We start from the raw sequence: 52,435 nt of genomic DNA, 5'->3' as shown, positions 1-52,435 counted from the left end.
TGCGGCGATGCGCAGCCGTTTAACGCCAGAATCGACATCCCGACGCAAATCGTTAATGGTTTTTTTCGCATCGGACAATTCCTTCGTGTATTTGGCATCCAGCGCAGCAACATCGCGCTGACGCAGCTGCATGTCTTTGATGGTGTCGTTAGCCAGGCGGAGACTTTTGGTGGCTTTGTCGCGCTGGTCTTTATAGGTGATGGCGTTGTCGCGGTAGTGGTTAACGAAGAACGCCAGCACGCCGATTACCGACACCACAATCAGTTGCAGCCAGCAACGCTTAACCAGCGCGCCAATCATGATAGGAACAGAGCCCGCTCTGCCTCCCGCCGACGTGTCAGCCCGTTCAGGGCCTTACCACCCGCTTTATTCCAGCGCAGGAACTCATCGGCAGCACCAGCGTAATCACCGGCGTTGAGTTTTCGCAGGAGAGTCGATGTCGACAGTGACCGGGCGCCGAGGTTATACGTGAAAGATACTAGGGCATCGAATTGCTCTTGAGTCAGGCCGACTTTAACCAGTCGTGACACGTCGCCTTCATAGCTGACCAGTCCAGTTTTCAGCAGGCGTTCTGCCGTTTCCTGCTTGATAGTCATCCCGGCGCGGATTGGTTTGCCGTCGACGGGCTGAGTCCAGCCATAACCGATCGTCCAGACTCCGACGCTGTCCTGGTAGGCGGTGAGCTTGCAGCCCTCAAACTCTTTTATCAGGGCAATGCCTTTATCACTGGTTTGCATTCTTCATCCCCGTCAGGCGCTCCCAGAAGTACGTCAGTGCTACGGAGCCCATCGCCCCGCTAATGCCAGACGTAACCAGAATCATGTAAAGACTTAGCCCACTTTCAACGCTGATCAGGCCACCAATGAGCCCGGTAAAGCCGGACACTGCAATTTGCGCCAGCGCGTTGATCCAGCTCCAGGTGGCTTTGTTCTGCTTAACGTCAATAAGGTATCGGACCAGGCCGCCCCAGCATGACAGAGCAAGGACAATCAGCCATGACACTCCGGCAATGCTTTCTTTATCTTGCATACGTTTAGCCATATCACCTCCGAAAGAACGGGGTGCTGTTTGTGTAGAGTGGAAGGATGCCAGGAAACAACGACCGGACATCGCAAATAAAAAAGCCAGCGACAGGCTGGCAATGTGAGGGTAAGGCAATGTCGGCTCTCTGGCCGAAGGGTCCCAGGTAGTGGGTTTGGTTTGTGGTGGCCGGCGCTGCTATCCGGCATTCACGGCTATCGCTTTACGACGCCATCAGGACATTCACCACAACGGACAGAGCACTCATGACTCGCATCATGTGGCGCAACCCCACGGCAGGGAGTCGAACCCTACAAATGCTCTTTCCTGTTGTGCACTCCGTTTCGTGGAGCGGACGGCATAACGTATTCGCGAATTCAGTTATGCACCTGATGCAAGATAAAGCCGCCGAGATGACGACTTGTTTTGCTGATGGCTCGCCTGGCTGGATTCGAACCAGCGACCAACCGCTTAGAAGGCGGTTGCTCTTTCCTCTGAGCTACAGGCAAATAAAAAGCAACCGGCGTTAACCAGTGGCTTGATGTTTATATGCGGTTCTATGGCTGAGCCTCCGACTTGACCCATCCCAAGTCCTCATAACGGCTTATCTCAGCTAGCCTACACGTCTTTCCGTAGTGTCAGCAGACCTCTCAGCCTGCGATGGTTGGAGTTCCAGACGAACCGTCGAAGTTACCAACTAGGCGGTATCAATGGTAAGCACCGCCTCTGTTATCTCACCACTCCGCTCTTTCGCCTTTGACGTCCGAGCATACCTGAAAATATACACTTCTATTTCGCCAAATCAAGTTATTTAAGAAATATTTTTCATTTAAGCAGCAATTAGAGAAATCTCATTCTCCATTTCGCGCTTCATTGCATAGAAAAATTCTGCTTCGAATACTTTTTCACACCAGACAACCCGGCGGCGGCAAGCCTGGATATCTAATCCGGTGATCAGGTGCATCTTCCTGGCTATATCTTGCGTGCAGTTGCGTTCGCAGTATCGTTTAATGGCGTAATCGCGGACTGGGCTTTCACGGTGGAATAACTTGACCATCACCTTTTCAACGAACGCTGCATCATCTGATTCTTTGGCGAGAGCGATGATGTTGCTGGTAGAGGATTGAGGGATGACCAGTTCGCGAGCTTTCTTATAGAGTTCCTCACCTCTCAGCGCCCCACCCTCGTCGCTATAAAGCCAGTTGACCATTCTCTCGATGTGTCCACCCATATCAGGATTCCATTGAGTCCGGATCATCAGGCGGCCAATAACGTTAACAGCGCCAGCTGGTGAGTCATCGCCGCGATTAATTCTGCCCCACACTGACATCATGTACTGCACCCAGGCTCGTTGCTTGGTTGTGATGGTCTTCTTAGGATGCTTCCAGACACGCCGGAAATGGGCGTCATCGACAAAGTTAACCATGGTGTAAATTGGTGTTAGCTTTCTCATTACGCGGCTTCCTTCTGAGGCTGGTTGGTTTTGGTCTGGCTGTGCTTTGCTACTGGCGGCAGGTTGGCGCGCTTTACGCTCTCTGCCTGGTATCTGACAATCTGGTCACGGGTCATTCGTCTACCCTCTCGTTCTGCCAGAGAGGAAGTGGAGATTTATCCCCGGCGCGGCGAATGCGTGACTTGGCGTTCTTCTCAATCTGAATGAGCTTCTCGATATTCTGACGGCGCTGCTTTTCTTCCCGGCGGAGATATTTCACGTTCTCCATGTAGCGAGACTCCTGGTCGCAGAGCGTCATAAGGAAGTCAAAAGGCTCGATCAACGTTTCGCACTTCCGGCAGCGCAAGGTCCGGTCTTTTTCGTTCACCCAAACAGTGGAGTGCAGGCACATAACCTTCTGCCCTTCGCGCTGAATAACCAGCCCGTCCTGTAGATCGTTATTCTTCGTCGGGAACGCGACAACCTTGCCCAGTTCAATTTCTGTTTCTGTGCTCATGCTGCCTCCTGCTGTTTAAGTGCTTTAAGCTTTGCGCGGTACTCATCGCGGATCCGGATGAAGTCTTCCCGGCGGTAGTTGGTCATTTCGTGGGGGCCGTTGAGCCAGTCGACGTATTCCTGGCCGTAACGAGCGACCAGACCAGCTTCGTATTGCTGAGCTACCGTCGCCTCTTTTGCGGTATATTTGCCCGCTCCGGCATTACAGGATTTGCACTGCTTATGGGCGTTGCGTTCTTCAAAGCGCAGTTCTGGGTTGGCGCCGACCGTTTTGAAGTGGCCGCAGTCCCATTGCCCGCCGTGCAGGTCAGGCGGGTTGGTCTCGCCGCAGCTGATGCATGGCAAATCAGCATCGCGCGCACGGATGAAGGCGTTGAAAGCCTGCTGAGCCTGCGCCTTGTAGTAACCGTTAGGTCTGAGCTCTGCCAATCGCGCTTTACGGCGCTGGCGGCCTGCCTTCTCTTCAGTGCGCTGACGCTGCACCTCCTTCTGCTTAGCGGCTTCACGGGCTTTTGCGGTCTGTTCTTTGCCGATCGCGCTGGCGCATTCGAATGAGCAAACTACCTGCCCGTCGCGGACTGGGTGGAACCACTGGCGACAAGCTTTATGGGCGCACTTGCGGCGGGCTGGCTTCATAATCCAACCTCCAACCAGTGTTTTGCTAATCGATACGCAAGAGACGCTCTTTTCGGATTATCAAATGTGCCCAGGTGTTTCGATCTGCCATCAATCTTTATTCCTGCACACCAGCGACTCATATCTTTGTGGTAAAAAACCCCGACAAAGCCAGAGGTGTTATTTGTACAATTCCCTTTGTTCGATCTGGCTGATACGTCACGAAGATTTTCAATGCGGTTGTCATTTCTTACATGATTTATGTGGTCAACCTCCTTGCTTGGCCACACGCCATGGATGTAGAACCACGCCAGCCTATGTTCCGGATACCATTTGTTATTAATGCGTATCTTTCTGTATCCACCACCATTAATTCCGCCAGCGCGCTGCCCAGCCTTCACTGTCGCTCTATTGACCTTCCAGGTAAAAACTCCAGTTTCAGGGTCATAGTGGAGGATGTTTTTAAGCTCATGCAGCTTAATCATTTGAACGCCCTCCGTGCCGCTAGACGCAGCCATTTCTGATCCACCAGGCAGGCGGTGTAGCCCTTCAGTGTTGGGATATCGGACGGCTTAACCGCAGGCTTACGCTGGCGGCGCGCCGGAACGCGGAATATTTCGTTTGTGATGACGCGGGAAAGTGGAGTAGACATCAGGCCTCCTGCTTATCGCGCAGCTGCTGGTACTCGCAGCCGTTCGGGATAGTCAGAGCCAGACCGAACTGAGCGCACCACATTTCAACCTTCACCAGGAAGATATGCATTTCCCCAGTGTCGAGGTCTGCGGTATGGCGCGGCTCCCAGGTCGTGGTTTTCTCACCGGTAATGAAATCGGTGTAGGTCACCTCTTCGCATCCGAGGTAGGTCTTTTTGAGGTTGCGCTTAACCCACTCCGGAGTGGCATCAGTGCGCCCTGATTTAATCAGGTATTCGCTGATTTCAGCCAGCCACATGTGAAGAAGTGAATTTTGTGACAGGCTGCGCTTCTCGCGCCACGGCTTAACCTGTAGGCGGAAACATTGCCCGGCATCCAGCAATGGCTGAATCTGCTGGCCAATGGCCGCGAAGTTGCCGCGATGGAGTTTGATGCCGTCTACTGGCAGAGTCATACGGCCTCCTTAACGGAAACCGCAGAATGCAGAAAATCGCAGGTGCATTTCTGCAACTGTGACAAGGTGAGGAGTTCAGATTGTGGTCGCATTTAAGTCCCCTTAAATGCGCAGAAGTCACCGGAGTTGTTCAGGTTCCGATGACATGATTATAACATCACTTTTGAAAAATGATTATCAAGAATCACTCTAACTTCGGCGCTGCTTCAATCATCCTGCGATAGACATCGTAAGTTCCGAATTGTTCATCACCAGCCTCAAGCATTTCATGAGTAGGCTCCTCTGGCACCATAACCCAACCATCCGGAATCACCGGAGAGTTGAGAGCATCGCGCTCAGCCAGAATCTTCTCACCGTCAATTGCTATGCCGGAGTTGCGAATGGTATCCACCGCATCGCGCAACTTGCAAGCCCTCGTTACAGGTTCAACCATATTGTTGGAGTCACCGGAATGGTCAACCATAGCGAGCTTATCCTCGGAATGGTCCGTTAGCGCTTCCTGATAGCGTCCAAGTTCCACGTACTCCTGACATGACCACCCGCCATCAATAAAATCGCGAGCTTCAACAGCATCGAAAGTGAACGATGTTTCACCGCCGGTTGGCGAGGTTAGGCCGTACAGGTCTGCTACCGGCTTAAACTGTGTGGCTGGAATATTTTCCGGAATATTTTGCGGTTCGTTTTGTGGTCGATCGGCACCCTGAAGCATGGCGGCGCGGCTACCATTGACCATCTTCACACCCAGGCGGATATCATCAAGCTCAAGGTCGCCCTTAATTTCCGCATGCCGGAAAGCGATCGACAGGAACTCCAGGCACTGCTCGTTTGTCCATTCAGGAACAGATGCCGGCGCTGGCGGGGCGGTGACATTAGCGAATGCAGCACGCAACCCAGTCTTAATTTCTTCAACTTCGTCAGAGCCTAATGATGAATCTGATATCGCATGATGGAATGCATAAGCCATATCGTCGTTGACTGACACCGACTCCGCTTCGAGCGATGCCAGCGCTAGCTTCATCGCCGCCAGCGCATTGGACGCATCTTCGTTTACTGCTCCGGGCGTCGCATTGCGCTCTTCTTCAAGCTCCGCGATTGTCTGCTGGAGCCATTCTTTGGTAAGTGTGCTCATGGGTTAGCCGCCAAATGAAACGTGAACGAACGAGAACAGCCAGAGGGTAAACTCAATTACTCCCCAGCCAACTACCGCACAGACAATGGCAAAAATAACAATCGCCGCTCCATAACCATGTGAACTAAACATTACTCAACCTCCACTTTGATACCCGCGACGGAGAGACAATCAAGGACTAAATTCTTCTCAAGCACTGCCACTTCTCGACAGAAATCGTCATCCTCGAATTCCGTATACATAGTCTTTGGTAGTTTCACAGTAACTGCACGTTGGTCGTTGTACTGGCGACGCATATCCCAACCCCAGCAGAAGAAACCGAAGTAGGTGACGTTATCGCCAGAGGTCCACCCTTCTGTTGTCACTTCGTCTTTGACCTGTTGCCACGCCCATTTTCGGCACTGGTAAGCATCATCATTCTCGAAATAAGTAACTGGAGTAACGGTTTGCAATTCAACACCAATATTCGAATACACGATTCTCCGCTGTTCCTCATTCACTGTTTCGAAATATTGTTTATTGCAATCACACCACTCTATATAACCGTCTTTATGATGGTTATTCATGATGACCTGATAAACAGGCACCAAATCTTTTTCAAGGCTATCGATATGCTTGAGCGCCCTACCATGCATCACAGTTAAACTGGCGTTTTCGTTACTTGCCTTGGTTGCTAACTCATTTTGCTCGTGAGCTATCTTTTGGAGGTAATCGACCTGATTTTTCAATTCTTTGACTAGCTTGTCTTTGGCTTCCAGCTCATCTAGCAGTGCCAGCACGGTGGACGGGGTTAGAGCCTCATTGAATTCATCGCGATCATAACCCCAACTATCGGATTCTGCTCTCTCCGCCGCTTCACGCAGCTCCTGTTTGTTGATGTTGCTCATTGGGCGGCCTCCTTGCGAATCTGCTCCCTGAACAAGCGGGCTGAGACGATGATGTCTCTGATGCGTACTGATTTTTCGTCGAACTGCTCACCACCGTTTTTAATATGCGCATCCAGTTCTGCACTGTGATGCCGAATGAAAGCGTTGAGGTCATGCGCCCGCACTTCAGCCAGGAAAGCGTCTAAAGCAGGCGCTTCGCGTTTCGATGGCAGGTATGTGCCAGGATGTTTCAGGTCGTACACTTCCCCAGCCAGCGCCGCGAATGTGGTTTCAACCACATTAAGCAGGGTCGTAACTTCCGCGGGCGACATGTGCTCACCGCAGTCGGCATTCATCCTGGCGTTTTTAATCAGATCTTCGTATTTGTTGCTCATACCCCTACCCTCCCCCAAACCATCAATACCCTTCTCATCGCCGGACTGTTCCGGCACTCCTGGCAGATCACGTTTGTCTCTGTGCGCTGCACCAGCTTCGAATTACCCTTCGGCATGGCCGGCATGGTTTCCGGTGCGTATTTCATGCCGTATCTGGTCAGCCGATAAAGCCGCTGGCCGTGCTTGCCTTCGAACTCGATCAGGCCGTCTGCAAACAATGTGCTTAGCGGGCCGGAAATCTTTTTGGTGGTCATGCCGATCATGGTGGCAATACGAGCACTATTCAGGCCCGGGTTATTACGCAGGGCTGCAAGAATCTGCCCACGGATTGTTATGGTCATCTCACACCATCCCGTTCGACTTGTTGCGATTGTACTTGGCCTGAAGCAGCTGGATCGGCGTCGGCCCGTGCTCGGCAGCCGGTGCTGCAATCGCCCGGCGTACCGGCGGTACTGGCTTACCCTCGGTGACGCGCTTCTCCCACATGTCCAGCAGATCGCCCGCTTCGCGTGCCAGTTCACCATGAGTCAACTGGCGCTCTGTGCTGCGGTGGCGCAGTTCAACGCAGATGTGGTACATGACCGGCTGCGACCAGGGGAATTGCTCACTGGAAGTGAACTCGAACGAACGGTTACGCCAGTCCCAGTATTCGGCGATCACCTGGTCAACGTTGATTCCCAGCGCCCCGCCACTCTGTTTGCACCAGGCGACGAACTGGCCCGGCGACGGCAGGAATGGACGCTCCTGACGGCGGGCAATGCGCATACCGGCATCGACTTGCGCCATTGAGTGGATCCCGTTCTCCTGAAACGCCAGCAGCCACTGACGGCGGAATTCGTTCAGGTCGTCCTGGGTGCGGAAGTTCGCCATGCTGGCCGGGAACGCGGCACGCAGTTGGTTGAACAGCCCGTTGAACACTTGAGCCACCTGCTCGACCGGCGCGCGCTCCTGGTACTGCTCTGGCAGGTTGTGGGCCATGCGACTCATCTGCTCGCGGTCATGGTTACGCATCTGCTCTGCAAGAGATTTCATCGAATCACCCCATAGGCCCAGTCAGTGTTGTTGAAGTCCAGATCCGGCTTTCCGCCTCGCTGCTCACCACCAGCACTGCGCTGCATCGTCAGCTTGTCCCACTGCTTACGCAGGCTTTCCGGGCTCAGGATGTTGGTCTGCCAGAAGTGGTGTTTGCTTGCCCAGTCGTACAGCGCGCAGATGTCCTGGTGCGACCTGTTGTCTATCTGGCGCATCAGGCGAACGGTGTTAGACCAGGAGGTCATGTCCGGGGCTTTGCAGGTTGGGTTAATCAGCTTCACCCTGGTGGAAATCCACTGGGCAGTTTTGAGGTCTTCAGCCGATCCCCACTTAGCACCGGATGGTGTGTAAATCGCAGCTTCTGGATGAGCTGATAAAAATTTCTTGAGACGTGCGTCAGAGGATTCGTCAGAATTCTCGGACGATAAGTTATTTATATTCTTGTTATTACCTTCTTGTTCATGATGTGCGGGGAATTGTGCGGCCTTATGTGCGGTATACCCATCTGAACCCGCGCCGTTACTGGCTTCATCATGTGCGCCTGTATGTGCGGCTTTATGTGCGGGTAAATCGTCCATTTTTTGAGCATATTCGACGTAGTTCGTGATGGTGATCACCCTGCCTTTTCGCTTCTCTCCTTCGATGGAAATCATCCCTTCGCGGACGAAAACAGACAGCATTCTCTCCACTGCGTCGCGGCTTGTCGGGTTGCCCTGGCGGTCACACAACTGAAGGCCTAGATCCGCAGCAGTGACGACCAGTTGACCGGGTTGCAGAGGCCATTGCTTGCCCTTGAAGAATGCCGTGTATGGCTGTCTGGCTGCGTCAATGAGCAGGTTCTCCCACAGCGCGCGCAGGAAAACATCCTTAGCCCAGGACTTCTTCTTGATGCTCCGGTACAACGGGACGTAACCAGATTTCTGGTTCTCCATCCTGTTGCTCCTTGCGGCTGAGTGCGCCGCGAAATTTGCGTAAGCGACGTTCGACACAGTTAAACCTCCTGCGCCTGGCGTTTTGGATTAGCATTTGTCATAATGACCTCGCACTTGTTATCTGCATTTGCACCTGAAAGTCGGTTCTGTTCGCGCAGACCGGCTTTCGCCATTTTTGTAGTTCTCACATAACCCCCAGCATCGATGTAACCATCGTCATCAGCGGTCCTACCTGCTCCGGCATGAGGCGGAACAGCGACGCTATACCCTCGCTTACCTCTTTCAGCTTCTGATGCTCTGGAGCGTCCAGAAGCACTGCCTGCTTAGCTTCGGCACACTCTTTCATCGCAGAGGCGATCAGCGACATCGTGTCGTTCTGCGGCGCCAGGCGGTTGCGGTACTCCAGCGGAAGGACCGACATGATTGCTGGCGCCAGCTGGCGAATGTTGTTGGCGGCGTATTCGGTGTCGCCATCAATCCAGCGAAACACTTTCTGCATCTGGCGGTGCGAGTCAGTCGGGATATCCAAACCGGTGCCGCCGGTTGCCCGCCACTCTTCCACAATGAGCGCTGCGACGAACTCACGGCTGCGGCAGTCAGCTGCCCAGGCGCGTACAGCTGCGCGGATCCCATCGATGTTTAACGCCTTGGAATCAGGTTCCCGGCGATTCTGGTAAATCATCGCCGTTGGCGAAAATTTGTTACCTTGTTGATACGCAAGTGAATGCATTGCTTTCCCTTTCGTGGTTAGGGCCGCCAATTAGGCGGCGTTGTTGCTGATTGGTGGAAAAACGTCATCAACGCTTACTGAAGCGCCATGCTTATTCAGAGCTGCAACAATCGCCCGGCACTGCTCAAGGCTTAAGCTGCGTTTATTTTTTTCGTAATGGCAAACCGCACCTGTCGACAGGTTCAGCTCTTCGGCAATCTGTCGCTGAGTCAAACCGATGTTTCTGCGGATTTTTCGGATATTGTTCATGTCGGGTCTCCTTTAAACAACTTAAATATACGTTTTGTATTCTTTGTTCGCAAGTAAAATATACGAATTGTGGCTCGCGCAAATATATACAACTTGTATCATTCGGGTATGACTATGAAATGGTACGACTTAGCTAAGACCCTGATGAAAAGTCAGGGCATCAATCAGGAACAGCTGGCGGAGCACCTCGGTATTACTAAAGGTGCGGTAAGTCATTGGCTGAACGCTCGGCGTGAGCCAAGCCTTTCCGAGATCGCAAAAATATTGCAGTTCCTTGGCAAAAAGAACTTCTCCGTAGGAGCTGGCGGTATGATCATTGACGACACGCTTAAGGGTGATGTGGAGTACGCTGGCCCCTACAATCCTGGTAACAAGTATCCAGTAATCAGCAGTGTCCAGGCTGGTTCATGGTGCGAAGCGGTTGAGCCATACACCCTAAAAGATATAGATCTGTGGCTTGAGTCGAATGCTCACATTCAGGGTGACGCGTTCTGGTTGCTCGTTGAGGGCGAGTCAATGACAGCCCCTACTGGCTTGAGCATACCTGAAGGAACCTATGTACTTTTCGACACCGGTAGAGATGCGGTAAATGGCAGTCTGGTAATAGCAAAGCTATCCGATTCTAACGAGGCAACATTCAAGAAGTTAGTGATCGACGGTGGGCAGAAGTACCTGAAGGGTCTAAACCCGCAATGGCCTCTTGTTCCGGTGAATGGTAACTGTCGAATTATCGGTGTTGCTGTAGAGACGAAGCTGCGCCTAGTTTAGTCAGTAGAGATTTAATTTTAGTTTTTTTCTACGGAAAGTGAATTTTGCAAAACGACTATCTGCAAGTTACAGCCTACACTAGACGCATGAAAGACGGGATGACTCAGCCCTTCCTGTGCACGTGCCAAGATGGGCAAGCTTACATTGTTAAAGGCAGGCCAAAACTCCGGCAGAAAGAGCTTGTAGCAGAATTCATATCTGCTCATCTAGCAAGACAAATTGGTCTACCTTGCCCAGACTTCTGCATTGTAGATGTTGGACAACAGATAATAGAGTTCATGCCTGACTTGCGCGGCGAGCTTTTCCCGGGTCCTGCATTTGCCACCCGCTTTGTTGAAAATGCCTCAACGATAAACATTCAACAAGCCCGTAACGCTGTAAACATACAGGATCAAAAGAAAATATTTTTCTTTGATCGCTGGATAAACAATGCAGATCGGTCTCTTACTGAGATTGGCGGGAATGTAAATATAATTTTCGATGCTGTTAACAATAGGTATTACCTGATTGACCATAACCTGGCGTTCACACAAGATACAACTGATGATGAGTATGATGTCCATGTTTACTCTGCAAATGGAAGAAAGTGGAACTTCGACATACTTGATGAACCCGAGCTGATGGATCTCGCAAACGAAGCTATTGGTTCAGTTGAGGAGACGTTTAATCAGATTCCGGCTGATTGGTTTACATCCGATGAGGAACGTGATCTGATGTTCAACGAGATATTGGGTTGCTTAAACAGAGTAAGTAACAAAGATTTTTGGGATAACATCAAATGACTACACCATGCCTATACAGCATTGTTAGATATGCGCCATATGCAGAAACCGAAGAGTTTGCCAACGTCGGTGTAGTTCTTTGTGCCCCGAAATTAGGGCAGTTTCACTTTCAACTGACGCAAGGCAACAACGCTAGGGTAAAGAACTTCTTCCAAGACGAGATAATTTTCCCTCACGCAAAAGATGCAATTGCGAGAGAGTTAAAGTTCGCACAAGAACAAAGTTGCAAATTCACCACACCGGAGAGGCTGGCTAATTTTTTCAACTACTTAATTGGAAAAAAGGAATCAATCATACATTTTAGCCCTGCGAGAGTTGTGATGTCTGATTGTCCGCAGGACATGTTGGCTGCTCTTTTTGATAAGTTTGTAAACCATTCAGAAGTAACAAAAGAATCTCGTGAGGCAATACTGACTAGAGAGCTAAAGAATCGTTTCTCTCATTATAACGATCTTAAGAACGTCTTCAAAAAAGAGACGCTTGGCGGAGAGTTAACGCGATTTTCCTTACCGTTTGTCGCTCGTCAAGAAGGGCAAATTTTATGCGCGATCAAACCGCTAGCGTTCGTACAAGACAAGCCTGAAAAGATGATGGAGCACTGTGACTCTTGGACAGCAAAAATTTTACGTGCCACTAGTGAAAAAATTCTATCGCTCTCTAATGTGTTATTTACGATCGATGCACCTCGCCATCCAAACGATCTTGAGGTCAAAGCGATGCGTGAAATTCGTAAAACTTTCAATGAGAAAGGCATCAATCATGTTGAGCATACAGATGAAGCATCGATAGTAAAATTTGCTAGACAAGCAATTTAACCCGGCCACCGCGCCGGGTTTTTTATTGCCCACCCATAAAGCTATCCCCCATTCTGCCGATAACTATCCAGCCTGAAGCTGATAACAATAACTATCGCAACACTACCTGCCCGCCCGTGCGGGCTTTTTTATTGCCCCTTCCTCACCAACTCCGCAGCATCCCTGTTAACTCCCTTGCCGATCACGTTTCCTGTTTCCTTCCGGTACTGCTTCAGCTTGTCGATGATGTTTTGCTGGGTCATGGGCAATTCAGCCAGTGACAATTCCATCACCGCCCGCCCCATCGCCTGAATTTTCATGCTTATACGCTCTTCATCCAGAACCATGCACATCCCTCCTGCTGTTTTTTTAAGCGTAGCACTGGTATTTAAAAAAATAAATCACCTTAGAATACAATTTGTTATCACAAAACCACCTACCAATTATACATTTCGTATTGCATGATAAGAATACGTTTTGTATATTCAATCCATCGAAACGAAACATCGACAGCTGAGCGAAGTTAGCCAGCGGCGGACAGCAAGTCGCCTGCTTTTTAACAACATGCAGATTTACAGCGTCAATGACCTGTTTAGACCCTTACACGAGAAACGTGCTGTATCACCGGGTGCGATCCGGTCGGTGAGAGAGTATCCCCGCGCGAGAGCGAGAACGGCGTGAGAACGGGCAACACTGGCAGAGAGTTGGCGCTGACCAATACAGGGAATGTTTTGGGATTGGATGAATGAGCAGGCTGATGCTCGACCGATGTATTCACAGCGCTCATGGCAAGCAGTAACCAATCTGCGCCTCAAGACAGCGTCACTGGTAGTGCGGGCGCTCTAACCAGTAAGCCGGAGATCAGCGCCGGCCATCCAATCGCCAAAGCATTTCTCCCGCATCAGCGGGTAACGACAGAGGGTAAGGGTATGTCAGATAAGCAGGTTCAACTGTCTGGTAAATGCGTCTTGAAGATAGACACCATCAAAGGCAGCAGCACTATCGAAATACCAAAAGTGAATCTCAGCGGCAAAAACAATGCAGACGCTTTGCTTAATGAAGTGTTCCATTTTGGAGTAATGCGTCACGGGAAAAACAAGCTTCGCGAAATGCTTGAAGAGAAGCTTGATGGCTACGGGGAAGAGTACGAAAACCATGGCCTCACTTACGACTGACCCGCTCCGGCGGGTTTTTTAATGCCTCATACCTCAGTCGCTTCACCGAGGCGGCTTAGTTATGACAACCGGTGGCCATCCACCGCCCATTGAAACACTGAATAAATGCGTTGAAGTCTTGTATTAACTGTTCCGTTCGCCGCGATAAGGCCAAGAGGAAATCATGGTAAACCAGCAGCAGATCAGAGAGGCCCAACGGCTCGCGTCGTTCGCGGTACTCCATCGCAATGCTCCGGCGTGGGAAGCAGCAAAGCGCCTTTACGCCATCGCCATCGGGAGGACTCTTCACTGATGGAAACTTTATTCGCGCTCGTCCTGACCGTGGCAATGACCAACGGTGATTATCAGGACGTCATTCTCGGCGTTTACGACAGCCAACAGGAATGCAGCCAGGCAGCAACAGAGCAGAAAGTAACAGCAGAATGCTGGCCGGTAGAAAGCATCCTTCGCAACGGCGAGTTCCCGGCGAAATCCATCGCGCAACAGTAACCACCCTATTCAACCGATCGGCCTGGCATTAAGCGGGCGGGATCTGCACATCCAAATTTCAGGAGAAACCATGAGCGAAGTAACGGATTTAGTCGTCATTGAAAAACAGAACGCAATGGCGGTATTCACCACCAAAGAGCAGCTCGACCCGATTATTGAGGCGATCGAGAAAGAAGCTCGCAGCCTGGTGCCGGATGTGTCGACCCGAAAAGGCCGCGACGCTATCGCATCCATGGCGCACAAGGTTGCCCGTTCAAAAACCTACATCGACAACGCCGGTAAAGATCTGGTTGCCGAGCTTAAAGCCCTGCCGAAGCAGATCGACGAAAGCCGCCGCATTGTGCGTGAGCGGCTGGAGGCGCTTAAGGATGAAGTGCGCCGTCCTCTAACCGAATGGGAAGCCGAGCAGGAACGTATCAAGGCTGAAGAAGCCATGAACGCGCTGCACGCCGAAGCGCTGGAAATGAACATTAAGTTCGATCAGGAGCTGGCGGCCAAGTTCGAAGCAGACCACGAAATGGCTCTGTTGATGAACAAGGATTTCGACCGGGACCGCGAAGAGCAGCGACGCTTGGCAGAACAGGCTCAGCGTGAACGTGACGAACGACTGAAGCAGGAAGCGGCAGAACAAGCCCGCCGCGATGCCGAAGCAAAGCACAAAGCGGAGATTGACGCCGCAGCACGCCGTGAAGCTGAAGAGAAAGCGCGTGCAGAGCTGGCAGAGCGCCAGCGCATCGAAACGGAGCAGCGTGCGGAACGCGAGAAGCAGGAAGCAGAAGCCCGGGCGGAACGCGAAAAAGCCGCGGCGGTAGAAGCTGAACGCCTGAAAGCAAAACAGGCAGAAGAAGCCCGTCTGGCTGAGCAGAAGCGCATCGCCGACGAACAGGCAAAACGTGAAGCTGACGTGAAGCACCGCAAGACGGTCGGCACCAACATCGTTAACGCGCTCACCAGCCACACCAGCTTAACCCGCGAGCAGGCTATCGAAGTTCTTACCGCTCTAAAAGATGACCTGATCCCCTGCGCGAAAATTCATTACTGAGGCAACCATGAACGCATACCTCACTTACGACCGCATCGAAGATCGGCGCTGGGTTGAGCAGCAGCTCACCGACGAGAAGGAGAAGTGGATCGACAACCGGGCGAAAGAACTGATCGCCATGTTCCCGAAATATGCTCTGCAAATGAGTAGCCTGTTTCTCCCAAAAGAAGCGCAAATGGCACTAGTCGGTGAAAAGGCAGAGGAAGCCTATAACGACTATGTCACACGCATCTGTTACGACCGCGCCGAAGAAGAGTGGGATCGCCTTCATCCAACCTGCCCATTTTAAGGAGGGGCTATGAGCTTAACCCTTGTTGATTTCGTCAAACAACAGGAGCCGCTTTTCATGAAGGCGGCCACAGACGAGCGGATGGTGTGGGCGAAGGAAAGCCAGTTTGCCATCCAACTATTTCAGAACAACGACTACCTCGCGAAAGTCGCTTTCCAGAACCAGACCAGCACGCAGAACGCAATCATCAACGTTGCGGCTATCGGTATTTCGCTAAACCCAGCTCAGAAGCTGGCTTACCTGGTTCCGCGTAAAGGGGCTATTTGCCTAGACATCAGTTACATGGGCCTGATGCACATCGCGCAGCAGTCTGGCGCCATTAAGTGGTGCCAGTCGGCTATTGTTCGAAGAAACGACCAGTTCCGCCGCGAGGGGCTCGATAAGCCGCCAATCCACATCTACAACGACTTCGATACTGAAGAGCAGCGCGGGGACATCGTAGGCGCGTATGTAACGGTAAAAACTGACGATGGTGATTACCTCACCCATACGATGCGCATCGATGCCATCTACTCCATCCGTGACCGCTCAGAAGCGTGGAAGAAGTACAAATCCGACAATAGCAAGAAGTGTCCATGGGTCACCGATGAAGAGCAGATGATCCTCAAGACGGTCGTGAAGCAGGCAGCAAAATACTGGCCTCGCCGTGAGCGCCTGGACGCCGCCATAGACCACGTTAACACCGAGGGCGAAGAAGGTATCAACTTTACAGCAGAGCGTCAGCCTGAGCGCGATATAACGCCGCTTAGCGAAGCCACGCAGAAAGAGATAAACGACCTCCTTGTCTCTTTGGATAAGACATGGGATGCCGATCTTCTCCCTCTCTGTTCACGCATTTTCAAACGCCCTATCTCGCAGCCAGCCGACCTAACAGAAATGGAAGGTGTTAAGGCTCTCGGGTTCCTCAGGCAAAAGGCGGCAGCATGACACCAGAAATTATCCTGGCCCGGACCGGTATCGACGTAACCACTATCCAGCAGGGCGATGAGGCGTGGCACCGACTGCGTCTCGGCGTCATTACTGCCTCTGAAGTGCACAACGTCATTTCCAAGCCGCGTTCTGGCACCAAATGGACGGGCATGAAGATGTCCTACTTCCACACCCTACTCGCCGAGGTTTGCACCGGCGTCGCGCCAGAGGTTAACGCCAAGGCGCTGGCCTGGGGCAAGCAGTACGAGGAAGACGCCCGCACCCTCTTCGAGTTCACCACTGACGTAAAAGTCACGGAGTCTCCGATCCTGTTCCGTGACGAGAGCATGCGCACTGCGTGCTCCCCTGACGGCCTTTGCAGTAACGATTTCGGCCTCGAATTGAAATGCCCGTTCACCTCCCGCGACTTTATGAAATTCCGTCTCGGCGGTTTCGAAGCCATCAAGTCCGCCTACATGGCCCAGGTGCAGTACAGCATGTGGGTGACCGGGAAAGATGCCTGGTTCTTTGCCAACTATGACCCGCGTATGAAACGGGAAGGCATTCACCACGTAGTCGTTGAACGGGATCCGCAGTACATGACCGACTTCAACGAAATGGTGCCGGAGTTCATCGAGAAGATGGACGAGGCGCTGGCGGAGATCGGCTTCACGTTTGGCGAACAGTGGAGGTAACAATGGGAGCAAATCACTGGCAACCATGGGAAAACCTGTTCCTGCATGAAGTTGCCGGACAGATGCCCGTCTCATTGATTGCCGAAAAACTGGAGAGAAGTGAGCGCGCCGTTTACACACAGGCTGCTCGCCTCGATGTGAAATTCCCAGCCAACACCAACCTCAGGAAGTGGACCAAAGCAGAGTTGTTTCTGTTTGGCCGGTTCTCTCCCGAGGAAATCGCCGCGGCAACCAGCCGATCTATCTACTCCGTGCGCAGCAAGCGCAACTCACTTGCCCGATCGTCAGGAGGGAAAGTCATGCCTGAATGGACTACCGAAGAGCTGGCGCTGCTGTGGCGACACTCAAACGCTGAAGTCGCAGAGATTACCAGCCGCAGCATTGAAGAGGTCGGAGATAAGCGGCTGCAAACCAATATTGAGCGTAATGGCTGGGATGTTAACGATCCGGAGCGGGAGGATGTATGACCGATTACACCGGCAGCAACACGCCAGCGGATCAGCGCGACCTCTGGCGCACTCCACCAGTCCTCTTCGCTGCATTGGATGCTGAGTTCTGCTTCCAACTTGATGCTGCCGCGGCGCCGCATAACGCGCTGTGCCGGAAGTTCATCACCGCCGAGCAGAATACACTGGAGACTCTCTGGGCTGATTACCTGAATGTACCTGGCTACGTCTGGCTTAATCCGCCATACAGCGACATCACACCGTTTGTGAAGAAGGCCGCCGCCGAGAGCGCTAATCAGATCGGCACGGTCATGCTGGTTCCGGCAGACACTTCGGTTGGCTGGTTTAAGGAGGCTATCCAGACAGCCAGCGAAGTGCGTTTCATCACCGCCGGACGGCTGGCATTTATCAACCCGGTCACCGGTAAGCCGGTCAGCGGTAACAACAAGGGGTCGATGCTCATCATCTGGCGACCGTACCCGCGTACACACTGCCACTTCGCAACTGTGGACCGGAACGAGCTGATGGCTTTCGGGGTGAAACTTCTCGCCCGCCGGGAGGCCGCATGACGCCAGAAACAGACAACGCCATCCGCTCGGCCTGCCGCCGCTGCACCGAGGAAATCCAGCAGGCCATGCGCAAAAAGCCAAAGCCTAACTGGAACGAAACGGTGCCTCCCATCATCAACAAGCATCACAAGAAAATTGAAGCTCTGGGAGTTAGCCTCCTGGAGTTCGTCGTATACACAGGCAGGCTTAATCGCCGCTTCGGAGTTGATTCATGAGCAATTCGATAGCAGACGGAGCGAAATTAACTCCGGAAACATTCGCAGACTTCATTGAGCGCTTGAGGTATCACCATCGCGGCGATGGTGTTGATCGTCACGCCACCGCCGATCCGATTTTCATGGTTCAGAAGCAGGCAACCATTTATGGCCTAGCAGAAGAGTACGGCGAATCGAAGATAGTCCATTTCGAAGAATGCGAATGGGACAGCCCGCAAGAGTATTGGGACGATCTGGATGAACAACAGCAGGAAGAGTTAAACGCCTTCTGCATTGACCAGTGCGACACTGCCTTTACCGATCTCGATGAAGATGCTCAGTGGGAAGTGCTGGCTGACCTTGACGGCCACACTGTCTGCGGTACACGTAAAGAGTGGCAGAACATCAACGCTCATTTTACCCGTGAAGCAGCGGAGGCTTTCATTCGCCGCAAACAGCATGATTACCCTCCTCTGCGGGTCTACGTCGAGAGCATGTACTTCGGCTGGGAGTATCAGGAAATTATTCGTGCTCTATGCGACGGAAGACTGGTGCTAGCCGAGAAGAATGAAGGTGGTGCAGCATGAAGGCACTAATAACCAGGTCGCTATCGCGGCCTTTTTTATTGCTGGCGTTCACCTTCAGCCGAATTAACCGACAGTTCCGGGAGCATTGACCATGAGCGATAAGTGTACGTTGAATGGAAATCTAATTAATCGCTTCGACATGCTGGCTAAGGCCCTCGAATATGGAAACCCATCATATCGTTCGAAAGGCGCGTTTATCCCGGAACGGGTGAATTTCAACACTGGCAAGCCGGCAATCGATATTGCACAACTACACTCCGGCGAGTATGTCGGACGTGGCATCGCTATGAACTTCTGCCCCTTCTGCGGGGGGAATCTTAAAACATGGGAGCAATGATTATGGCCGATATCATCGACACAGCAGCAGAGATTGAAGAGCTTCAGCGTAACGCTGCCCTTTCCGCTCACCGCATCGACCGCAACGCCGTATCAGCTGAGCGTTGTGAAGAATGCGACGAACCAATTCCCGAGCCGCGGCGCGCTGCCGTTCCCGGATGCCAGACGTGCGCGGAGTTCCAGGGTGTTATCGAATTGAAGAATAAGCAGAGAGGACTGTCATGAACAACCGACAAGCCCGTAGGCTGCTTGGTGCACACATCAATAACACTTATCGAATCAGCAATAGACGCTGGTTGGTATGGGGTAGCAATTGGCCTTTTGTTTGGGAGCACGCAAAGCCATCACCGCGGCAGAAAAGGAAAGCGAAAGAGGTTGCAGCATACCGAAAGGAAATAAAGCGCAATCAGGAGTCAGACCATGTTCAGGATAATCCAGCCTAATACCTGGTACGCCGATGATTTCGGCGCGCCATGCAAAATCCTCCGCGCTACCCACGAAATCATCCACTACATCCGCAACGGCCGCACCTGCATCGCCAGCATGGGCCGCTTTCAACACGAATTCGAACCGCTGACCAAAGCACAGGCCGAGCGGATCGCAGAAGAAATCGAAACAGCAGAACACCTGAAGAAGCTGCGCGCCCAGCGTGCGGCATGAGGAGAGATTATGGGGAAGACATCTATTCGTCTTGAGGAGTTTAAGAGAGATGCTAACGGTCTAGAGGACTACAGCAAATATACCGTTATCAGCCACTCCTCAGAGGAACATTCAACAATCGTCGATTGGCCCGTCGAACTCGAGTATCGCCCGATGACGCATCTCAACCAGGTCTCAATGAACATCCACTCTGACCTGCATGAAACAAAAGAAGAAGCCATGGAGCAATTAGGTCGCTGGCTAATTCGCCTCGGTGAGGCTTTGCAAGAACACAATTTCAAATGACGCAACTGATAGCCAGTTATGAGCTGGCTATTGGGTGCGAATGCACTGCCACGTTATCCCCCTTTCAGCCCTCCATTGCGAGGGCTTCTTTTTGCCTGGAGAACGCAGTGGAACAATACAGCATCACTCTCAATCAGGCCTGCGCAATGCTGGGCATATCCAGACCAACAGCTGCGAACTGGATCCGCACCGGCAGACTGCAGGCAACCCGAAAAGACCCATCCAAACCAAAATCCCCTTACCTCACTACCCGACAGGCCTGCATTGCGGCGCTCAAGTCACCGCTGCATACTGTCCAGGTGAGCGCGGGCGATGGCATACGAGAGGAATTAATATGTCACTCTTCCGCAGAGGTGAAACCTGGTACGCCAGCTTCACATTGCCGGACGGCAAAAGATTTAAGCAGTCTCTTGGGACAAAGGACAAAAGGCAGGCCACGGAACTCCATGACAAGCTAAAGGCCGAAGCCTGGCGGGCGAGCAAGCTCGGTGAAGTGCCTGACATGACATTTGAGGATGCCTGTGTGAGGTGGCTTGAGGAGAAGGCGCACAAGAAGTCGCTGGATGATGACAAGAGCCGGATCGGATTCTGGCTCCAGCACTTCGCCGGCATGCAGCTGAAGGACATCACTGAATCGCGGATCTACGCCGCCATACAGAAGATGACCAACCGCAGGCATGAGGAAAACTGGAAGCTGATGAACGCGGCGCAAACGAAGAAAGGCAAGGAAACGCCTGACTACGTTCCGCGCCCGGCATCGGTAGCGACAAAGGCCACACACCTTTCATTTATCAAGGCGCTTCTCCGTGCGGCAGAACGTGAATGGAAGATGCTGGATAAGGCCCCTATCGTCAAGGTTCCCCAGCCAAAGAATAAGCGTATCCGTTGGCTGGAGCCTCACGAGGCCAAAAGGCTGATTGATGAATGCCCGGAGCCGTTGAAGTCTGTTGTCGAGTTTGCGCTGGCTACAGGACTTCGCCGGTCGAACATCATCAATCTGGAGTGGCAGCAGATTGACATGCAGCGCCGGGTGGCGTGGATACACCCGGAGCAGAGCAAATCAAATCAGGCCATTGGCGTGGCACTGAATGATACTGCATGTCGCGTGCTGAAAAGACAAATAGGAAGTCACCACAAGTGGGTGTTCGTCTATAAGGAGAGCTGCACTAAGCCGGACGGAACGAAAGCGCCAGCCGTGAGGAAAATGCGGTATGACGCCAACACCGCCTGGCGGGCAGCACTAAAGCGAGCTGGTATTGAGGATTTCAGATTTCACGATCTGAGACACACCTGGGCAAGCTGGTTAGTTCAGGCCGGGGTTCCGATATCGGTGCTGCAGGAAATGGGCGGGTGGGAGTCTATCGAAATGGTACGCCGGTATGCACACCTGGCACCAAATCACCTGACCGAACATGCCAAGCAAATCGACTCGATTTTTGGCGATTGTGTCCCAAATCTGTCCCACATGGAAAGCAAGGAGGGTACGAATAACACGTAACTGATTGAATTTTCTGGTGCCGATAATAGGAGTCGAACCTACGACCTTCGCATTACGAATGCGCTGCTCTACCAACTGAGCTATATCGGCCCTGAAAGGCCGGTTACGAGCGTAACCACGGGGCAAGAGAGTAGATCTAACCGGGTGATGCGTCAATGCCCTTTTGAATCAAACGGCTATTTTTGCATCACCCGCGATTATTTACGCACGAATGGTATCATCACCAAAGCCGATCCACTTGTAGGTGGTCAGCGCTTCCAGCCCCATCGGACCGCGGGCGTGCAGCTTCTGTGTGCTCACCGCCACCTCCGCGCCCAGACCAAACTGGCCGCCATCGGTAAAGCGCGTCGAGGCATTGACGTAAACCGCAGACGAATCCACTTCATTCACAAACCGATCGGCATTGCGCAGGGTGCGCGTCAGGATCGCGTCAGAATGCTGGGTTCCGTGTTCACGAATGTGCGCAATAGCGTCATCGAGATCCGCAACTACCTTCACGTTCAGATCCAGCGACAAATACTCATCGTCGTACTGCTCCGCGTTAACCGGAACGACCTTCGCCGGACCGTCTTTCAGCAGGGCGAAAGCCTTCTCGTCCGCATGCAGCGTGACGCCACTTTCCGCCATCTGCTTGCTCAGCGCTGGCAGGAAGGTACTGGCGATGCCCTGATGCACCAGCAGCGTTTCTACCGTATTACAGGTGCTTGGACGCTGGGTTTTAGCGTTGACGATAATCTTCAGCGCAGGTTCTACCTCCGCGGTGTCATCCACCACGATATGGCATACGCCAATACCACCGGTGATCACCGGAATGGTAGATTGCTCGCGGCACAGCTTGTGCAGGCCCGCACCGCCGCGTGGGATGAGCATGTCGATGTATTTGTCCATGCGCAGCATCTCGTTAACCAGAGCACGGTCGGGGCTTTCAATCGCCTGCACGGCACCCGCCGGTAAACCACACTCCTCTAGCGCCTGCTGGATGACGTTTACCGTCGCGGCGTTGGTGCGCCAGGTCTCTTTCCCGCCACGCAGGATCGCGGCGTTACCGGTCTTCAGGCACAGGGAGGCGACATCCACCGTCACGTTTGGACGCGCTTCGTAAATCACCCCAATGACGCCAAGCGGCACGCGACGACGTTCAAGGCGTAACCCGCTGTCGAGCACCCCACCGTCAATCACCTGCCCTACCGGGTCGGCGAGGTTGCACACCTGACGGACGTCGTCGGCAATACCTTTCAAACGCGCCGGGGTCAGCGCCAGACGGTCGAGCATCGCTTCGCTCAAGCCGTTGCGACGCGCTTCCAGCAGATCCTGCTCGTTGGCGAGCAAAATTTCCTGCGACTGAGATTCCAGATAATCAGCGATTTTTTCCAGCACGCGGTTTTTCTCGCGGCTGGAAAGGAGCGCCAGTTTATACGAGGCGGCTTTCGCGGCTGCGCCCATTTGTTCCAGCATGTTCTGGCTCCTTAACGAATAATCATGTCGTCACGATGCACGGCAACCGGGCCATATTCATAGCCCAGGATGGCGTCGATCTGCTGGGAATGGTGGCCAGCAATCCGACGCAGCGCGTCGCTGTTATAACGACTTACGCCATGAGCGATGTCGCGACCTTCAAGGTTACGGATTCGGATCACTTCACCACGCGAGAAGTTGCCTGTCACGCTTTTAATTCCTTTTGGAAGTAACGAGCTTCCTCTTTCCAGAATAGCGGCGGTCGCGCCTTCATCCACGGTCAATTCACCAGCCGGGGGCGCGCCAAAGATCCAGCGTTTGCGGTTTTCCAGCGGGGACGCCTGGGCGTGGAAGCGAGTACCTACAGAGATGCCTTCCATCACATCACCTATCACGCCCGGACGGCTGCCTGCGGCGATGATGGTGTCGATGCCGGCCCGGCACGCCACGTCCGCGGCCTGGAGCTTGGTGCCCATGCCGCCTGTCCCCAGACCAGAAACGCTGTCACCCGCGATGGCGCGCAGCGCATCGTCAATGCCGTGAACGTCTTTGATCAGTTCAGCCTGTGGATTAGAGCGCGGATCAGCGGTAAACAGCCCCTGCTGATCGGTCAGAAGCAGCAGCTTATCGGCCCCTGCCAGGATCGCCGCCAGCGCAGAGAGGTTATCGTTGTCGCCCACTTTGATTTCAGCGGTGGCAACAGCGTCGTTTTCGTTAATGACCGGAACGATATGGTTATCCAGCAGCGCACGCAGCGTATCGCGGGCATTCAGGAAACGTTCTCTGTCTTCCATATCCGCACGCGTCAGCAGCATCTGCCCGACGTGAATGCCGTAGATGGAGAACAGTTGTTCCCAGAGCTGTATGAGTCGGCTTTGTCCCACGGCGGCCAGCAGCTGTTTGGAAGCGATCGTCGCGGGGAGTTCGGGGTAGCCCAGGTGTTCACGCCCGGCGGCAATCGCCCCGGATGTCACAATTACAATACGATGCCCTGCGGCATGCAACTGAGCGCACTGACGTACAAGCTCAACGATATGGGCACGATTCAGGCGGCGCGATCCGCCTGTTAACACACTGGTACCGAGTTTTACCACCAGCGTCTGGCTGTCACTCATGATTCTCTGCCGTTCAACAATAAGGGAAAATGATGTCAGTCAGACGTTTTAACAGGTGTCAGCCCCGTTGCCAACTGCCTTAGCGCATGACCCGTCACTTTGTTGCGCGGGATCAGGAAGCGTAGCGGCACATTTTGACAATTTTATTACCGAAAAATTAAAACATACTTTTTTAGACATATTCTTACTTTGTCATAAAACTTTCACCCACGAACGATAAAACCCTTCCTGTTTTTCACGGGGTAATAAGCCGAATCTTATTACTCAGCGAATATTAGCGCGTTTTTATAAAATCAGGATTGAAAATGAAAAAGAGCACTCTGGCATTAGTGGTAATGGGCGTAGTTGCTTCCGCATCTGTTCAGGCAGCAGAAGTTTATAATAAAAACGGGAATAAACTGGACGTGTACGGCAAAGTAAAAGCAATGCACTACATCAGTGATGATGACGCTAAGGATGGTGACCAGACTTATGTTCGTTTCGGCTTTAAGGGTGAAACGCAGATTAACGATCAGCTGACGGGCTACGGACGTTGGGAAGCTGAGTTCGCGGGTAACAAAGCTGAAAGCGACTCTTCTCAAAAAACACGTCTGGCATTTGCCGGGCTGAAACTGAAAGACTTCGGCTCACTGGATTATGGCCGTAACCTGGGCGCGCTGTATGACGTCGCCGCATACACCGATATGTTCCCGGAGTTCGGCGGTGACGGCCTGGCACAGACCGATAACTTCATGACGAAACGCGCCTCCGGTCTGGCCACATACCGTAATACCGATTTCTTTGGCCTGGTTGACGGCCTGAATATGACCCTGCAATACCAGGGCAAAAATGAAAACCGCGACGTGAAGAAGCAAAACGGTGACGGCTTCGGTACCTCCCTGAGCTATGACTTCGGCGGCAGCGATTTTTCTGTGATTGGTGCGTATGCCAGCTCCGATCGCACCAACGAGCAAAACCTTCAGGCTCGCGGCGAAGGTAAAAAAGCAGAAGGCTGGGCAACCGGTTTGAAATATGATGCCAACGATATTTATCTGGCCACTATTTATTCCGAAACCCGCAATATGGCCCCTATTTCCGGTGGCTTTGCAAATAAAGCGCAAAACTTCGAAGTGGTCGCGCAATATCAATTTGACTTTGGTCTGCGTCCATCTCTGGGTTACGTGCAGTCTAAAGGCAAAGATATCGAAGGTATCGGCGATGAAGATATCGTGAAATACATTGACGTTGGTGCGACATATTATTTCAACAAAAATATGTCTGCCTTTGTTGATTATAAAATCAACCAGATCGATGACGATAATAAACTGGGCGTAAGCAGCGATGATATCGTTGCGCTGGGCATGACCTACCAGTTCTGATGTTGTGGTAATAAAAAAACCGGCGATGAGCCGGTTTTTTTATGCCCGATGATGCTGTGCTTACCAGATCTACGGGTTAATACATTTTACAGGCCGGGTAAGGCGTAGCCGCCCCCCGGCGCTGTGACATCATCAGGCTCTCAATTTCACCGCTTCGCTGGAAAAATCGTCCGCAGGCTCCAGCTTCAGATCCAGCGTGGCCAGCAGGTCGCGAGCTTTGCCGTGAAATTCTTTTAGCGTATGCTCCAGGCGATCGATCACTTCCTGATCTTTGATGCTCGTCGCCTGCCAGTGCCCGTCTTTATTAAACAGGCCAAACTGATAGCTATAGGTAAAACGGTTTTCCTGTGCTTCCATTTCCATCCACCAGCCCCAGAACTCACGTTTTTCGGGTGCAGGCTTCACGTTGACGCAAACAGCCAGGCAGTCGAAAAAAAAGCGATTCTCTTCACACTGCTCTTCTCGAATATACGGGCCAAGAGCCATGAACTTCTTAATCAGTCTACTTTTCGGGTGTCCACTCGGTAACGTCATTGCGATCTCCTTTTGTGAAGCACTGTTTTACCAAACCAACGAAATTTAGCAAACTATTAACACAATCTCTGCGTGATCCAGCGTGTGATCTCTTTCAGCGCTTTGTCAAAATTCTGGTACACCGGGCTGAAGGGCACCTCCAGCAATTTACCATCAGAAGATGACGACGTGATTAAGCGTGACTCCTCTTCCGGGCTAAACGGATCGTTCTTCCAGAAACCGGACATCATCGGAGTTGGACAGCGGCGGCCGAGTAAGCCCTGCGTTTTTAATGAATAACGATTAAGTTCAATGCGCAACGCTTCGTCTGAAGCATCATGCATGCCAAGTCGGCTCGCCAGTACGTCCAGATACATCTCAGGAACGCTACCCTGACGCGCAGGATCGCTTAACAGAGCATGCACCACCGGACCAAGACAGGCGACGGCCTTCAGGCGTGAAGATTCAAGGTAGGCAAGCCGTACCGCGACGTTAGCGCCAAAGCGGAAGCCAAACGCGCCAACCCGGGTGTGATCAACCCAGGGGATATTCTCCAGCGCTTTTAAAGCATGCTGATGCAGCAAGCTGGAGTCTTGCGTAAGTTTCCATTTGGATGAAAAACCAATGGAAGGCATATCAAGCGTGAGCATGGCGATTCCGTTTGGGGCAAAGTAGCGCTCATACAGGCTGTAATAGTCAATTTGTAACGAGTCCAGTCCACCGCACATCAGAACCGTCGGGAACGGCCCTTCCCCCTCCGGCATATGCAGGAATCCGGTCACCGGGCTGCCGCCGGGAATGGCGAACTCAATTTCACGCATCCGGCCAGGCAACCGCTGCGCAGCCTCTTCATAAGCCCGGTTTGCCAGCGCCTGCGCCTGCTCTGCCAGTTCGTCGCCTTTAAGATGCGGATATGCAGCGATGCTGTAAAGGTTTGCCGCATGCAGCCAGTGCTTGCCGCTGAGAGTGGCATCTTCTTCCTGGCTCGCTTTTTGCTGCCAGAGCATGGCCTGCTTTGACCATTCGTAGATCCAGTTTCCACCACGGTAGCCCACCACCGTATCGTAGAGATCGCTGTCGGTACGCTCGGACTCGCTCATCACGATACGCGCCTGCACGTCGAGGATTTCACGCGGATCGATGCCGCGCCAGATCCACATCAGGCGGTTAATCATTCGATACCAGTGGGGCACGTTTTTACCGTCTAACGCTGACTGAACGGCAGGCATTGTCCCCGGATTAAACCGACGCACCAGCGTCGACGTTTCAGGGTGCTTGAAACGGGGTTTGAAGAGAGTTTCGGTGAGATTCGCCTGCGTCATTGCGTTGCCTCCATGGATACGTCATATGAAGACCATTGTAACGCGTGGCAGGGTAAAAAGAACAACGCCCGGCATAACCGGGCGTGTAAAGTTACGTACTGAAATTAACGGCCAGAGATAGGCGGTACGAAGACCACGCCCATATCCCATGGCTGTTCAATCCAGGTATCCTGCGGGATATCAATGACGTAATCATCAACCAGTGGGCGACCCGCTGGTTTCGCGAAGATAGTGACGAAGTGCGCTTTTGGATACATTTCGCGGATAGCCACCGCAGTACCGCCGGTATCCACCAGATCGTCGATAACGATAAAGCCTTCACCGTCGCCTTCCGCGCGTTTCAGCACTTTCAGTTCGCGCTGGTTGTCGTGATCGTAGCTGGAGATACATACGGTATCGACATGACGAATACCCAGCTCACGTGCCAGCAGCGCCCCCGGTACCAGACCGCCACGGCTGACGGCAATAATGCCTTTCCACTGTTCGGAAGGCATCAGACGCGCAGCCAGTTTGCGTGCGTGAATCTGCAACATGTCCCAGGTGACGACGTATTTTTCGCTCATGTGAAGTGTCCCAGCCTGTTTATATACGGCTTAAAAAAAATGAGGGTGAACCAGGTTGCGCGAGATTATAGAGATCTGACGCACTAAAAACCAGTGTTACGCGCCATGAGCCTGAGTTTTTACATGCTTAATGCTACCAGCCACGGGAGAAAGTGGTATTCTCAGTTGCATCTCGCAAGCCTGACTTGTGGTAACGATTAACCTGCTAACCCTGTGACCTGCAACATTGTTTTGCAGCGCAACGACAAGGAGACCTATCGTGTCTGAACTGTCTCAATTATCTCCACAGCCACTGTGGGATATTTTTGCCAAAATCTGCTCCATTCCGCACCCTTCCTATCACGAAGAACAGCTTGCCGAACATATTATGGGTTGGGCGAAGGAAAAAGGTCTGCACGCTGAGCGCGACCAGGTTGGCAATATTCTTATCCGCAAACCTGCCACCGCAGGTATGGAAAACCGTAAGCCAGTGGTATTGCAGGCGCACCTGGATATGGTTCCGCAGAAAAACAACGACACCGTTCACGACTTCACAAAAGACCCGATCCAGCCTTACATCGACGGTGAGTGGGTGAAGGCGCGCGGCACGACTCTGGGCGCAGATAACGGCATTGGTATGGCTTCCGCGCTGGCCGTGCTGGCTGACGACAGCGTTGAACACGGTCCGCTGGAAGTGCTGCTGACCATGACTGAAGAAGCGGGCATGGATGGCGCGTTCGGTCTCCAGGCAAACTGGCTGCAAGCGGACATTCTGATCAACACCGACTCCGAAGAAGAGGGTGAGATCTACATGGGCTGCGCAGGCGGGATCGATTTTATCTCTACCCTGCCGCTGTCCCGCGAAGCGATCCCTGCCGGATTCGAGACCTTTAAGCTGACGCTGAAAGGGCTGAAAGGCGGTCACTCCGGCGGGGATATTCACCTGGGCCTGGGCAACGCCAACAAACTGCTGGCGCGTTTCCTGGCGGGCCATGCCGCTGAACTGGATCTGCGTCTGGTGGACTTCAACGGCGGTACTCTGCGTAACGCGATCCCTCGCGAAGCCTTCGCTACCTTGGCAGTGCCTGCGTCGAAAGCGGACGAACTGAAAAAACTCTCCAGCGTGTATCTGGAGATCCTGAAAAACGAACTGTCTGCAAAAGAGAAAAACCTGACGGTGGTGCTGGAGTCCGTTACGACGGATAAAGCCGCGCTGACCGCACAGTCTCGTGACACGTTCGTCCAGCTGCTGAACGCAACGCCAAACGGCGTTATTCGCAACTCTGACGTGGCGAAAGGCGTGGTGGAAACCTCCCTGAACGTGGGCGTGGTGACCATGGGTGACGACAGCGCAGAGATCATCTGCCTGATCCGTTCCCTGATCGACAGCGGTAAAGAGTACGTTGTGAGCATGCTGGAATCTCTGGGTACCCTGGCGGGCGCGAAAACGTCTGCAAAAGGCAGCTACCCGGGCTGGCAGCCGGATGCAAGTTCTCCGGTCATGGCACTGGTGCGTGAAACTTATCAGCGACTGTTCAACAGCACCCCGAACATTCAGGTTATTCACGCGGGTCTGGAGTGTGGTCTGTTCAAGAAACCGTATCCGGATATGGACATGGTCTCCATTGGGCCGACCATCACGGGTCCACACTCCCCGGATGAACAGGTTCATATTGAAAGCGTCGGTCACTACTGGACGCTGCTGACTGAGCTGCTGAAAGCAATCCCTGCGAAGTAATTCGTCGTCTGTTGCCCGGTGGCGCTACGCTTACCGGGCCTACAATTAGCGTAATCTACAGTCCCAACACCAGCTGACGCTCCAGCTGCGGATCCAGCAAGGTGACGTGCAGCCCCACCAGCCTCACCCCTCGCCCGCCCCGCCGTTCTTCCCATGCCTTTTTTGCCGTCGCGATAAGATCCTCTTTGTTGAGGCGTGGCCAGACGTGTTCCTGCGTCGTTTGCTGAAAATCGTTAAATTTCAGTTTGATGCCCTGCCGGGCAATAAGCAGATCCGGTTTGACCTTCAGTAAGCGTCGTTCAAGTTCAGGATAGAGTTGTTCCGTAATAATGGTTTCACATTCGGTCCAGTCATGGATATCTTCACTCAGCGTGCGTTCAACGCCGACCGATTTACGCAGCCGTTCGTTGTTCACATCCCGGTCATCAATGCCCTGACTGCGTTCCCACAGTACGCGGCCAAACTTGCCAAAACGCTTAAGCAGCAGCGCCAGATCGCTGCGCTGAACGTCTTCGCAGGTGCGTAGCCCCATACTTTCCAGCTTCGCGGCGGAGACTTTGCCCACTCCGGGGATTTTGCTGAGCGGCAGCGTCTTTAAAAACGCCGAAACCTCTTCCGGAGTGATAACGTACTGGCCGTTGGGCTTATTTAAATCGGAGGCGATTTTGGCGAGAAATTTGACCGGCGCGACACCCGCCGATGCCGTCAGGTTCAGCTCGTTGAAAATAGTCTGGCGGATCTCCTGCGCCATCAGGGTGGCGGAGCCGTGGCAGTGCACGCTGTGGGTGACATCCAGATAGGCTTCATCCAGCGATAACGGTTCAATCAGTGAGGTGTAGCGGGAAAAGATCTCCCGAATGTGGCTCGATGCTTCTTTATAGGCATCAAAACGTCCGGGCAAAAGAGTGAGATGCGGGCACAGTTTCAGCGCCATCGCTGTCGGCATGGCGCTGCGCACGCCGTATTTGCGAGCAGGATAGTTGGCGGTGCTGATGACACCGCGCTGTACCCGGCTGCCGCCAATGGCAATGGGAATATCCCGCAGCGCCGGGTTGTCACGCATCTCCACTGCGGCAAAAAAGCAGTCCATATCGACGTGGATTATTTTGCGCATAGTAAGCCCTCACTCGTTACTGGATAAGTATACAGTAAACAAATGAGGGTTGAGAAGTGTGCATGGAAATTGTCGGGTGGCGGCGTTGCCTTACCCGACCAGGAAGACTAAATAATGCGTTGCTGCTCGCGAGCCATCCGCTTTTTCCGCGCATCGCACGGTTCCGGACAATCGCACACTTTTTCCATTCCGATGGAAGAGATGCCTCCGCAACTGCCCTGAATGCTTTTACGCTTGATGATCCAGCCTAAGGACATGCCGAAGATCACCAGCACAAACACCGCAAAGGTCGCCAGAAAGGTCAGCATAATCAGCCTCCGAAATCATCGAGCATGATGTTCTCATCTTCCACGCCAAGATCTTTTAGCATCTTAATCACGGCCGCGTTCATCATTGGTGGACCACACATATAGAACTCGCAGTCTTCCGGTGCCGGGTGCTGTTTGAGGTAATTTTCATACAGCACGTTGTGGATGAAGCCCGTATAGCCTGTCCAGTTATCTTCCGGCTGCGGATCGGATAACGCCACATGGAAGGTAAAGTTAGGGTTATCACGTGCCAGTTGTTCAAACTCATCGTCATAGAACATTTCGCGCAGTGAACGCGCTCCGTACCAGAAGCTGATCTTGCGCTTGCTGCCAAGTCGTTTGAGCTGGTCAAAGATATGCGAACGCATCGGCGCCATACCCGCTCCGCCGCCGATAAAGACCATCTCCGCGTCAGTATCTTTGGCAAAGAATTCGCCGAACGGGCCGGAAATCGTCACTTTGTCGCCAGGCTTGAGGGACCAGATATAGGATGACATGACGCCAGGGGGGGCATCAGGCACATTCGGTGGCGGCGTGGCGATACGCACGTTGAGCATAATAATGCCCTTCTCTTCCGGGTAGTTAGCCATGGAATAGGCGCGGAGCGCGGGCTCTTTTACCTCGGAAACAAAGCGGAAGAGGTTAAATTTATCCCAGTCGGCCCGGTACTCTTCGGGCACGTCGAAGTCAGCATACGCGACGGTGTGTGCCGGACATTCAATCTGGATATACCCACCCGCACGGAACGGGACGCTCTCCCCTTCAGGGACACGCAGCTTGAGCTCTTTAATGAACGTGGCTTTGTTATCGTTAGAGATAACTTCGCACTCCCATTTTTTCACGCCGAAGATCTCCTCCGGCAGCTCAATCTTCATGTTCTGGCGCACAGCGACCTGACACGCCAGACGGCATCCCTCTTTCGCTTCACGCTTCGTAATATGCGACAGTTCCGTTGGCAGAATATCACCGCCGCCCTCTTTCACCGTCACACGGCACTGGCCACAGGAGCCACCGCCGCCACAGGCAGACGAGACAAAAATCCCGTTGCCGGAGAGCGTGTTAAGCAGCTTATCCCCTGCCGGGGTACGGATCTGATTCTGCGGATCGTCATTGATATCAATGATCACATCCCCGGAATTGACCAGCTTCGCACGCGCCGCCAGGATCAGCCCTGACAGCACCAGTACTATCAGCGTGAACATCACCACGCCAAGAATAATTTCCATTTGTTAGCCCTTATAGCTGCACACCGGAGAAGGACATAAAGCCCAACGCCATCAGGCCGGTGGTGATAAAGGTGATCCCTAAGCCACGAAGCCCCGCAGGTACGTTGGCATATTTCATTTTTTCACGGATCCCCGCCATGGTAACAATCGCCAGCATCCAGCCGATACCGGAACCGAAGCCATACACAACCGATTCACTGAAGTTGTAATCACGCTGAACCATAAAGGAAACACCGCCAAAAATGGCGCAGTTCACGGCGATCAGCGGCAGGAAGATCCCCAGCGCGTTGTACAGCGACGGGAAGTATTTATCGAGGATCATCTCCAGGATCTGAACAAGCGCCGCAATCACTCCGATAAAGGTGATGAAGTTCAGGAAACTAAGATCAACCCCCTCCACCAGCGCGCCATCGCGCAGCACGAAGTTGAATACCAGGTTGTTAATTGGAACGGAAAGCCCCAGCACAACGGTAACTGCCACGCCCAGACCAAATGCCGTCGATACCTTTTTAGAAACGGCAAGGAACGTACACATGCCCAGGAAGAAAGCGAGCGCCATGTTTTCAACAAACACCGCGCGCACAAATAAACTCAGGTAATGAGCCATTGTCGGTTACTCCTTTTCCTGCTGTTCAGGCTTCAACGTACGAATCAGCCAGATCAGCAAACCGATAATGAAAAATGCGCTTGGGGCCAGCAGGAACAGGCCGTTCGGCAGATACCAGCCGCCGTTCTGTACCGTATCCAGCACCGGAATGCCAAACAGCTTGCCGCTGCCAATAAGTTCGCGCAGGAAACCAACCGTCAACAGGATTACGCCGTAACCCAGGCCGTTGCCGATACCGTCCATAAAGCTCGCCAGCGGCGGCATTTTCATCGCATAGGCTTCAGCACGCCCCATCACGATACAGTTGGTGATAATCAGGCCGACAAACACCGAAAGCTGCTTCGAGGTTTCATAGGCGAAGGCGCGCAGGAGCTGATCGACCACGATCACCAGCGAGGCGATGATCGCCATCTGCACGATGATCCTTACGCTGTTGGGTATGTGGTGGCGGATCATTGAGATAAACATGCTGGAAAAAGCTGTCACCAGCGTTACCGCCAGCGTCATGACCACCGCCGTTTCCAGCTTGGTGGTGACCGCCAGCGCCGAGCACACCCCCAGCACCTGAAGCGTTATCGGGTTATTGGCTAACAGCGGGCCAATCAGCACCTTTTTAACTTCTTTCAGTTCACCCGTATCAGCCATTATTCAGCGCTCCTTCACGTACATTCTTCAGGAAGGGACCAAAGCCCAGTTCACCCATCCAGAAATCAAAGCTGTGCTGCACACCGTTTGAGGTGAGCGTGGCGCCGGAAAGGCCATCAACGGCAAATTCATCGCCGGGACGCGCGCCCCCTTTTACCACCTTCAGCGCAGGCTGGCCGTTGTCGTCGAGCACTTTTTTACCAACAAACTGTGCCCGCCAGTTAGGGTTCTCAACTTCGCCCCCCAGCCCCGGCGTTTCGCCCTGATCGTAATAAGTAATGCCTTTAACCGTACGGCCGTCGGTATCCAGCGCCACAAAGGCGTACATCATTGACCATAAACCGTTGCCATAGATGGGCAACACGATTTTCTGAATGCGTTTTTGCTCGTCACGGACGAGGTAAATCTCCGCGACATTGCTGCGGCGCTTAATGCCTGCCGGATCCTGCGAGGCGTCAAGCGTGGTGCTCATTTGCGGATCTTTTAGCGCCAGCGCCTGGTTGTATTTCGCCGGGTCTTTATCCATTAACTCCCCGGTTTTTAAATCCACCAGCCGTGCGGTAATACGTTCGGCAAACACCGCTGCGACGTCATCCTTCGTCATGCCTTCCTGCATCAGCCCGGCAACGGCCAGGATGTTACGCTGTTTATCCAGCGCACGTTGCTCCTGCTGTAGCGGTTTCAACCCTACGGCAGAACCGGCCACGACAATGGAACAAACCAGACACAGTACCAGCACCACCAGCAGCGTTTTGCTGATGCTGTCGTTATTTTTGATCTCAGCCACGCGCCTTCCTCCGCTTAATGTTGGCGCGCACGACCAGGTAGTCGAACAGCGGCGCAAACAGATTGGCAAACAGAATGGCCAACATCATCCCTTCCGGATAAGCCGGGTTGACCACGCGAATCAGTACACACATCACCCCAATGAGCGCGCCGTAACACCATTTACCTCTGTCGGTAAACGAAGCCGAGACCGGATCGGTGGCCATGAACATCATGCCAAACGCAAAGCCTCCCAGCACAAGGTGCCAGTACCACGGCATGGAGAACATCGGGTTTGTGTCTGAATCAATGAAGTTGAAAAGCGTGGCGGTGAGTACCATCCCGAGCATGACGCCAGCGACAATGCGCCAGGACGCCACGCGGCCAAAGAGGATGATAGCCCCGCCGATCAAAATCATCAGGGTAGACACTTCACCGATGGAGCCTGGAATATTGCCGATAAACGCATCAAACCAGGTGACAGGCTGTCCGGTTGCATTATTGACCAGCGTTTCGCCGCCGCCAGCCGCCCACTGTGAAAGTGGCGTCGCGCCGGAGAATCCGTCTGCTGCCGTCCACACCAGGTCGCCCGAGATTTGCGCCGGATAAGCAAAGAACAGGAACGCGCGTCCTGCCAGCGCCGGGTTGAGGAAGTTGCGTCCGGTCCCGCCGAAGATCTCCTTGGCAATCACCACGCCAAAGCTGATCCCCATCGCCGCCTGCCAGAGCGGCAGCGTTGGCGGAACAATCAGCGCAAACAGAATAGAGGTAACAAAGAAGCCCTCGTTGATCTCATGTTTGCGAATAATGGCGAACAGCACCTCCCAGAAACCGCCCACGATAAAGACAGTCATATAGATGGGGAGGAAGAAGACAGCGCCCAGCGTCATCATGCTGATCCAGCCGGCATCTGCCGCAAAGCTCACCCCCAGCGACTGTGCCAGACGATAGTGCCAGTCAGACTGAATCACCTGCGCCAGCTGCTCTGCATCATACATATGGTGCAGCGCCGGAATAGTTTGCAACCCAACGTTATACATCCCCCAGAACATGGCCGGGAAGACCGCAAACCAGACCAGAATCATCATTCGCTTGAGGTCGATGGCGTCGCGAACGTGCGCCGCGCCTTTCGTTACCAGACCCGGCGTGTAGAAAATGGTCGTTGTCGCTTCATACAGCGGGTAGTACTTTTTGAGCTTCCCTTCGGTAAAGTGCGGCTCAATTTTTTCAAAGAGGTGTTTTAAGCCCATGTTTATCCTTCCTGCTCAATGCGGGTTAACACCTCGCGCAATACGGGTCCATATTCGTATTTACCTGGACACACATAGGTACACAGCGCCAGATCTTCTTCGTCCAGCTCCAGACAGCCCAGCGCCTGGGCACCGTCGGTATCACCGGCCAGGAGATCCCGCAGCAGCACGGTGGGCAGAATATCCAGCGGCATCACGCGTTCGTAGTTGCCAATCGGAACCATGGCGCGCTCACCGCCGTTGGTGCTGGTGGAGAAGTTAAACAGCTTATGACGCAGGAAGTGGCCGAGCGTGGTGCGGGTTACCGAGTATTTTTCTGCGCCAGGCAGTACCCAGCCGAACAGCTCTTTATCGCGTCCTTCAAGCACCACACTCACCTGAAGATGGAAACGACCCAGCCAGGCCATCGGGCCTGTCGCGTGCCTGCCGCTCAGCACCGAACCGGAAATAATACGGTTTTCACCCTCTTTCGTTTCGCCAGCCAACAGCGCCGTCAGGTCAGCCCCAAGCAGCGTGCGAACCAGACGCGGTTGGGTTGCCTGAGGGCCGCCGATGGCAATAATGCGTTCTGCGCACAGCTCACCCGTGGTGAACAGCTTACCGATAGCGATCACGTCCTGATAATTAAGATGCCAGACCTGTTTCGTCAGGCTTACCGGCTCCAGGAAATGAATATGCGTTCCCACCAGCCCCGCCGGATGCGGGCCGGCAAATTCATTAAAGGCCACCTGCCCTTGCGGATGACCGCCCAGCTTACCGCCGCTGGCCTGGCAGACATGCACTTTGCCCGGCGTCAGGCGTGTTAACACGGTGAGGCCGGCATCGAAAGCTTTTCGTTCCGCCAGGATAAGAGGCTGCGGATCTGCGCTGAGCGGGTTGGTGTCGATGGCCGTAACGAAGATAGCGGCCGGCACAGTGCCTGGCACGGGCGTTTTGCTATAGGGCCGCGTGCGAAGCGCCGTCCACAGTCCCGACTCCAGCAGTTGCGTCTGCACCACGTCGTGGCTGAGGGTGGCGAGATCGGCGGCGTCAAAACGCGCAAATTCGCGTTTCTCATCACCTTCAATTTGAATAACAACCGATTGCAGGACGCGACGCTCACCACGATGGATGGCAACAACGGTGCCGCTGGCTGGGGCTGTAAACATAACGCCAGGATTTTTTTTATCCTCGAAGAGTGCCTGGCCTTTTATTACGCGATCGCCTTCCTGTACCAGCATCGCAGGACGCATGCCCACGTAATCATCACCTACAATGGCGACATGATGAATACTGGCGCCGGTGGTAACGTGCTGTTCAGGCACGCCAGAGATTGGCAGATCGAGTCCTTTTCTGATTCTAAACATGTGGTTAGCAGGTATCCATGAACAACAATCCAGAGAGGCCGGAGTGTACCATTTTAGGCCCTGCCAGGGGCAGCAAATCCGCCGTCTGGCGCGCCGAAATGCGAGCTATTGCGCAAAGTTCCTGGAGTCAGGACAATGTGAATGGGTTATAAAGTAAAACTAATTTGTAAACGCAAAGGTTGGCTCTTGCGAAAATCTCCATCGGTGCTAATGTGAGCGCTCCTGTCCAGATTAGTCTGATTTCGGGTGTCTTTTGCCGTTCTGGCAAGTTGGTCATTGTTTTATCAAGGAACCAGTAGTATGCGTAAAATCGCATTGTTCATTGCGATGCTTCTGATACCGTGCATGTCGTTTGCCGGGCTGCTTGGCAGTAATAGTTCAACGACGCCGATCAGTAAAGAGTATAAACAGCAGTTGATGGGATCCCCGGTTTATATTCAAATCTTCAAGGAAGAGCGCACACTCGATCTGTTTGTCAAAATGGGCGAGACGTATCAGCTGCTCGATAGCTACAAAATCTGTAACTATTCTGGCGGGCTGGGGCCGAAACAGCGGCAGGGTGACTTCAAAAGTCCGGAAGGGTTTTACAACGTTCAGCGTAACCAGCTAAAACCGGACAGCCGCTTCTATAAAGCGATTAACATCGGTTTCCCCAATGCCTTCGACCGTGCGCACGGTTACGAAGGGAAATACCTGATGATCCACGGCGCCTGCGTGTCTGTCGGCTGTTATGCGATGACGGATTCCGGCATTGATGAAATCTTCCAGTTTGTCACGGGCGCACTGGTCTTCGGTCAGCCGAATGTTCAGGTCAGCATCTATCCGTTCCGTATGACGGATGCGAACATGGCACGCCATAAGTACTCTGTTTACACAGATTTCTGGAAACAGCTAAAACCGGGCTATGACTACTTCGAGCAGACCCATAAGCCGCCGGTGGTGTCCATCGTCAATGGCCGTTATGTGGTGAGTAAACCGCTCAGCCATGAAGTGGTTCAGCCGCAGCTGGCGTCAAATTACGCGGTCCCCGAGACAAAATAGCGCCCACTCGCCTGGCATGATCTTTTGCCAGGTTTCGTTGCCCGTCAGTGGCTGCGTTGCAATGACAGTGACCACATCGTTCGGTGTGGTCTCCTTCTGAAAATCAATTTCCACATCCTGATCGAGCAGCGTGGCGACGCCAAACGGCGCACGTCGGGTGATCCAGAACAGATTTGTCGAGCAGAACGCCATCACGTAGCGCCCGTCAGACAGCAGCATATTAAAGACGCCTTTCGCGCGTAACTCAGACGCCAGTGACGCTATGTACTTAAAAACGGCGGTCATGTTGCCGGGCGTACGGGGATAGCGCTCGGTCAGCTTGTGCAGCAGCCAGCAAAATGCTTTTTCGCTGTCCGTTTCACCGACAGGACGAAAATTGCCGGTTTCCAGTGATTTATAGCCCGAGAGCTGCCCGTTGTGCGCATAGGTCCAGTTACGGCCCCACAGTTCACGGGTAAACGGATGGGTATTTTCCAGCGCCACTTCGCCGCGATTGGCCTGGCGGATATGGGCGATCACCGAACAGGATTTAATAGGATAGTCCTGCACCAGTCTGGCAATGGGTGAGTTAAAGCTGGGCTGTGGATCTTTAAACGTGCGGCATCCTTTGCCTTCGTAGAAGGTAATGCCCCAGCCGTCTTTATGCGGCCCGGTTCCTCCACCGCGCTGAACCAGCCCGGTAAAACTAAAGCAGATATCGGTTGGCACATTGGCGCTCATCCCGAGCAGTTCGCACATAGATCACCTCCACAACAGCGGGGGGCACCGGCGCCCCCCAGCGAAGTCTTACTTAACCATCTCTTTTTCGATCAATTGGATCAGGATGTGGATCACTTTGATGTGAATTTCCTGAACGCGATCGGCATAACCGAAGTGTGGAACGCGGATTTCAATGTCCGCTGTACCGTCCATCTTACCGCCATCTTTCCCGGTCAGGGTGATCACTTTCATGCCCTTCTCACGCGCGGCGGCGATCGCTTTGATCACGTTAGCGGAGTTACCGGACGTGGAGATACCGAGAAGCACATCGCCTTCACGGCCTACGGCTTCAACGTAGCGGGAAAAGATGTGGTCGTAACCAAAGTCGTTGCCTACACAGGAGATGTGGCTCACGTCGGAAATCGCAATCGCCGGGTAGCCCGGACGGTTTTCGCGATAGCGTCCGGTCAGCTCCTCGGCGAAGTGCATGGCGTCACAGTGGGAACCGCCGTTACCGCAGGAGAGCACTTTACCGCCGGCTTTGAAGCTGTCGGCAAGCAGGACCGCCGCGCGCTGAATAGCGTGAATATTGGCATCATCTTTCAGAAAGTTCGCCAGCGTTTCCGCCGCTTCGTTCAGTTCGTTACGAATAAGATCCTGGTACATGAGGATAATCCTTCAGTATTGATGAAATAACACAGTGGAGTGTACCGGATAGCAGTAAAAGCGAGAAGCTAAAGCCATGCGAATCGTCCGGCGTTTTGATTTTTTGTGCCGGCTAAAACGCGAACAATGTGAACCAGGTTGTAATTATTTTGTAAACACATTGCTAAAGGAAATGACATCAACTACAACCATATCATCACAAGTGGTCAGACCTCCTACAAGCAAGGGAGCTTTTCTTTATGATGATTTTGAGCATTCTCGCAACCGTTGTACTGCTCGGTGTGTTGTTCTATCACCGTGTCAGTTTATTCCTGAGTAGCCTGATTCTTCTGGCCTGGACGGCTGCACTTGGCGTCGCTGGCCTGTGGAATATCTGGGTTCTTGTTCCCCTGGCCATCATTTTACTGCCGTTTAACCTGACGCCGATGCGTAAGTCGATGATCTCTGTGCCGGTGTTCAGGGGATTCCGTAAAGTGATGCCGCCGATGTCGCGTACAGAGAAAGAAGCGATTGACGCCGGTACGACCTGGTGGGAAGGCGATCTGTTCCAGGGCAACCCGGACTGGAAAAAGCTTCACAACTATCCACAGCCGCGTCTGACCGCCGAAGAACAGGCCTTTATTGATGGTCCGGTAGAAGAAGCGTGCCGCATGGCAAACGACTTTGCCATCACTCACGAAATGGCCGACCTGCCGCCTGAGCTGTGGGCATACCTGAAAGAGCATCGCTTCTTCGCGATGATCATTAAGAAAGAGTATGGCGGTCTGGAATTCTCCGCTTACGCTCAGGCTCGCGTGCTGCAAAAACTGGCGGGTGTCTCCGGGATCCTGGCGATTACCGTTGGCGTGCCAAACTCCTTAGGCCCGGGCGAGCTGTTACAGCATTACGGTACAGAAGAGCAGAAAGATCACTACCTGCCGCGTCTGGCGCGTGGCCAGGAAATTCCGTGCTTCGCGCTGACCAGCCCGGAGGCGGGCTCTGATGCCGGCGCGATCCCCGATACCGGCGTGGTTTGCATGGGCGAGTGGCAGGGCCAGCAGGTGCTGGGCATGCGCCTGACCTGGAACAAACGTTATATCACCCTCGCGCCTATCGCCACGGTGCTGGGCCTGGCGTTCAAACTCTCTGACCCGGAAAAACTGCTGGGCGGTGAAGAAGATCTGGGCATTACCTGTGCGCTGATCCCAACCTCGACCCCAGGTGTTGAGATTGGTCGCCGTCACTTCCCGCTGAACGTACCGTTCCAGAACGGTCCTACCCGCGGTCAGGATATCTTTGTCCCGATTGATTACATCATCGGTGGCCCGAAAATGGCCGGTCAGGGCTGGCGTATGCTGGTAGAATGTCTGTCTGTGGGCCGCGGCATTACCCTGCCGTCGAACTCAACCGGCGGTCTGAAATCGGTGGCGATGGGGATTGGGGCTTACGCGCATATCCGCCGTCAGTTCAAAATCTCCATCGGCAAGATGGAAGGTATCGAAGAGCCGCTGGCGCGTATTGCGGGCAATGCCTACGTGATGGACGCCGCAGCCTCGCTGATTACCTACGGAATTATGCTGGGCGAAAAACCCGCCGTGCTGTCGGCAATTGTGAAATACCACTGTACCCACCGTGCACAGCAGTCAATTATTGATGCAATGGATATCGCAGGCGGTAAAGGGATCATGCTCGGTGAAGGCAACTTCCTGGCACGCAGCTATCAGGGCGCTCCGATTGCCATCACCGTTGAAGGGGCAAACATCCTGACCCGCAGCATGATGATCTTCGGTCAGGGCGCCATTCGCTGCCATCCGTACGTGCTGGAAGAGATGGCCGCCGCGCAGAATAACGACGTGGATGCCTTTGACAAGCTGCTGTTCAAACATATCGGTCACGTGGGCAGCAATGAAGTGCGCAGCTTCTGGCTCGGCCTGACGCGCGGCCTGACCAGCGCGACGCCAACCGGCGATGCGACCAAACGTTACTACCAGCACCTTAACCGTCTGAGCGCCAACCTGGCTCTGCTGTCTGACGTCTCGATGGCCGTTCTTGGCGGAAGCCTGAAGCGTCGCGAGCGCATCTCTGCCCGTCTGGGCGACGTGCTGAGCCAGATCTTCCTGGCCTCTGCGGTGCTGAAACGCTACGACGATGAAGGCCGTCAGGAAGCGGATCTGCCGCTGGTGCACTGGGGCGTGCAGGATGCGATGTATCAGGCCGAACAGGCAATTGACGATCTGCTGGCGAACTTCCCGAACCGCTTCGTGGCAGGTGCCCTGCGCGTCGTGATCTTCCCGACCGGTCGTCATCACCTGGCGCCGTCCGACAAGCTGGATCACAAGGTAGCGAAGATCCTCCAGGTACCGAGCGCAACCCGCTCTCGTATTGGTCGGGGTCAATATCTGGCACCTACCCCGCATAACCCGGTAGGTTTGCTGGAAGAGGCGCTGCTTGACGTGATGGCCGCCGACCCGATTCACCAGAAGATCTGCAAACAGCTGGGCAAAAATCTGCCGTTTACACGACTGGATGAGCTGGCAAAACAGGCGCTGGCGGGTGGCATCATCGACAACAGCGAAGCTGCGATTCTGGTGAAAGCCGAAGAGAGCCGTCTGCGCAGTATTAACGTGGATGATTTCGAACCGGAAGAGCTGGCGACACAGCCGGTAAAGCTGCCGGAGAAGCACCGCAAACCTGAAGCCGCATAAGACGTTCAGCGTCCATCAACCCCGCTCCGTGCGGGGTTTTTTAATGCCACATTTTCTCGTAATGACGTGCTACAGTGTCAAAAAGCGATCTTTTAAGGAGTCGGTATCGTGCCTGGTTTGAAGATTTCTGTTTTGCAGCAGCCTTTAGTTTGGATGGACGGTCCAGCCAACCTTCGCCATTTCGATCGCCAGCTCGAAGAGATTAGCGGTCGCGATGTGATTGTCCTGCCGGAGATGTTCACCACGGGTTTTGCGATGGAGGCTGCAAAACAGTCGATGCCGCAGGACGAGGTTGTGGCCTGGATGCACGCCAAAGCGCAGGAGACAAACGCGCTGATTGCCGGTAGCGTCGCCCTCCAGACCGAACGCGGGCCGGTTAACCGCTTCCTGCTGGTCGAGCCAGAGGGAAAGGTGCATTTCTACGATAAGCGCCACCTGTTCCGCATGGCGGATGAACATCAACATTATGAAGCCGGAAGCGAACGCGTGGTATTTGAATGGCGTGGCTGGCGTATTCTGCCGCTGGTCTGCTATGACCTGCGCTTCCCGGTGTGGTCGCGCAACCGCAACGATTATGACCTGGCGTTGTACGTCGCCAACTGGCCCGCCCCACGCTCCCTGCACTGGCAGGCTTTACTGACCGCGCGCGCGATTGAAAATCAGGCTTATGTCGTTGGCTGTAACCGCGTAGGAACGGACGGCAACGGGCATCACTATCGCGGTGACAGCCGGGTGATCAGTCCGCAGGGTGAGATTATTGCCACCGCCGAGCCGCATCAGGCAACACGAATTGACGCTGAGATCTCGTTAACGGCGTTAAAGGAGTATCGGGAGAAGTTTCCGGCCTGGCAGGATGCAGATCAGTTTACGATCGGATAAACGCAACCCGCGATGTTACCCTGGCTTATCGCCTTGCGTAACATCAGGGAAAAGCAGAAATGAAAAAGGCCCACGTTATAAATAACGTGGGCCTGAATAGTGGCGGAACGGACGGGACTCGAACCCGCGACCCCCTGCGTGACAGGCAGGTATTCTAACCGACTGAACTACCGCTCCACTGTTCCCGTTTGGGGAACGAGGCGAATATTACGGTTTGCCTCTGAACTCGTCAACGCTTTTTCTCAGGTTTTGAATCGTTTGCTGCAAAATTCACCCAAACGGTGATTTAACAAACGTTTCGGCACATTTTCACGTGCGCCACAAACAGCTTCCGCCCTTCTTCTGCACTAAATCGAGACGAGATTCATGGTTCATCAGTTCTTCATCACTGGCTAAAACAACCCGCAGGCGATTCGCCTGACGCACAATGCGCTGAATTCCCCCTTCATCCCGCGTTTGCTGGGATTCATTTTCCATACTGAATTTCATCGACGTTTGCCCGCCGGTCATGGTCAGGTAGACATCGGCCAGGATCTGGGCATCGAGCAACGCGCCGTGCAGCGTTCGCTTGGTGTTGTCTATCTCATAGCGAGAGCACAGGGCATCAAGGCTGTTACGCTTGCCGGGGAACATCTTCCTTGCCAGCGCCAGGCTATCCGTGACTTTACAGAACGTATTCGTCTTCGGAATATCACGGTTGAGCTTGCTGAACTCATAGTCCATAAAGCCGATATCGAACGACGCGTTATGAATGACAAGTTCCGCACCTCTGATGTAGTCGAGAAATTCATCTGCGACGTCGGCAAAGGTGGGCTTATCCAGCAAAAACTCATCGGCAATTCCGTGAACGCCGAACGCTTCCGGGTCCACCAGCCGATCGGGTTTGAGGTAAACGTGGAAGTTGTTGCCCGTAAGGCGACGGTTCACCACTTCAACGGCACCAATCTCAATGATTTTATGCCCTTCGTAGTGGGCGCCAATCTGGTTCATACCGGTGGTTTCGGTATCGAGAACAATCTGGCGAGTAATTGCAGTGCTCATAGCGGTCATTTATGTCAGACTTATCGTTTTACTGAACGTTTCAAATACAGGAAGTCTACCAGAGATGCGTAAACAGGTAGAAATTTTCACCGATGGATCTTGTCTCGGTAACCCAGGGCCCGGCGGCTATGGTGCCATTATGCGCTATCGCCAGCATGAAAAAACCTTTAGTGAAGGCTATTTCCTGACCACCAACAACCGCATGGAGTTGATGGCGGCCATCGTGGCGCTGGAAGCGTTAAAAGAACATTGCGACGTGGTGCTGAGTACCGACAGCCAGTATGTCCGCCAGGGCATTACCCAATGGATCCACAACTGGAAAAAACGCGGCTGGAAAACGGCAGAGAAAAAACCGGTCAAGAATGTCGATCTCTGGAAGCGTCTTGATGCCGCCCTCGGTCAGCACGAAATCAAATGGGAGTGGGTAAAGGGGCACGCCGGTCATCCTGAAAACGAACGCTGTGACGAGCTGGCTCGCGCGGCGGCATCCAACCCAACCCATGAGGATGCAGGTTATCAACCTGAATCCTGATCACGGTTTTTTGTATTGCCGCGTGGCCCCCACGGTCTGGCGGATCCGCGTTTTTGATTTGCTTTGCTTCATTGGGTTTAGCGTAAGGGGGATCGTCCTCTTACGCGCGACAATAAATTGCATGCAGCCCAGCGCGGGTAAATGGGTGCTTAATAAAACCCCGCCTTTACGCGTCCAGGGGATGACCTGAAAACCCCCATAGCTCAGCACTTCGAAATTTAACAGTGAAAGCCAGTCCAGCTGGCGCATCATGGTAAACATCCTGCTGTTATAGGGCGGCGTGCGGCGCAGAACGGGCGTCAGTTTACGTAGCCCCATCAGACTCAGCGGATTAAAACCGCTCAGGATCAGCCAGCCGTCATCAATCAAAACGCGGTCGGCTTCCCGCAGCAGACGATGGGGATCGCTGCACCAGGGCAGCGTATGGGCGAGCAGACAGGCATCAATGGATTTTTCCGCAAACGGCAAATGCAGCGGATCCGCTTTCACCTGAACCGGGGAGCCATTAAGCGATACGCTAACCTGATGCGAGATAGCGCAGCTTTCGGTATTGATTTCTGCGCTCAGATTGCCAATCTTAAGCAGGTGAAAACCATACATTTTCGCGAGCCAGGGTTTAAGCTGAAGTTCTAAGGCCTCGCGATAATATTCACCCCAGGGCAACTCTGCCCAACGTTCCGGTGGTGCGACAGTCTGAGGTATCCTTGCCGGTTTCATCAAAACACCCGCCACGCTATAAGAGGTAATGCATGAATCTTATCAGTATTTCCGCCTTTCAGGACAATTACATCTGGGTTTTAGTCGACGACGATCGCAGATGCATCATTGTTGATCCAGGCGAATCCGCACCGATCCTGCACGCGATAAAAGAAAACGGCTGGCAGCCTGAAGCGATCCTACTTACCCATCACCATCACGATCATGTCGGCGGTGTTCCCGATCTCCTTGCGCGCTATCCTCATCTTCCAGTCTACGGACCGGCAGAGACACAGGATAAGGGTACGACGCAAGTTGTCGAAGAAGGCGAAAGTATCCTCATCCTCGGGTGGGAGTTTTCCGTATTTGCTACGCCAGGTCACACTTCCGGTCATCTCTGTTTCTACAGCAAACCTTATCTGTTTTGTGGCGACACGCTGTTTTCTGGCGGCTGTGGAAGGCTGTTTGAAGGCACGCCAGAACAGATGTATCAATCTTTACAAAAAATTAATGCGCTTCCAGCCGACACCGTAATTTGTTGCGCACATGAGTATACATTAGGGAATATGAAGTTTGCTGCAAGCGTGCTGCCTGAGGATCGGGCGATTCAGGATTATTACCTGAAAGTGAAGGAGTTACGTGCAAAAAACCAAAAAACACTCCCCGTAATTCTGAAAAATGAACGACAAATTAATTTATTTTTAAGAACTGATGATGTTGATTTAATTAATAAAATTAATCAAGAAACAAATTTGTTACAACCTGAAGCGCGATTTGCATGGTTAAGGTCAAAGAAAGATAACTTCAGATAATTGCGGGTTGCCTTTTCAAAATTTCGCCGTTATCATCGCTCGTCTTTTAAGCAACTATTGACACACACATGAAGGCAAAAGCGATATTACTCGCCTCTGTCCTGCTTGTAGGTTGCCAGTCACAAAACGGCAGCAACGTACAACAGCACGCACAGAGCCTTTCTGCGGCTGGTCAAGGGGAAGCAGGGAAGTTTACGAGTCAGGCGCGATGGTTGGACGATGGGACATCCTTCGCGCAGGAACAAGACTTGTGGGCCTCTATTGGCGACGAGCTAAAGATGGGAATTCCGGAAAACAGCCGGATTCGCGAACAGAAACAGAAGTATTTGAGAAATAAGAGCTATCTCCACGATGTAACATTACGGGCAGAGCCGTATATGTACTGGATAGCCGGGCAAGTTAAGAAACGTAACATGCCTATGGAACTGGTACTACTACCCATAGTGGAGAGCGCTTTTGACCCGCACGCGACGTCTGGCGCCAATGCAGCAGGCATCTGGCAGATCATTCCGAGCACAGGGCGAAATTATGGTTTAAAGCAGACCCGCAACTACGATGCGCGTCGTGATGTTGTCGCTTCAACGACAGCCGCTCTCGACATGATGCAACGTCTGAACAAGATGTTTGACGGCGACTGGTTATTGACTGTCGCGGCGTATAACAGTGGTGAAGGTCGTGTACTGAAGGCAATGAAAGCGAATAAAGCGCGTGGAAAATCCACAGACTTCTGGTCGCTCTCACTGCCACAGGAAACAAAGATTTACGTACCGAAAATGCTGGCACTGAGTGACATTCTCAAGAACAGCAAACGTTACGGTGTACAACTGCCAACACCAGACGAAAGTCGTGCACTGGCGCGTGTCCGCCTCAGCAGCCCGGTTGATATTCAACAGGTTGCCGATATGACGGGTATGTCGGTAAGTAAGCTTAAAACCTTTAATGCAGGTGTTAAAGGCTCCACGCTGGGTGCTAGCGGCCCACGCTATGTGATGGTTCCGCAGAAACATGCGGAACAGTTACGAGAGTCTTTAGCTTCAGGTGAAATCGCAGCCGTTCAGTCCACGCTGATCGCTGATACGTCGCCTGTAAGCAGCCGCAGCTATAAGGTGCGTTCAGGTGATACGCTTTCAGGTATTGCATCACGTCTTGGCGTGAATGCGAAAGATCTCCAGCAGTGGAATAATCTGCGCGGATCTGGTCTGAAAGTGGGTCAAACGCTGAACGTAGGTGCAGGTAGCAGCGCACAGCGTCTCGCTAAAAACAGCGATAGCATTACCTATCGCGTACGTAAAGGCGACTCGCTGTCCAGTATTGCTAAGCGTCACGGCGTAAACATCAAAGATGTGATGCGCTGGAACAACGATACTGACAACCTGCAACCTGGCGACCAACTGACGTTGTTTGTGAAAAACAGCGCTACGCCAGATTCCTGATAGTACGTTCGCTTGTTAAAAAGGCACCGATTCCCCTCGGTGCCTTTTTTGTTTATCCTGCTTTTTGCGCTTCAGCCATAATGGTGTCGCTAGTAAACGAACCATCGTCATGCAGCTCAAAGTACGCCTTCACATCAGCAGAGGCGCTCTCCTGGTACAATCGGATCGCCTGAGTTAATGCCTCGGGGGTGCGCATCCGCGCAATCCATGACGCAAACTCCAGCGGCAAACGGTCGGTTATCAATGAGCGTGAAATCAAGCCGGCTTCGGTGATAAACGTAAGCCACTCTCCACTGGAGTAGTTTTGCACGTGCGAGGTATCACGCAGCGCTTCAACCGTCTGGAGCCAGATATTTCGTACCGGATGTCCGGGAGACATCACGTCCATGATGATGAAGATTCCGCCCGGTTTGAGTACGCGTTTCACTTCCCGTAATGCCTGCCCCACATCATGCCAGTGGTGTGCAGAGTAACGGCTAATCACAACCTCAAACGATGCATCCTCAAAGGGTAATGATTCAGCGTAGCCCTGGCGCGTCGTGACGTTATTCAGCCCTTTCGCTTTCGCCGCTTCAGCGACCACATCGAGCATCTGGCTCGATAAGTCATACGCCGTCACCTGAGCAACCTGCTCTGCGGCGGTAAAACTGGCATGCCCCGCCCCGCAGCCTAAGTCCAGCACGTGCGCGTCAGGAAACGCGGCGAGCCGCTCGCCGAGACGCACCAGGTCGCGGCCAGAGGCGTGCACGGCGCTGCTCAGGTAGGCACTTGCCTGCGAACCGAACTGTTTATCGACGTTGTCATGATGGGAGTGTGTTGTTGTCATGTTGCTGTCCTTTTATGGGTTAAAAAATAAAGGGCAGCACCCGCACAGGCCTGCCCCACGGCAGACCTGACGCACCATTATTTATCAGGTTTGCCGGGACTGAATTCAACTAGTAGAGGATTATGATCGGAGGCGCGCGTCACCAGAACGGACGCATCGTGTACGCTCAAACCACGATAGAAGACGAAATCAAGAGGACGGCCAAACGCTTTCTTGCGCTGGTCATCGTTAAAACGAACTTCACGCAGCGACATTTCACGCGCGAAGCGGTACAACGCGTTCATACGCGGACGGCTCCAGGCATTGAAGTCCCCTGCCATAATGATCGGCCCACTGTGATGAGCAATCTGATCGCCAATGGGAAGTAACTGCTTACTGTACACATCAACACCGAGGCTGAAGTTCACCGCATGAATGTTTACCACCATCAGCAGACGGGTGTCGGGCAACGGATAGACTGTGACCAGCGCCGATTTTGCCAGACGCAGGATCGGCTCACGTTCACGCAGCGGGCAGCAATAGACCGGATGTGCGGCTGAAAGGGTCATCACCCCAGAAGGATGCTGTGGCAGAACAAAGGCAGGCACCTGATCGGCTGCAAGATAGTTTGTCGTTGCAAACCTGACCAGCTCAGGCGTGGTTTGCGCCTCCTGTAACAGAACCAGATGCGCATCTTTACCAAAATTTTGAAGTACGGATAACCACTCCGCACGCTGTTGTTTAAAGATGTTCCACACCAGTACGCGAATTTTTTCGTCACTGCTTAATGGCGTGCCCGCTGGTAATGCCTGACCCAGGCTCGCAAACGACCCCGGAGGCAAGATCCTCTCCGCGGGCATTCCGGCAACATAACGCATGGCATAGGTATTTTTTCGCACTTTTGGAAACGACCTCTGTAACATGAACCAGCCCGGAAAACGGACTGGTTCTAATGTTATAGGGATTTTAGGTCACACTTTCAACGCAATTACTGAGAAACCGCTTTCCAGTTTTGTAAGCAAGCACTTACTGATACTTATCCAAGCGCGACGCGAGCGGGTTTATCAAGCCGTCCACTCAGACCAATAAGGAGGAAAGCGACAAGCACAATTACCGCACCAATCCATGGCGTTTGGGTTAATCCAACGTGTTCAACCGTCTGCCCGCCGATAACCGATCCGAGTGCGATGCCGATATTGAATGCGGCGATATTCAGGCCGGATGCGACATCCACCGCATTGGGCGTATAGCGTTCGGCTTTCTGTACAACATAGACCTGCAATCCCGGTACGTTACCAAACGCGAATATTCCCATAACCAACACGGTTACCAGCGCGGCGTATTGTATCGACGCGGTGAACTGGAAAATCATCAGCAGGACAACCAGCGCGGCGAAAATGAATTTTAGCGCCGGTACCGCACCATGCTTATCTGCAAGCTTGCCGCCCCAGATATTGCCGATTGCGACGGAGATACCGTAGCCCAGTAAAATCCAGCTCACTGCGCCCGGAGAAAAACCAGCCAGCTCCTGCATCATCGGTGCAAGGAAGGTGAACGCAGTGAACACACCTCCATAACCCAGAGCCGTAACGGCATAGATCAGCAGCAGGCGCGGGTGTGTGAGAACCTTAACCTGATCGCTCAGGCTGGCGCTCGCGCGCCCCGGAATACTGGAGGGTACCAGCAGCAGGCTGGCTACCATAGCAATCACGCCCAACAGCGATACCGCGAGGAAGGTTTCTCGCCAGCCAAAATGTTGCCCAATAAACGTTCCTAACGGCACGCCGGTGACCAGCGCAACGGTTAAGCCGCCAAACATAATCGCAATGGCTGACGCCGCTTTCTCTTTTGGCACCAGGCTGGTTGCAATCGTGGAACCGATGGAGAAGAAGACACCGTGCGCGAGGCCAGTCAGCAAACGGGCAATGACCAGCGTGGTGTAGTCCGGAGCCTGCCACGCCAGAATATTGCCGGCGGTGAAGAGCACCATCAGGGCAACTAACAGTTTTTTACGCGCAAAGCGCCCAGTCAATGCGGTCAGCACAGGCGCCCCAACAGCGACGCCTAAAGCGTAAATAGATACCAGCAGCCCGGCAGAAGGCAGCGAAATGGCGAGTTGTTCAGCAATGGTGGGAACAAGTCCTACAATAACAAATTCGGTCGTGCCAATTGCGAAGGCACTGATCGTCAGGGCAAGAAGCGCCAGTGGCATAAATACTCCGTCTCTTCAGGATTAAGATGACAGGCAGTATGCGCCAGTGTTTAAATAACAAAAATGGTTAGAATCTCAATAGAATTTTGCGGATGATGCAATAATGAAAGCCACATCGGAAGAACTGACTATCTTTGTTGCCGTTGTTGAAAGCGGCAGCTTCAGCCGTGCGGCCGAACAGCTCGGGCAGGCGAACTCCGCCATTAGCCGCTCGGTGAAAAAGCTGGAGATGAAGCTCGGGGTGAGTCTGCTTAATAGGACAACGCGGCAGCTCAGCCTGACGGAAGAAGGTGAACGTTATTTTCGACGCGTGCAGTCCGTTTTGCAGGAGATGGCGGCGGCAGAAACGGAAATAATGGAATCGCGCAGCACCCCGCGCGGATTGCTGCGCATCGATGCGGCTACGCCGGTCGTGCTTCATTTTTTGATGCCGCTGATTAAGCCCTTTCGTGAGCGCTACCCGGAGATGACCCTGTCTCTGGTCTCCTCGGAAACGTTTATCAATCTTATTGAGCGTAAAGTGGATGTGGCGATCCGCGCCGGAACCCTGACGGATTCAAGCTTACGCGCTCGCCCTCTGTTCACCAGCTATCGCAAAATGATCGCGTCACCGCAATATATTGCAGAGCATGGCAAACCGGAGACCGTTGAGGAGCTGAAGCAGCACCTGTGCCTGGGCTTTACGGAACCTGTCTCGCTGAACACCTGGCCCGTAGCCTGTCATGACGGACAACTTCATGAGATCACCTGCGGACTTTCGTCTAATAGCGGAGAAACGCTGAAACAGCTTTGTCTTGAAGGAAATGGGATCGCCTGTTTATCAGACTATATGATTGATAAGGAAATAGCTGCGGGTCAGCTTGTAGAACTGATGGCTGACAAACGCTTACCTGTAGAGATGCCTTTTAGCGCAGTGTATTACAGTGACAGAGCGGTAAGTACGCGCATACGCGCTTTTATCGACTTCCTTAGCGAACATATAAAAACAGCTCCCGGAGGAGCTGTGTGAGGGTTTAAAGGTACAGAGGGAGGGTTTTTATTAATCCCAGTCTGGTGCTAACCCTTCCGGGCTGACAAGACGATCGTTGCATTCCAGTGCAGCGATCGCGTTTTTATCTTCATCATCAAGCTGGAGATCCCGCGCTAACAGGTTACTTGCCAGGTTTTCACGTTTGGTTGAAGACGGGATCACGGCATAGCCCTCACCCATCGCCCATGCCAGGATCACCTGTGCGGCTGTCGCATTGTGTTTCTCAGCGATGCGCGCAATCACTTCATCTTTCAGCGCCTTACCATATGCCAGCGTCATGTACGAGGTGATGTGAATACTATGCTGTTTCGCCCAGTCCACGACTTTGCGGTTTTGCAGGTAAGGAGAGAGTTCAATTTGGTTGGTGGCAATATTCTCTTTACCCACTGCGGCGATGGCCCTTTCCATCAACGGGATGGTGAAGTTAGAGATGCCAATTTCACGCGTTAAGCCTTGCTCTTTTGCTTCCAGCAGCGCTTGCATAAACTCTTCCACAGAGACGGCATCATCAGGAGATGGCCAGTGGATCAGCGTCAGATCAACATAATCAGTACGCAGCTTTTTCAGACTTTCCTTCAGGCTTGGGATCAGCTTGTCTTTGCTGAGATTCTCAATCCAGATTTTAGTGGTGACGAAAAGTTCGTCGCGCGGTACGCCACTCTCTTCGATGGCCTGGCCTACGGCAGCTTCGTTATCATAAATCTGCGCCGTATCAATAGCACGATAGCCCAACTCGAGTGCGGTTTTAACAGATGCAATAACAACATCGTCTTTCAGGCGAAAAGTGCCCAGACCCAGTGCAGGGATAGTCATATGATTCCTCAATCGTTATGTTCGTAAACTGAGGAAGATTATCGCTGTAGTTGTTATGACGAAAAAGATCGTAAAACGCAGAGGATTTTTGCTAATTTCGCAACAATCAAATGACAGATAAGAAAAAAGCCCTGAGCGTTAGCTCAGGGCTTTTAATAAGTGGCGGAACGGACGGGACTCGAACCCGCGACCCCCTGCGTGACAGGCAGGTATTCTAACCGACTGAACTACCGCTCCACCGAATACT

At 53.1% G+C, this 52,435-nt stretch carries 69 protein-coding genes and 4 tRNA genes (1 of these 73 cut by a window edge); 28 read left to right on the top strand and 45 right to left on the bottom strand.

Annotation, left to right across the window (positions count from 1 at the left end):
- From ACOTX4_RS23400 to ACOTX4_RS23305, 20 genes are all read right to left on the bottom strand, one after another.
- Positions 1-300, bottom strand: partial view of a lysis protein gene (locus ACOTX4_RS23400; protein ID WP_063862865.1) — the 5' portion only. 174 nt of this gene lie to the left of the window's left edge; the window shows 300 of its 474 coding nt (coding positions 1-300); its start codon is at positions 298-300; its stop codon lies off the left edge, out of view.
- Positions 297-737, bottom strand: coding sequence for a lysozyme (locus tag ACOTX4_RS23395; RefSeq protein ID WP_264884286.1), 441 nt, complete (start codon positions 735-737; stop codon positions 297-299). Before ACOTX4_RS23395 ends, ACOTX4_RS23400 begins: the two co-directional genes overlap by 4 nt.
- A complete protein-coding gene (locus ACOTX4_RS23390) occupies positions 724-1,029 on the bottom strand; it encodes a phage holin family protein (protein ID WP_122008274.1) in 306 nt (101 codons plus the stop codon). Before ACOTX4_RS23390 ends, ACOTX4_RS23395 begins: the two co-directional genes overlap by 14 nt.
- A gap of 424 nt (positions 1,030-1,453) precedes the next feature.
- Positions 1,454-1,529 (bottom strand) — tRNA-Arg (locus tag ACOTX4_RS23385).
- A 320-nt stretch (positions 1,530-1,849) separates the two neighbouring features.
- Positions 1,850-2,473, bottom strand: coding sequence for a hypothetical protein (locus ACOTX4_RS23380; RefSeq protein ID WP_045345376.1), 624 nt, complete (start codon positions 2,471-2,473; stop codon positions 1,850-1,852).
- On the bottom strand, positions 2,473-2,589 hold the full coding sequence (locus tag ACOTX4_RS23375) for a hypothetical protein (protein WP_116328758.1): 117 nt from the start codon (positions 2,587-2,589) through the stop codon (positions 2,473-2,475). The genes ACOTX4_RS23380 and ACOTX4_RS23375 overlap by 1 nt, the downstream gene beginning before the upstream one ends.
- Positions 2,586-2,969: a hypothetical protein gene (locus tag ACOTX4_RS23370; RefSeq protein ID WP_045345375.1), complete on the bottom strand. Its 384-nt coding sequence runs from the start codon at positions 2,967-2,969 to the stop codon at positions 2,586-2,588. Before ACOTX4_RS23370 ends, ACOTX4_RS23375 begins: the two co-directional genes overlap by 4 nt.
- Positions 2,966-3,607 carry a recombination protein NinG gene (locus ACOTX4_RS23365; protein ID WP_045345374.1) on the bottom strand — a complete coding sequence of 214 codons (642 nt, stop codon included), beginning with the start codon at positions 3,605-3,607 and terminating at the stop codon, positions 2,966-2,968. Before ACOTX4_RS23365 ends, ACOTX4_RS23370 begins: the two co-directional genes overlap by 4 nt.
- Positions 3,601-4,068 carry an HNH endonuclease signature motif containing protein gene (locus ACOTX4_RS23360; protein WP_022650992.1) on the bottom strand — a complete coding sequence of 156 codons (468 nt, stop codon included), beginning with the start codon at positions 4,066-4,068 and terminating at the stop codon, positions 3,601-3,603. The genes ACOTX4_RS23365 and ACOTX4_RS23360 overlap by 7 nt, the downstream gene beginning before the upstream one ends.
- Positions 4,065-4,235 (bottom strand): NinE family protein, encoded by a 171-nt coding sequence (locus ACOTX4_RS23355; RefSeq protein WP_045345373.1) that lies wholly within the window; start codon positions 4,233-4,235, stop codon positions 4,065-4,067. Before ACOTX4_RS23355 ends, ACOTX4_RS23360 begins: the two co-directional genes overlap by 4 nt.
- The gene (locus ACOTX4_RS23350; protein ID WP_045345372.1) at positions 4,235-4,690 is read right to left on the bottom strand and encodes a YbcN family protein; all 456 of its coding nucleotides are present in this window, start codon (positions 4,688-4,690) and stop codon (positions 4,235-4,237) included. Before ACOTX4_RS23350 ends, ACOTX4_RS23355 begins: the two co-directional genes overlap by 1 nt.
- A 184-nt stretch (positions 4,691-4,874) precedes the next feature.
- Complete coding sequence (locus tag ACOTX4_RS23345; protein ID WP_421635442.1) at positions 4,875-5,819, bottom strand: hypothetical protein; 945 nt, start codon at positions 5,817-5,819, stop codon at positions 4,875-4,877.
- Between the two features lie 3 nt (positions 5,820-5,822).
- A complete protein-coding gene (locus ACOTX4_RS23340; protein ID WP_265177137.1) occupies positions 5,823-5,951 on the bottom strand; it encodes a hypothetical protein in 129 nt (42 codons plus the stop codon).
- Positions 5,951-6,706 (bottom strand): ead/Ea22-like family protein, encoded by a 756-nt coding sequence (locus ACOTX4_RS23335; RefSeq protein ID WP_421635441.1) that lies wholly within the window; start codon positions 6,704-6,706, stop codon positions 5,951-5,953. The genes ACOTX4_RS23340 and ACOTX4_RS23335 overlap by 1 nt, the downstream gene beginning before the upstream one ends.
- The gene (locus ACOTX4_RS23330) at positions 6,703-7,080 is read right to left on the bottom strand and encodes a hypothetical protein (RefSeq protein ID WP_244905965.1); all 378 of its coding nucleotides are present in this window, start codon (positions 7,078-7,080) and stop codon (positions 6,703-6,705) included. Before ACOTX4_RS23330 ends, ACOTX4_RS23335 begins: the two co-directional genes overlap by 4 nt.
- Positions 7,077-7,421 carry a transcriptional regulator gene (locus ACOTX4_RS23325; RefSeq protein ID WP_421635440.1) on the bottom strand — a complete coding sequence of 115 codons (345 nt, stop codon included), beginning with the start codon at positions 7,419-7,421 and terminating at the stop codon, positions 7,077-7,079. The genes ACOTX4_RS23330 and ACOTX4_RS23325 overlap by 4 nt, the downstream gene beginning before the upstream one ends.
- Position 7,422: 1 nt before the next feature.
- The gene (locus ACOTX4_RS23320; RefSeq protein WP_063927585.1) at positions 7,423-8,112 is read right to left on the bottom strand and encodes a replication protein P; all 690 of its coding nucleotides are present in this window, start codon (positions 8,110-8,112) and stop codon (positions 7,423-7,425) included.
- Positions 8,109-9,044, bottom strand: coding sequence for a replication protein (locus ACOTX4_RS23315; RefSeq protein ID WP_017383042.1), 936 nt, complete (start codon positions 9,042-9,044; stop codon positions 8,109-8,111). The genes ACOTX4_RS23320 and ACOTX4_RS23315 overlap by 4 nt, the downstream gene beginning before the upstream one ends.
- Before the next feature lie 184 nt (positions 9,045-9,228).
- Entirely contained in the window at positions 9,229-9,774 is a 546-nt protein-coding gene (locus tag ACOTX4_RS23310; RefSeq protein WP_032665738.1) for a toxin YdaT family protein, read from the bottom strand.
- 30 nt (positions 9,775-9,804) lie between these two features.
- Positions 9,805-10,023, bottom strand: a complete 219-nt coding sequence (locus ACOTX4_RS23305) for a helix-turn-helix transcriptional regulator (protein ID WP_022650973.1) — start codon at positions 10,021-10,023, stop codon at positions 9,805-9,807.
- Between the two features lie 108 nt (positions 10,024-10,131).
- Between ACOTX4_RS23305 and ACOTX4_RS23300 the strand changes: the two genes are divergently transcribed.
- Genes ACOTX4_RS23300 through ACOTX4_RS23290 form a run of 3 tightly spaced genes read left to right on the top strand, consistent with a single transcriptional unit; the run spans position 10,132 to position 12,388 of the window.
- Complete coding sequence (locus ACOTX4_RS23300) at positions 10,132-10,791, top strand: LexA family protein (protein ID WP_047058701.1); 660 nt, start codon at positions 10,132-10,134, stop codon at positions 10,789-10,791.
- Positions 10,792-10,835: 44 nt separating this feature from the next.
- Positions 10,836-11,573 carry a HipA family kinase gene (locus ACOTX4_RS23295; protein WP_063133513.1) on the top strand — a complete coding sequence of 246 codons (738 nt, stop codon included), beginning with the start codon at positions 10,836-10,838 and terminating at the stop codon, positions 11,571-11,573.
- Positions 11,570-12,388: a DUF3037 domain-containing protein gene (locus ACOTX4_RS23290; RefSeq protein ID WP_032636784.1), complete on the top strand. Its 819-nt coding sequence runs from the start codon at positions 11,570-11,572 to the stop codon at positions 12,386-12,388. The genes ACOTX4_RS23295 and ACOTX4_RS23290 overlap by 4 nt, the downstream gene beginning before the upstream one ends.
- Before the next feature lie 128 nt (positions 12,389-12,516).
- Here the strand turns inward: ACOTX4_RS23290 and ACOTX4_RS23285 are convergent, their stop codons facing one another.
- Positions 12,517-12,714: a hypothetical protein gene (locus tag ACOTX4_RS23285; protein WP_421635439.1), complete on the bottom strand. Its 198-nt coding sequence runs from the start codon at positions 12,712-12,714 to the stop codon at positions 12,517-12,519.
- Between the two features lie 438 nt (positions 12,715-13,152).
- Between ACOTX4_RS23285 and ACOTX4_RS23280 the strand changes: the two genes are divergently transcribed.
- The 16 genes from ACOTX4_RS23280 to ACOTX4_RS23205 all read left to right on the top strand — a co-directional run bounded on the left by ACOTX4_RS23280 (position 13,153) and on the right by ACOTX4_RS23205 (position 21,541).
- Positions 13,153-13,542, top strand: a complete 390-nt coding sequence (locus tag ACOTX4_RS23280) for a hypothetical protein (RefSeq protein WP_421635438.1) — start codon at positions 13,153-13,155, stop codon at positions 13,540-13,542.
- A gap of 291 nt (positions 13,543-13,833) precedes the next feature.
- Entirely contained in the window at positions 13,834-14,031 is a 198-nt protein-coding gene (locus tag ACOTX4_RS23275) for a DUF1482 family protein (RefSeq protein ID WP_048207095.1), read from the top strand.
- A 70-nt stretch (positions 14,032-14,101) separates the two neighbouring features.
- A complete protein-coding gene (locus ACOTX4_RS23270) occupies positions 14,102-15,073 on the top strand; it encodes a hypothetical protein (RefSeq protein WP_421635437.1) in 972 nt (323 codons plus the stop codon).
- A gap of 7 nt (positions 15,074-15,080) precedes the next feature.
- Positions 15,081-15,362, top strand: coding sequence for a host nuclease inhibitor GamL (gamL, locus tag ACOTX4_RS23265; RefSeq protein WP_048229705.1), 282 nt, complete (start codon positions 15,081-15,083; stop codon positions 15,360-15,362).
- A 9-nt stretch (positions 15,363-15,371) separates the two neighbouring features.
- Positions 15,372-16,289, top strand: a complete 918-nt coding sequence (locus ACOTX4_RS23260; protein ID WP_047653460.1) for a recombinase RecT — start codon at positions 15,372-15,374, stop codon at positions 16,287-16,289.
- Entirely contained in the window at positions 16,286-16,966 is a 681-nt protein-coding gene (locus ACOTX4_RS23255) for a lambda exonuclease family protein (protein WP_273896246.1), read from the top strand. Before ACOTX4_RS23260 ends, ACOTX4_RS23255 begins: the two co-directional genes overlap by 4 nt.
- A 2-nt stretch (positions 16,967-16,968) precedes the next feature.
- The gene (locus tag ACOTX4_RS23250) at positions 16,969-17,433 is read left to right on the top strand and encodes a hypothetical protein (RefSeq protein ID WP_373670695.1); all 465 of its coding nucleotides are present in this window, start codon (positions 16,969-16,971) and stop codon (positions 17,431-17,433) included.
- Positions 17,430-17,981, top strand: a complete 552-nt coding sequence (locus ACOTX4_RS23245) for a phage N-6-adenine-methyltransferase (RefSeq protein WP_421635436.1) — start codon at positions 17,430-17,432, stop codon at positions 17,979-17,981. The genes ACOTX4_RS23250 and ACOTX4_RS23245 overlap by 4 nt, the downstream gene beginning before the upstream one ends.
- The gene (locus tag ACOTX4_RS23240) at positions 17,978-18,196 is read left to right on the top strand and encodes a hypothetical protein (RefSeq protein ID WP_045269894.1); all 219 of its coding nucleotides are present in this window, start codon (positions 17,978-17,980) and stop codon (positions 18,194-18,196) included. The genes ACOTX4_RS23245 and ACOTX4_RS23240 overlap by 4 nt, the downstream gene beginning before the upstream one ends.
- Positions 18,193-18,762 carry a hypothetical protein gene (locus ACOTX4_RS23235; protein ID WP_368536396.1) on the top strand — a complete coding sequence of 190 codons (570 nt, stop codon included), beginning with the start codon at positions 18,193-18,195 and terminating at the stop codon, positions 18,760-18,762. Before ACOTX4_RS23240 ends, ACOTX4_RS23235 begins: the two co-directional genes overlap by 4 nt.
- 91 nt (positions 18,763-18,853) lie before the next feature.
- On the top strand, positions 18,854-19,099 hold the full coding sequence (locus ACOTX4_RS23230) for a hypothetical protein (RefSeq protein ID WP_421635435.1): 246 nt from the start codon (positions 18,854-18,856) through the stop codon (positions 19,097-19,099).
- A gap of 2 nt (positions 19,100-19,101) precedes the next feature.
- Positions 19,102-19,323, top strand: coding sequence for a TraR/DksA family transcriptional regulator (locus tag ACOTX4_RS23225; protein WP_421635434.1), 222 nt, complete (start codon positions 19,102-19,104; stop codon positions 19,321-19,323).
- Between the two features lie 195 nt (positions 19,324-19,518).
- The gene (locus ACOTX4_RS23220) at positions 19,519-19,758 is read left to right on the top strand and encodes a DUF4222 domain-containing protein (RefSeq protein WP_058652697.1); all 240 of its coding nucleotides are present in this window, start codon (positions 19,519-19,521) and stop codon (positions 19,756-19,758) included.
- Between the two features lie 9 nt (positions 19,759-19,767).
- Positions 19,768-20,043, top strand: coding sequence for a hypothetical protein (locus tag ACOTX4_RS23215; protein WP_047359565.1), 276 nt, complete (start codon positions 19,768-19,770; stop codon positions 20,041-20,043).
- A gap of 107 nt (positions 20,044-20,150) precedes the next feature.
- Positions 20,151-20,501, top strand: a complete 351-nt coding sequence (locus ACOTX4_RS23210; protein ID WP_072204100.1) for a helix-turn-helix domain-containing protein — start codon at positions 20,151-20,153, stop codon at positions 20,499-20,501.
- On the top strand, positions 20,423-21,541 hold the full coding sequence (locus tag ACOTX4_RS23205; RefSeq protein WP_233157782.1) for a tyrosine-type recombinase/integrase: 1,119 nt from the start codon (positions 20,423-20,425) through the stop codon (positions 21,539-21,541). Before ACOTX4_RS23210 ends, ACOTX4_RS23205 begins: the two co-directional genes overlap by 79 nt.
- 14 nt (positions 21,542-21,555) lie before the next feature.
- Here the strand turns inward: ACOTX4_RS23205 and ACOTX4_RS23200 are convergent.
- The 3 genes from ACOTX4_RS23200 to proB all read right to left on the bottom strand — a co-directional run bounded on the left by ACOTX4_RS23200 (position 21,556) and on the right by proB (position 24,111).
- Positions 21,556-21,631: transfer RNA gene (locus tag ACOTX4_RS23200), tRNA-Thr, on the bottom strand.
- Positions 21,632-21,742: 111 nt separating this feature from the next.
- Positions 21,743-22,996, bottom strand: a complete 1,254-nt coding sequence (proA, locus tag ACOTX4_RS23195) for a glutamate-5-semialdehyde dehydrogenase (protein WP_023315480.1) — start codon at positions 22,994-22,996, stop codon at positions 21,743-21,745.
- A gap of 11 nt (positions 22,997-23,007) precedes the next feature.
- Positions 23,008-24,111, bottom strand: coding sequence for a glutamate 5-kinase (gene proB, locus ACOTX4_RS23190; protein WP_015571369.1), 1,104 nt, complete (start codon positions 24,109-24,111; stop codon positions 23,008-23,010).
- A 305-nt stretch (positions 24,112-24,416) separates the two neighbouring features.
- Between proB and phoE the strand changes: the two genes are divergently transcribed.
- Positions 24,417-25,469: a phosphoporin PhoE gene (gene phoE, locus ACOTX4_RS23185; RefSeq protein WP_003863199.1), complete on the top strand. Its 1,053-nt coding sequence runs from the start codon at positions 24,417-24,419 to the stop codon at positions 25,467-25,469.
- Between the two features lie 132 nt (positions 25,470-25,601).
- Here phoE and crl read toward each other — a convergent pair whose 3' ends face one another.
- From crl to gpt, 3 genes are all read right to left on the bottom strand, one after another.
- The gene (crl, locus tag ACOTX4_RS23180) at positions 25,602-26,003 is read right to left on the bottom strand and encodes a sigma factor-binding protein Crl (RefSeq protein ID WP_006809999.1); all 402 of its coding nucleotides are present in this window, start codon (positions 26,001-26,003) and stop codon (positions 25,602-25,604) included.
- A gap of 56 nt (positions 26,004-26,059) precedes the next feature.
- Positions 26,060-27,304: an esterase FrsA gene (frsA, locus tag ACOTX4_RS23175; RefSeq protein ID WP_023295967.1), complete on the bottom strand. Its 1,245-nt coding sequence runs from the start codon at positions 27,302-27,304 to the stop codon at positions 26,060-26,062.
- A 104-nt stretch (positions 27,305-27,408) separates the two neighbouring features.
- Positions 27,409-27,867, bottom strand: coding sequence for a xanthine phosphoribosyltransferase (gpt, locus tag ACOTX4_RS23170; protein WP_003863205.1), 459 nt, complete (start codon positions 27,865-27,867; stop codon positions 27,409-27,411).
- Between the two features lie 259 nt (positions 27,868-28,126).
- Here gpt and pepD point away from each other — a divergent pair, with 259 nt between their 5' ends.
- On the top strand, positions 28,127-29,584 hold the full coding sequence (pepD, locus tag ACOTX4_RS23165; protein ID WP_003863206.1) for a cytosol nonspecific dipeptidase: 1,458 nt from the start codon (positions 28,127-28,129) through the stop codon (positions 29,582-29,584).
- Positions 29,585-29,639: 55 nt separating this feature from the next.
- Here the strand turns inward: pepD and dinB are convergent, their stop codons facing one another.
- From dinB to ACOTX4_RS23125, 8 genes are all read right to left on the bottom strand, one after another.
- Positions 29,640-30,698: a DNA polymerase IV gene (dinB, locus tag ACOTX4_RS23160; protein ID WP_003863209.1), complete on the bottom strand. Its 1,059-nt coding sequence runs from the start codon at positions 30,696-30,698 to the stop codon at positions 29,640-29,642.
- 107 nt (positions 30,699-30,805) lie between these two features.
- Positions 30,806-31,006 carry a (Na+)-NQR maturation NqrM gene (gene nqrM, locus ACOTX4_RS23155; protein ID WP_003863212.1) on the bottom strand — a complete coding sequence of 67 codons (201 nt, stop codon included), beginning with the start codon at positions 31,004-31,006 and terminating at the stop codon, positions 30,806-30,808.
- Between the two features lie 2 nt (positions 31,007-31,008).
- Complete coding sequence (gene nqrF / locus ACOTX4_RS23150) at positions 31,009-32,232, bottom strand: NADH:ubiquinone reductase (Na(+)-transporting) subunit F (protein ID WP_023315477.1); 1,224 nt, start codon at positions 32,230-32,232, stop codon at positions 31,009-31,011.
- Positions 32,233-32,242: 10 nt separating this feature from the next.
- Positions 32,243-32,839, bottom strand: a complete 597-nt coding sequence (gene nqrE, locus ACOTX4_RS23145; RefSeq protein WP_003863217.1) for an NADH:ubiquinone reductase (Na(+)-transporting) subunit E — start codon at positions 32,837-32,839, stop codon at positions 32,243-32,245.
- 6 nt (positions 32,840-32,845) lie between these two features.
- On the bottom strand, positions 32,846-33,484 hold the full coding sequence (locus ACOTX4_RS23140; RefSeq protein WP_003863219.1) for an NADH:ubiquinone reductase (Na(+)-transporting) subunit D: 639 nt from the start codon (positions 33,482-33,484) through the stop codon (positions 32,846-32,848).
- On the bottom strand, positions 33,477-34,271 hold the full coding sequence (locus ACOTX4_RS23135) for a Na(+)-translocating NADH-quinone reductase subunit C (RefSeq protein WP_003863221.1): 795 nt from the start codon (positions 34,269-34,271) through the stop codon (positions 33,477-33,479). Before ACOTX4_RS23135 ends, ACOTX4_RS23140 begins: the two co-directional genes overlap by 8 nt.
- The gene (locus ACOTX4_RS23130; protein ID WP_045332027.1) at positions 34,264-35,499 is read right to left on the bottom strand and encodes an NADH:ubiquinone reductase (Na(+)-transporting) subunit B; all 1,236 of its coding nucleotides are present in this window, start codon (positions 35,497-35,499) and stop codon (positions 34,264-34,266) included. Before ACOTX4_RS23130 ends, ACOTX4_RS23135 begins: the two co-directional genes overlap by 8 nt.
- A gap of 2 nt (positions 35,500-35,501) precedes the next feature.
- Positions 35,502-36,845, bottom strand: coding sequence for a Na(+)-translocating NADH-quinone reductase subunit A (locus ACOTX4_RS23125; protein WP_023315474.1), 1,344 nt, complete (start codon positions 36,843-36,845; stop codon positions 35,502-35,504).
- Positions 36,846-37,145: 300 nt separating this feature from the next.
- On the opposite strand from ACOTX4_RS23125, the gene dpaA reads away from it, so the two are divergent.
- Entirely contained in the window at positions 37,146-37,886 is a 741-nt protein-coding gene (gene dpaA, locus ACOTX4_RS23120) for a peptidoglycan meso-diaminopimelic acid protein amidase (protein WP_023315473.1), read from the top strand.
- Here dpaA and ACOTX4_RS23115 read toward each other — a convergent pair.
- Together ACOTX4_RS23115 and lpcA are read right to left on the bottom strand one after the other, a co-directional pair.
- Entirely contained in the window at positions 37,857-38,624 is a 768-nt protein-coding gene (locus ACOTX4_RS23115) for a class II glutamine amidotransferase (protein ID WP_003863229.1), read from the bottom strand. The two genes, dpaA and ACOTX4_RS23115, sit on opposite strands and share 30 nt — an antisense overlap.
- 48 nt (positions 38,625-38,672) lie before the next feature.
- Entirely contained in the window at positions 38,673-39,251 is a 579-nt protein-coding gene (lpcA, locus tag ACOTX4_RS23110; protein ID WP_003863232.1) for a D-sedoheptulose 7-phosphate isomerase, read from the bottom strand.
- Between the two features lie 239 nt (positions 39,252-39,490).
- Between lpcA and fadE the strand changes: the two genes are divergently transcribed.
- A complete protein-coding gene (gene fadE, locus ACOTX4_RS23105) occupies positions 39,491-41,935 on the top strand; it encodes an acyl-CoA dehydrogenase FadE (protein ID WP_045332025.1) in 2,445 nt (814 codons plus the stop codon).
- Between the two features lie 108 nt (positions 41,936-42,043).
- Positions 42,044-42,814: an amidohydrolase gene (locus tag ACOTX4_RS23100; RefSeq protein ID WP_003863235.1), complete on the top strand. Its 771-nt coding sequence runs from the start codon at positions 42,044-42,046 to the stop codon at positions 42,812-42,814.
- Positions 42,815-42,914: 100 nt separating this feature from the next.
- On the opposite strand, the gene ACOTX4_RS23095 is transcribed toward ACOTX4_RS23100, so the two are convergent.
- Positions 42,915-42,991 (bottom strand) — tRNA-Asp (locus ACOTX4_RS23095).
- Positions 42,992-43,123: 132 nt separating this feature from the next.
- A complete protein-coding gene (gene dnaQ / locus ACOTX4_RS23090; protein WP_003863237.1) occupies positions 43,124-43,855 on the bottom strand; it encodes a DNA polymerase III subunit epsilon in 732 nt (243 codons plus the stop codon).
- Between dnaQ and rnhA the strand changes: the two genes are divergently transcribed.
- Positions 43,809-44,387, top strand: coding sequence for a ribonuclease HI (gene rnhA / locus ACOTX4_RS23085; protein ID WP_160840538.1), 579 nt, complete (start codon positions 43,809-43,811; stop codon positions 44,385-44,387). The two genes, dnaQ and rnhA, sit on opposite strands and share 47 nt — an antisense overlap.
- Here rnhA and ACOTX4_RS23080 read toward each other — a convergent pair whose 3' ends face one another.
- Entirely contained in the window at positions 44,388-45,104 is a 717-nt protein-coding gene (locus ACOTX4_RS23080) for a class I SAM-dependent methyltransferase (RefSeq protein WP_017383714.1), read from the bottom strand.
- Positions 45,105-45,136: 32 nt separating this feature from the next.
- On the opposite strand from ACOTX4_RS23080, the gene gloB reads away from it, so the two are divergent.
- A complete protein-coding gene (gene gloB / locus ACOTX4_RS23075) occupies positions 45,137-45,895 on the top strand; it encodes a hydroxyacylglutathione hydrolase (protein ID WP_022650425.1) in 759 nt (252 codons plus the stop codon).
- A gap of 68 nt (positions 45,896-45,963) precedes the next feature.
- Positions 45,964-47,328, top strand: coding sequence for a murein transglycosylase D (gene mltD, locus ACOTX4_RS23070; RefSeq protein ID WP_022650424.1), 1,365 nt, complete (start codon positions 45,964-45,966; stop codon positions 47,326-47,328).
- Positions 47,329-47,380: 52 nt separating this feature from the next.
- Here mltD and ACOTX4_RS23065 read toward each other — a convergent pair whose 3' ends face one another.
- The 3 genes from ACOTX4_RS23065 to ACOTX4_RS23055 form a co-directional block, all read right to left on the bottom strand.
- A complete protein-coding gene (locus ACOTX4_RS23065) occupies positions 47,381-48,154 on the bottom strand; it encodes a class I SAM-dependent methyltransferase (RefSeq protein WP_045332021.1) in 774 nt (257 codons plus the stop codon).
- Positions 48,155-48,231: 77 nt separating this feature from the next.
- Complete coding sequence (locus ACOTX4_RS23060) at positions 48,232-49,032, bottom strand: endonuclease/exonuclease/phosphatase family protein (protein WP_003863247.1); 801 nt, start codon at positions 49,030-49,032, stop codon at positions 48,232-48,234.
- Positions 49,033-49,169: 137 nt separating this feature from the next.
- Positions 49,170-50,345, bottom strand: a complete 1,176-nt coding sequence (locus ACOTX4_RS23055) for an MFS transporter (protein ID WP_045337376.1) — start codon at positions 50,343-50,345, stop codon at positions 49,170-49,172.
- A 103-nt stretch (positions 50,346-50,448) separates the two neighbouring features.
- On the opposite strand from ACOTX4_RS23055, the gene yafC reads away from it, so the two are divergent.
- Positions 50,449-51,354 (top strand): DNA-binding transcriptional regulator YafC, encoded by a 906-nt coding sequence (gene yafC / locus ACOTX4_RS23050; RefSeq protein ID WP_032657297.1) that lies wholly within the window; start codon positions 50,449-50,451, stop codon positions 51,352-51,354.
- Positions 51,355-51,384: 30 nt separating this feature from the next.
- On the opposite strand, the gene dkgB is transcribed toward yafC, so the two are convergent.
- Positions 51,385-52,188 carry a 2,5-didehydrogluconate reductase DkgB gene (dkgB, locus tag ACOTX4_RS23045; RefSeq protein WP_023315437.1) on the bottom strand — a complete coding sequence of 268 codons (804 nt, stop codon included), beginning with the start codon at positions 52,186-52,188 and terminating at the stop codon, positions 51,385-51,387.
- A 160-nt stretch (positions 52,189-52,348) separates the two neighbouring features.
- Positions 52,349-52,425 (bottom strand) — tRNA-Asp (locus ACOTX4_RS23040).
- Positions 52,426-52,435 lie beyond the last annotated feature (10 nt).

The sequence above is a fragment of the Enterobacter cloacae complex sp. IR5459 genome (assembly GCF_049238005.1).
Taxonomy (GTDB): Bacteria; Pseudomonadota; Gammaproteobacteria; order Enterobacterales; family Enterobacteriaceae; genus Enterobacter; species Enterobacter hormaechei_C.
This window is presented reverse-complemented; position numbering and strand designations above follow the sequence as displayed.

What these genes read in the sequence shown, in the direction of transcription:
- ACOTX4_RS23235 (WP_368536396.1), top strand. Translation starts at nt 18,193, where the DNA reads ATGAGCAATTCGATAGCAGACGGAGCGAAATTAACTCCGGAAACATTC.
- proB (WP_015571369.1), bottom strand. Translation starts at nt 24,111, where the DNA reads ATGAGTGACAGCCAGACGCTGGTGGTAAAACTCGGTACCAGTGTGTTA.
- ACOTX4_RS23270 (WP_421635437.1), top strand. Translation starts at nt 14,102, where the DNA reads ATGAGCGAAGTAACGGATTTAGTCGTCATTGAAAAACAGAACGCAATG.
- ACOTX4_RS23240 (WP_045269894.1), top strand. Translation starts at nt 17,978, where the DNA reads ATGACGCCAGAAACAGACAACGCCATCCGCTCGGCCTGCCGCCGCTGC.
- ACOTX4_RS23225 (WP_421635434.1), top strand. Translation starts at nt 19,102, where the DNA reads ATGGCCGATATCATCGACACAGCAGCAGAGATTGAAGAGCTTCAGCGT.
- ACOTX4_RS23280 (WP_421635438.1), top strand. Translation starts at nt 13,153, where the DNA reads ATGGCAAGCAGTAACCAATCTGCGCCTCAAGACAGCGTCACTGGTAGT.
- ACOTX4_RS23345 (WP_421635442.1), bottom strand. Translation starts at nt 5,819, where the DNA reads ATGAGCACACTTACCAAAGAATGGCTCCAGCAGACAATCGCGGAGCTT.
- ACOTX4_RS23310 (WP_032665738.1), bottom strand. Translation starts at nt 9,774, where the DNA reads ATGCATTCACTTGCGTATCAACAAGGTAACAAATTTTCGCCAACGGCG.
- ACOTX4_RS23250 (WP_373670695.1), top strand. Translation starts at nt 16,969, where the DNA reads ATGGGAGCAAATCACTGGCAACCATGGGAAAACCTGTTCCTGCATGAA.
- nqrE (WP_003863217.1), bottom strand. Translation starts at nt 32,839, where the DNA reads ATGGCTCATTACCTGAGTTTATTTGTGCGCGCGGTGTTTGTTGAAAAC.
- ACOTX4_RS23305 (WP_022650973.1), bottom strand. Translation starts at nt 10,023, where the DNA reads ATGAACAATATCCGAAAAATCCGCAGAAACATCGGTTTGACTCAGCGA.
- ACOTX4_RS23315 (WP_017383042.1), bottom strand. Translation starts at nt 9,044, where the DNA reads ATGGAGAACCAGAAATCTGGTTACGTCCCGTTGTACCGGAGCATCAAG.
- ACOTX4_RS23285 (WP_421635439.1), bottom strand. Translation starts at nt 12,714, where the DNA reads ATGGTTCTGGATGAAGAGCGTATAAGCATGAAAATTCAGGCGATGGGG.
- ACOTX4_RS23350 (WP_045345372.1), bottom strand. Translation starts at nt 4,690, where the DNA reads ATGACTCTGCCAGTAGACGGCATCAAACTCCATCGCGGCAACTTCGCG.
- ACOTX4_RS23380 (WP_045345376.1), bottom strand. Translation starts at nt 2,473, where the DNA reads ATGAGAAAGCTAACACCAATTTACACCATGGTTAACTTTGTCGATGAC.
- ACOTX4_RS23360 (WP_022650992.1), bottom strand. Translation starts at nt 4,068, where the DNA reads ATGATTAAGCTGCATGAGCTTAAAAACATCCTCCACTATGACCCTGAA.
- ACOTX4_RS23130 (WP_045332027.1), bottom strand. Translation starts at nt 35,499, where the DNA reads ATGGGCTTAAAACACCTCTTTGAAAAAATTGAGCCGCACTTTACCGAA.
- ACOTX4_RS23115 (WP_003863229.1), bottom strand. Translation starts at nt 38,624, where the DNA reads ATGTGCGAACTGCTCGGGATGAGCGCCAATGTGCCAACCGATATCTGC.
- frsA (WP_023295967.1), bottom strand. Translation starts at nt 27,304, where the DNA reads ATGACGCAGGCGAATCTCACCGAAACTCTCTTCAAACCCCGTTTCAAG.
- ACOTX4_RS23320 (WP_063927585.1), bottom strand. Translation starts at nt 8,112, where the DNA reads ATGAAATCTCTTGCAGAGCAGATGCGTAACCATGACCGCGAGCAGATG.
- phoE (WP_003863199.1), top strand. Translation starts at nt 24,417, where the DNA reads ATGAAAAAGAGCACTCTGGCATTAGTGGTAATGGGCGTAGTTGCTTCC.
- dnaQ (WP_003863237.1), bottom strand. Translation starts at nt 43,855, where the DNA reads ATGAGCACTGCAATTACTCGCCAGATTGTTCTCGATACCGAAACCACC.
- ACOTX4_RS23370 (WP_045345375.1), bottom strand. Translation starts at nt 2,969, where the DNA reads ATGAGCACAGAAACAGAAATTGAACTGGGCAAGGTTGTCGCGTTCCCG.
- ACOTX4_RS23065 (WP_045332021.1), bottom strand. Translation starts at nt 48,154, where the DNA reads ATGACAACAACACACTCCCATCATGACAACGTCGATAAACAGTTCGGT.
- ACOTX4_RS23395 (WP_264884286.1), bottom strand. Translation starts at nt 737, where the DNA reads ATGCAAACCAGTGATAAAGGCATTGCCCTGATAAAAGAGTTTGAGGGC.
- ACOTX4_RS23230 (WP_421635435.1), top strand. Translation starts at nt 18,854, where the DNA reads ATGAGCGATAAGTGTACGTTGAATGGAAATCTAATTAATCGCTTCGAC.
- ACOTX4_RS23140 (WP_003863219.1), bottom strand. Translation starts at nt 33,484, where the DNA reads ATGGCTGATACGGGTGAACTGAAAGAAGTTAAAAAGGTGCTGATTGGC.
- ACOTX4_RS23055 (WP_045337376.1), bottom strand. Translation starts at nt 50,345, where the DNA reads ATGCCACTGGCGCTTCTTGCCCTGACGATCAGTGCCTTCGCAATTGGC.
- ACOTX4_RS23325 (WP_421635440.1), bottom strand. Translation starts at nt 7,421, where the DNA reads ATGACCATAACAATCCGTGGGCAGATTCTTGCAGCCCTGCGTAATAAC.
- gpt (WP_003863205.1), bottom strand. Translation starts at nt 27,867, where the DNA reads ATGAGCGAAAAATACGTCGTCACCTGGGACATGTTGCAGATTCACGCA.
- gamL (WP_048229705.1), top strand. Translation starts at nt 15,081, where the DNA reads ATGAACGCATACCTCACTTACGACCGCATCGAAGATCGGCGCTGGGTT.
- ACOTX4_RS23355 (WP_045345373.1), bottom strand. Translation starts at nt 4,235, where the DNA reads ATGTCTACTCCACTTTCCCGCGTCATCACAAACGAAATATTCCGCGTT.
- lpcA (WP_003863232.1), bottom strand. Translation starts at nt 39,251, where the DNA reads ATGTACCAGGATCTTATTCGTAACGAACTGAACGAAGCGGCGGAAACG.
- ACOTX4_RS23290 (WP_032636784.1), top strand. Translation starts at nt 11,570, where the DNA reads ATGACTACACCATGCCTATACAGCATTGTTAGATATGCGCCATATGCA.
- yafC (WP_032657297.1), top strand. Translation starts at nt 50,449, where the DNA reads ATGAAAGCCACATCGGAAGAACTGACTATCTTTGTTGCCGTTGTTGAA.
- ACOTX4_RS23255 (WP_273896246.1), top strand. Translation starts at nt 16,286, where the DNA reads ATGACACCAGAAATTATCCTGGCCCGGACCGGTATCGACGTAACCACT.
- ACOTX4_RS23375 (WP_116328758.1), bottom strand. Translation starts at nt 2,589, where the DNA reads ATGACCCGTGACCAGATTGTCAGATACCAGGCAGAGAGCGTAAAGCGC.
- ACOTX4_RS23260 (WP_047653460.1), top strand. Translation starts at nt 15,372, where the DNA reads ATGAGCTTAACCCTTGTTGATTTCGTCAAACAACAGGAGCCGCTTTTC.
- nqrF (WP_023315477.1), bottom strand. Translation starts at nt 32,232, where the DNA reads ATGGAAATTATTCTTGGCGTGGTGATGTTCACGCTGATAGTACTGGTG.
- crl (WP_006809999.1), bottom strand. Translation starts at nt 26,003, where the DNA reads ATGACGTTACCGAGTGGACACCCGAAAAGTAGACTGATTAAGAAGTTC.
- nqrM (WP_003863212.1), bottom strand. Translation starts at nt 31,006, where the DNA reads ATGCTGACCTTTCTGGCGACCTTTGCGGTGTTTGTGCTGGTGATCTTC.
- ACOTX4_RS23330 (WP_244905965.1), bottom strand. Translation starts at nt 7,080, where the DNA reads ATGAGCAACAAATACGAAGATCTGATTAAAAACGCCAGGATGAATGCC.
- ACOTX4_RS23215 (WP_047359565.1), top strand. Translation starts at nt 19,768, where the DNA reads ATGGGGAAGACATCTATTCGTCTTGAGGAGTTTAAGAGAGATGCTAAC.
- ACOTX4_RS23335 (WP_421635441.1), bottom strand. Translation starts at nt 6,706, where the DNA reads ATGAGCAACATCAACAAACAGGAGCTGCGTGAAGCGGCGGAGAGAGCA.
- mltD (WP_022650424.1), top strand. Translation starts at nt 45,964, where the DNA reads ATGAAGGCAAAAGCGATATTACTCGCCTCTGTCCTGCTTGTAGGTTGC.
- ACOTX4_RS23220 (WP_058652697.1), top strand. Translation starts at nt 19,519, where the DNA reads ATGTTCAGGATAATCCAGCCTAATACCTGGTACGCCGATGATTTCGGC.
- ACOTX4_RS23125 (WP_023315474.1), bottom strand. Translation starts at nt 36,845, where the DNA reads ATGTTTAGAATCAGAAAAGGACTCGATCTGCCAATCTCTGGCGTGCCT.
- ACOTX4_RS23275 (WP_048207095.1), top strand. Translation starts at nt 13,834, where the DNA reads ATGGAAACTTTATTCGCGCTCGTCCTGACCGTGGCAATGACCAACGGT.
- ACOTX4_RS23340 (WP_265177137.1), bottom strand. Translation starts at nt 5,951, where the DNA reads ATGTTTAGTTCACATGGTTATGGAGCGGCGATTGTTATTTTTGCCATT.
- ACOTX4_RS23300 (WP_047058701.1), top strand. Translation starts at nt 10,132, where the DNA reads ATGACTATGAAATGGTACGACTTAGCTAAGACCCTGATGAAAAGTCAG.
- ACOTX4_RS23080 (WP_017383714.1), bottom strand. Translation starts at nt 45,104, where the DNA reads ATGAAACCGGCAAGGATACCTCAGACTGTCGCACCACCGGAACGTTGG.
- gloB (WP_022650425.1), top strand. Translation starts at nt 45,137, where the DNA reads ATGAATCTTATCAGTATTTCCGCCTTTCAGGACAATTACATCTGGGTT.
- dinB (WP_003863209.1), bottom strand. Translation starts at nt 30,698, where the DNA reads ATGCGCAAAATAATCCACGTCGATATGGACTGCTTTTTTGCCGCAGTG.
- ACOTX4_RS23245 (WP_421635436.1), top strand. Translation starts at nt 17,430, where the DNA reads ATGACCGATTACACCGGCAGCAACACGCCAGCGGATCAGCGCGACCTC.
- proA (WP_023315480.1), bottom strand. Translation starts at nt 22,996, where the DNA reads ATGCTGGAACAAATGGGCGCAGCCGCGAAAGCCGCCTCGTATAAACTG.
- dpaA (WP_023315473.1), top strand. Translation starts at nt 37,146, where the DNA reads ATGCGTAAAATCGCATTGTTCATTGCGATGCTTCTGATACCGTGCATG.
- dkgB (WP_023315437.1), bottom strand. Translation starts at nt 52,188, where the DNA reads ATGACTATCCCTGCACTGGGTCTGGGCACTTTTCGCCTGAAAGACGAT.
- ACOTX4_RS23390 (WP_122008274.1), bottom strand. Translation starts at nt 1,029, where the DNA reads ATGCAAGATAAAGAAAGCATTGCCGGAGTGTCATGGCTGATTGTCCTT.
- fadE (WP_045332025.1), top strand. Translation starts at nt 39,491, where the DNA reads ATGATGATTTTGAGCATTCTCGCAACCGTTGTACTGCTCGGTGTGTTG.